Source organism: Pseudomonas sp. 10B238, from assembly GCF_000970615.1.
Lineage (GTDB): Bacteria > Pseudomonadota > Gammaproteobacteria > Pseudomonadales > Pseudomonadaceae > Stutzerimonas.
This window is the reverse complement of sequence record NZ_KQ033928.1, coordinates 457,678-514,231: the sequence shown is the minus strand read 5'-3', so window position 1 is coordinate 514,231 and position 56,554 is coordinate 457,678. Positions and strand designations below refer to the sequence as shown.

General features: G+C 61.8%; 55 protein-coding genes and 3 pseudogenes (2 of these 58 running past the window's edge). 32 read left to right on the top strand and 26 right to left on the bottom strand.

Features of this window, described 5'->3' with window-relative positions; genetic code table 11:
- The 6 genes and pseudogenes from RT21_RS04585 to RT21_RS04565 all read left to right on the top strand — a co-directional run.
- On the top strand, window positions 1–199 hold the final stretch of the coding sequence (locus RT21_RS04585; protein ID WP_046161799.1) for a GNAT family N-acetyltransferase. It extends 374 nt beyond the left edge of the window; the window shows 199 of its 573 coding nt (coding positions 375–573); the start codon falls outside the window, past its left edge; it ends in the stop codon at window positions 197–199.
- Window positions 196–501 (top strand): urease subunit beta, encoded by a 306-nt coding sequence (locus tag RT21_RS04580; protein WP_046161798.1) that lies wholly within the window; start codon window positions 196–198, stop codon window positions 499–501. Before RT21_RS04585 ends, RT21_RS04580 begins: the two co-directional genes overlap by 4 nt.
- Window positions 502–622: 121 nt before the next feature.
- Window positions 623–2,323, top strand: coding sequence for an urease subunit alpha (gene ureC / locus RT21_RS04575; RefSeq protein ID WP_046161797.1), 1,701 nt, complete (start codon window positions 623–625; stop codon window positions 2,321–2,323).
- 794 nt (window positions 2,324–3,117) lie between these two features.
- Window positions 3,118–4,144, top strand: a pseudogene (locus RT21_RS04570) (cytosine permease); the annotation flags it as partial.
- 1 nt (window position 4,145) lies between these two features.
- Window positions 4,146–4,553: pseudogene (locus tag RT21_RS24040) on the top strand (cytosine permease); the annotation flags it as partial.
- 103 nt (window positions 4,554–4,656) lie between these two features.
- Window positions 4,657–5,844, top strand: coding sequence for a GAF domain-containing sensor histidine kinase (locus RT21_RS04565; RefSeq protein ID WP_046161796.1), 1,188 nt, complete (start codon window positions 4,657–4,659; stop codon window positions 5,842–5,844).
- Here the strand turns inward: RT21_RS04565 and RT21_RS04560 are convergent.
- Window positions 5,841–6,287 carry a hemerythrin domain-containing protein gene (locus tag RT21_RS04560; RefSeq protein ID WP_045424137.1) on the bottom strand — a complete coding sequence of 149 codons (447 nt, stop codon included), beginning with the start codon at window positions 6,285–6,287 and terminating at the stop codon, window positions 5,841–5,843. The genes RT21_RS04565 and RT21_RS04560 overlap by 4 nt on opposite strands.
- Before the next feature lie 97 nt (window positions 6,288–6,384).
- Window positions 6,385–6,651, bottom strand: coding sequence for a DksA/TraR family C4-type zinc finger protein (locus RT21_RS04555; RefSeq protein ID WP_045424134.1), 267 nt, complete (start codon window positions 6,649–6,651; stop codon window positions 6,385–6,387).
- A 286-nt stretch (window positions 6,652–6,937) separates the two neighbouring features.
- Here RT21_RS04555 and RT21_RS04550 point away from each other — a divergent pair, with 286 nt between their 5' ends.
- Window positions 6,938–7,657 carry a TorF family putative porin gene (locus RT21_RS04550; protein ID WP_046161795.1) on the top strand — a complete coding sequence of 240 codons (720 nt, stop codon included), beginning with the start codon at window positions 6,938–6,940 and terminating at the stop codon, window positions 7,655–7,657.
- Between the two features lie 11 nt (window positions 7,658–7,668).
- Here RT21_RS04550 and RT21_RS04545 read toward each other — a convergent pair whose 3' ends face one another.
- The 3 genes from RT21_RS04545 to RT21_RS04535 form a co-directional block, all read right to left on the bottom strand.
- Entirely contained in the window at window positions 7,669–8,826 is a 1,158-nt protein-coding gene (locus tag RT21_RS04545) for an MFS transporter (RefSeq protein WP_046161794.1), read from the bottom strand.
- Between the two features lie 60 nt (window positions 8,827–8,886).
- Window positions 8,887–9,750: an isocitrate lyase/PEP mutase family protein gene (locus RT21_RS04540; RefSeq protein ID WP_046161793.1), complete on the bottom strand. Its 864-nt coding sequence runs from the start codon at window positions 9,748–9,750 to the stop codon at window positions 8,887–8,889.
- A 94-nt stretch (window positions 9,751–9,844) separates the two neighbouring features.
- Window positions 9,845–10,717, bottom strand: a complete 873-nt coding sequence (locus RT21_RS04535) for a DMT family transporter (RefSeq protein ID WP_046161792.1) — start codon at window positions 10,715–10,717, stop codon at window positions 9,845–9,847.
- A gap of 322 nt (window positions 10,718–11,039) precedes the next feature.
- Between RT21_RS04535 and RT21_RS04530 the strand changes: the two genes are divergently transcribed.
- From RT21_RS04530 to RT21_RS04510, 5 genes are all read left to right on the top strand, one after another.
- Window positions 11,040–11,522 (top strand): GNAT family N-acetyltransferase, encoded by a 483-nt coding sequence (locus RT21_RS04530; protein ID WP_046161791.1) that lies wholly within the window; start codon window positions 11,040–11,042, stop codon window positions 11,520–11,522.
- Window positions 11,523–11,687: 165 nt separating this feature from the next.
- On the top strand, window positions 11,688–12,188 hold the full coding sequence (gene ureE / locus RT21_RS04525) for an urease accessory protein UreE (protein ID WP_046161846.1): 501 nt from the start codon (window positions 11,688–11,690) through the stop codon (window positions 12,186–12,188).
- On the top strand, window positions 12,185–12,862 hold the full coding sequence (locus RT21_RS04520; RefSeq protein WP_046161790.1) for an urease accessory protein UreF: 678 nt from the start codon (window positions 12,185–12,187) through the stop codon (window positions 12,860–12,862). The genes ureE and RT21_RS04520 overlap by 4 nt, the downstream gene beginning before the upstream one ends.
- Window positions 12,863–12,890: 28 nt before the next feature.
- Complete coding sequence (ureG, locus tag RT21_RS04515) at window positions 12,891–13,505, top strand: urease accessory protein UreG (protein WP_045424108.1); 615 nt, start codon at window positions 12,891–12,893, stop codon at window positions 13,503–13,505.
- Window positions 13,506–13,533: 28 nt separating this feature from the next.
- Window positions 13,534–14,106, top strand: a complete 573-nt coding sequence (locus RT21_RS04510; RefSeq protein ID WP_046161789.1) for a HupE/UreJ family protein — start codon at window positions 13,534–13,536, stop codon at window positions 14,104–14,106.
- An 18-nt stretch (window positions 14,107–14,124) separates the two neighbouring features.
- Here RT21_RS04510 and RT21_RS04505 read toward each other — a convergent pair whose 3' ends face one another.
- The 3 genes and pseudogenes from RT21_RS04505 to RT21_RS04495 form a co-directional block, all read right to left on the bottom strand.
- Window positions 14,125–14,367: a DUF2789 domain-containing protein gene (locus RT21_RS04505; protein WP_045424103.1), complete on the bottom strand. Its 243-nt coding sequence runs from the start codon at window positions 14,365–14,367 to the stop codon at window positions 14,125–14,127.
- Window positions 14,368–14,448: 81 nt separating this feature from the next.
- The gene (gene amn / locus RT21_RS04500) at window positions 14,449–15,921 is read right to left on the bottom strand and encodes an AMP nucleosidase (protein WP_046161788.1); all 1,473 of its coding nucleotides are present in this window, start codon (window positions 15,919–15,921) and stop codon (window positions 14,449–14,451) included.
- A gap of 76 nt (window positions 15,922–15,997) precedes the next feature.
- Window positions 15,998–17,325: pseudogene (locus tag RT21_RS04495) on the bottom strand (PLP-dependent aminotransferase family protein).
- Window positions 17,326–17,405: 80 nt separating this feature from the next.
- Here RT21_RS04495 and RT21_RS04490 point away from each other — a divergent pair.
- Entirely contained in the window at window positions 17,406–18,386 is a 981-nt protein-coding gene (locus tag RT21_RS04490; RefSeq protein ID WP_046161787.1) for a threonine dehydratase, read from the top strand.
- A 3-nt stretch (window positions 18,387–18,389) separates the two neighbouring features.
- Here RT21_RS04490 and RT21_RS04485 read toward each other — a convergent pair whose 3' ends face one another.
- Both RT21_RS04485 and RT21_RS04480 read right to left on the bottom strand, forming a co-directional pair.
- Window positions 18,390–20,039 (bottom strand): acyl-CoA dehydrogenase family protein, encoded by a 1,650-nt coding sequence (locus RT21_RS04485; RefSeq protein WP_046161786.1) that lies wholly within the window; start codon window positions 20,037–20,039, stop codon window positions 18,390–18,392.
- Between the two features lie 241 nt (window positions 20,040–20,280).
- On the bottom strand, window positions 20,281–22,221 hold the full coding sequence (locus tag RT21_RS04480; protein WP_046161785.1) for a sensor histidine kinase: 1,941 nt from the start codon (window positions 22,219–22,221) through the stop codon (window positions 20,281–20,283).
- A 267-nt stretch (window positions 22,222–22,488) separates the two neighbouring features.
- Here RT21_RS04480 and RT21_RS04475 point away from each other — a divergent pair, with 267 nt between their 5' ends.
- The 10 genes from RT21_RS04475 (at window position 22,489) to lnt (ending at window position 32,163) form a co-directional block, all read left to right on the top strand.
- Window positions 22,489–23,283 carry a hydroxymethylpyrimidine/phosphomethylpyrimidine kinase gene (locus tag RT21_RS04475; RefSeq protein ID WP_045424087.1) on the top strand — a complete coding sequence of 265 codons (795 nt, stop codon included), beginning with the start codon at window positions 22,489–22,491 and terminating at the stop codon, window positions 23,281–23,283.
- A 13-nt stretch (window positions 23,284–23,296) separates the two neighbouring features.
- Window positions 23,297–23,935 (top strand): thiamine phosphate synthase, encoded by a 639-nt coding sequence (gene thiE / locus RT21_RS04470; RefSeq protein WP_046161784.1) that lies wholly within the window; start codon window positions 23,297–23,299, stop codon window positions 23,933–23,935.
- A 60-nt stretch (window positions 23,936–23,995) separates the two neighbouring features.
- Window positions 23,996–25,279: a glutamate-1-semialdehyde 2,1-aminomutase gene (gene hemL / locus RT21_RS04465; RefSeq protein WP_046161783.1), complete on the top strand. Its 1,284-nt coding sequence runs from the start codon at window positions 23,996–23,998 to the stop codon at window positions 25,277–25,279.
- On the top strand, window positions 25,276–25,914 hold the full coding sequence (locus RT21_RS04460) for a hypothetical protein (RefSeq protein WP_046161782.1): 639 nt from the start codon (window positions 25,276–25,278) through the stop codon (window positions 25,912–25,914). Before hemL ends, RT21_RS04460 begins: the two co-directional genes overlap by 4 nt.
- Before the next feature lie 123 nt (window positions 25,915–26,037).
- On the top strand, window positions 26,038–26,562 hold the full coding sequence (locus RT21_RS04455) for a tetratricopeptide repeat protein (RefSeq protein ID WP_046161781.1): 525 nt from the start codon (window positions 26,038–26,040) through the stop codon (window positions 26,560–26,562).
- A 165-nt stretch (window positions 26,563–26,727) separates the two neighbouring features.
- On the top strand, window positions 26,728–28,068 hold the full coding sequence (gene miaB / locus RT21_RS04450; protein WP_046161780.1) for a tRNA (N6-isopentenyl adenosine(37)-C2)-methylthiotransferase MiaB: 1,341 nt from the start codon (window positions 26,728–26,730) through the stop codon (window positions 28,066–28,068).
- A gap of 144 nt (window positions 28,069–28,212) precedes the next feature.
- The gene (locus RT21_RS04445; RefSeq protein ID WP_045424072.1) at window positions 28,213–29,220 is read left to right on the top strand and encodes a PhoH family protein; all 1,008 of its coding nucleotides are present in this window, start codon (window positions 28,213–28,215) and stop codon (window positions 29,218–29,220) included.
- Window positions 29,207–29,665 carry an rRNA maturation RNase YbeY gene (gene ybeY / locus RT21_RS04440; RefSeq protein WP_177327048.1) on the top strand — a complete coding sequence of 153 codons (459 nt, stop codon included), beginning with the start codon at window positions 29,207–29,209 and terminating at the stop codon, window positions 29,663–29,665. Before RT21_RS04445 ends, ybeY begins: the two co-directional genes overlap by 14 nt.
- A 39-nt stretch (window positions 29,666–29,704) precedes the next feature.
- Window positions 29,705–30,553, top strand: coding sequence for an HlyC/CorC family transporter (locus tag RT21_RS04435; protein WP_045424070.1), 849 nt, complete (start codon window positions 29,705–29,707; stop codon window positions 30,551–30,553).
- 98 nt (window positions 30,554–30,651) lie between these two features.
- Complete coding sequence (gene lnt, locus RT21_RS04430; protein WP_046161779.1) at window positions 30,652–32,163, top strand: apolipoprotein N-acyltransferase; 1,512 nt, start codon at window positions 30,652–30,654, stop codon at window positions 32,161–32,163.
- Between the two features lie 33 nt (window positions 32,164–32,196).
- Here the strand turns inward: lnt and RT21_RS04425 are convergent, their stop codons facing one another.
- Window positions 32,197–32,970: a YdcF family protein gene (locus RT21_RS04425; protein WP_046161778.1), complete on the bottom strand. Its 774-nt coding sequence runs from the start codon at window positions 32,968–32,970 to the stop codon at window positions 32,197–32,199.
- Between the two features lie 72 nt (window positions 32,971–33,042).
- Window positions 33,043–33,495 carry a hypothetical protein gene (locus tag RT21_RS04420; protein ID WP_177327047.1) on the bottom strand — a complete coding sequence of 151 codons (453 nt, stop codon included), beginning with the start codon at window positions 33,493–33,495 and terminating at the stop codon, window positions 33,043–33,045.
- 255 nt (window positions 33,496–33,750) lie between these two features.
- Between RT21_RS04420 and leuS the strand changes: the two genes are divergently transcribed.
- The 6 genes from leuS to lipA all read left to right on the top strand — a co-directional run bounded on the left by leuS (window position 33,751) and on the right by lipA (window position 41,078).
- Window positions 33,751–36,357, top strand: a complete 2,607-nt coding sequence (gene leuS, locus RT21_RS04415) for a leucine--tRNA ligase (RefSeq protein WP_046161777.1) — start codon at window positions 33,751–33,753, stop codon at window positions 36,355–36,357.
- Between the two features lie 42 nt (window positions 36,358–36,399).
- Complete coding sequence (gene lptE / locus RT21_RS04410) at window positions 36,400–37,005, top strand: LPS-assembly lipoprotein LptE (RefSeq protein WP_046161776.1); 606 nt, start codon at window positions 36,400–36,402, stop codon at window positions 37,003–37,005.
- A 40-nt stretch (window positions 37,006–37,045) separates the two neighbouring features.
- Window positions 37,046–38,074 carry a DNA polymerase III subunit delta gene (holA, locus tag RT21_RS04405; RefSeq protein ID WP_046161775.1) on the top strand — a complete coding sequence of 343 codons (1,029 nt, stop codon included), beginning with the start codon at window positions 37,046–37,048 and terminating at the stop codon, window positions 38,072–38,074.
- A 153-nt stretch (window positions 38,075–38,227) separates the two neighbouring features.
- Window positions 38,228–38,386 (top strand): alternative ribosome rescue factor ArfA, encoded by a 159-nt coding sequence (arfA, locus tag RT21_RS04400; protein ID WP_021209677.1) that lies wholly within the window; start codon window positions 38,228–38,230, stop codon window positions 38,384–38,386.
- 60 nt (window positions 38,387–38,446) lie between these two features.
- On the top strand, window positions 38,447–39,748 hold the full coding sequence (locus tag RT21_RS04395; protein WP_046161774.1) for a lytic murein transglycosylase: 1,302 nt from the start codon (window positions 38,447–38,449) through the stop codon (window positions 39,746–39,748).
- Between the two features lie 277 nt (window positions 39,749–40,025).
- Window positions 40,026–41,078, top strand: coding sequence for a lipoyl synthase (lipA, locus tag RT21_RS04390; RefSeq protein ID WP_046161773.1), 1,053 nt, complete (start codon window positions 40,026–40,028; stop codon window positions 41,076–41,078).
- 92 nt (window positions 41,079–41,170) lie between these two features.
- Here lipA and lipB read toward each other — a convergent pair whose 3' ends face one another.
- The 11 genes from lipB to RT21_RS04335 all read right to left on the bottom strand — a co-directional run bounded on the left by lipB (window position 41,171) and on the right by RT21_RS04335 (window position 51,299).
- On the bottom strand, window positions 41,171–41,827 hold the full coding sequence (gene lipB, locus RT21_RS04385) for a lipoyl(octanoyl) transferase LipB (RefSeq protein ID WP_046161772.1): 657 nt from the start codon (window positions 41,825–41,827) through the stop codon (window positions 41,171–41,173).
- Window positions 41,828–41,888: 61 nt separating this feature from the next.
- The gene (locus RT21_RS04380; RefSeq protein ID WP_045424051.1) at window positions 41,889–42,173 is read right to left on the bottom strand and encodes a DUF493 domain-containing protein; all 285 of its coding nucleotides are present in this window, start codon (window positions 42,171–42,173) and stop codon (window positions 41,889–41,891) included.
- A 60-nt stretch (window positions 42,174–42,233) separates the two neighbouring features.
- The gene (locus tag RT21_RS04375) at window positions 42,234–43,391 is read right to left on the bottom strand and encodes a D-alanyl-D-alanine carboxypeptidase family protein (protein WP_045424049.1); all 1,158 of its coding nucleotides are present in this window, start codon (window positions 43,389–43,391) and stop codon (window positions 42,234–42,236) included.
- Between the two features lie 75 nt (window positions 43,392–43,466).
- Window positions 43,467–44,450 carry a septal ring lytic transglycosylase RlpA family protein gene (locus tag RT21_RS04370; protein ID WP_046161771.1) on the bottom strand — a complete coding sequence of 328 codons (984 nt, stop codon included), beginning with the start codon at window positions 44,448–44,450 and terminating at the stop codon, window positions 43,467–43,469.
- On the bottom strand, window positions 44,447–45,331 hold the full coding sequence (mltB, locus tag RT21_RS04365) for a lytic murein transglycosylase B (protein WP_234463473.1): 885 nt from the start codon (window positions 45,329–45,331) through the stop codon (window positions 44,447–44,449). The genes RT21_RS04370 and mltB overlap by 4 nt, the downstream gene beginning before the upstream one ends.
- Window positions 45,332–45,477: 146 nt before the next feature.
- Window positions 45,478–46,581, bottom strand: coding sequence for a rod shape-determining protein RodA (rodA, locus tag RT21_RS04360; protein ID WP_177327056.1), 1,104 nt, complete (start codon window positions 46,579–46,581; stop codon window positions 45,478–45,480).
- A gap of 38 nt (window positions 46,582–46,619) precedes the next feature.
- Complete coding sequence (gene mrdA, locus RT21_RS04355; protein ID WP_046161769.1) at window positions 46,620–48,509, bottom strand: penicillin-binding protein 2; 1,890 nt, start codon at window positions 48,507–48,509, stop codon at window positions 46,620–46,622.
- A 16-nt stretch (window positions 48,510–48,525) separates the two neighbouring features.
- Window positions 48,526–48,993 (bottom strand): 23S rRNA (pseudouridine(1915)-N(3))-methyltransferase RlmH, encoded by a 468-nt coding sequence (gene rlmH / locus RT21_RS04350; RefSeq protein WP_045424041.1) that lies wholly within the window; start codon window positions 48,991–48,993, stop codon window positions 48,526–48,528.
- 7 nt (window positions 48,994–49,000) lie between these two features.
- Window positions 49,001–49,360, bottom strand: coding sequence for a ribosome silencing factor (gene rsfS, locus RT21_RS04345; RefSeq protein ID WP_045424039.1), 360 nt, complete (start codon window positions 49,358–49,360; stop codon window positions 49,001–49,003).
- Between the two features lie 14 nt (window positions 49,361–49,374).
- On the bottom strand, window positions 49,375–50,034 hold the full coding sequence (gene nadD / locus RT21_RS04340) for a nicotinate-nucleotide adenylyltransferase (protein ID WP_046161768.1): 660 nt from the start codon (window positions 50,032–50,034) through the stop codon (window positions 49,375–49,377).
- Window positions 50,034–51,299, bottom strand: a complete 1,266-nt coding sequence (locus RT21_RS04335; protein ID WP_046161842.1) for a glutamate-5-semialdehyde dehydrogenase — start codon at window positions 51,297–51,299, stop codon at window positions 50,034–50,036. Before RT21_RS04335 ends, nadD begins: the two co-directional genes overlap by 1 nt.
- Window positions 51,300–51,559: 260 nt before the next feature.
- On the opposite strand from RT21_RS04335, the gene RT21_RS04330 reads away from it, so the two are divergent.
- Window positions 51,560–52,879 (top strand): bifunctional DedA family/phosphatase PAP2 family protein, encoded by a 1,320-nt coding sequence (locus tag RT21_RS04330; RefSeq protein WP_046161767.1) that lies wholly within the window; start codon window positions 51,560–51,562, stop codon window positions 52,877–52,879.
- A gap of 23 nt (window positions 52,880–52,902) precedes the next feature.
- Here RT21_RS04330 and RT21_RS04325 read toward each other — a convergent pair whose 3' ends face one another.
- Genes RT21_RS04325 through RT21_RS04315 form a run of 3 tightly spaced genes read right to left on the bottom strand, consistent with a single transcriptional unit; the run spans window position 52,903 to window position 54,584 of the window.
- On the bottom strand, window positions 52,903–53,496 hold the full coding sequence (locus RT21_RS04325; protein WP_046161766.1) for an LON peptidase substrate-binding domain-containing protein: 594 nt from the start codon (window positions 53,494–53,496) through the stop codon (window positions 52,903–52,905).
- A 9-nt stretch (window positions 53,497–53,505) separates the two neighbouring features.
- Window positions 53,506–54,216: an LrgB family protein gene (locus RT21_RS04320; protein ID WP_177327055.1), complete on the bottom strand. Its 711-nt coding sequence runs from the start codon at window positions 54,214–54,216 to the stop codon at window positions 53,506–53,508.
- Between the two features lie 5 nt (window positions 54,217–54,221).
- Window positions 54,222–54,584, bottom strand: a complete 363-nt coding sequence (locus tag RT21_RS04315; protein ID WP_046161765.1) for a CidA/LrgA family protein — start codon at window positions 54,582–54,584, stop codon at window positions 54,222–54,224.
- A 181-nt stretch (window positions 54,585–54,765) separates the two neighbouring features.
- Between RT21_RS04315 and RT21_RS04310 the strand changes: the two genes are divergently transcribed.
- Both RT21_RS04310 and RT21_RS04305 read left to right on the top strand, forming a co-directional pair.
- Entirely contained in the window at window positions 54,766–55,221 is a 456-nt protein-coding gene (locus RT21_RS04310; protein WP_045424027.1) for a MaoC family dehydratase, read from the top strand.
- Between the two features lie 71 nt (window positions 55,222–55,292).
- Window positions 55,293–56,554, top strand: the 5' portion of a protein-coding gene (locus RT21_RS04305; RefSeq protein ID WP_046161764.1) for a C13 family peptidase. Its footprint extends 418 nt past the window's final position; 1,262 of the gene's 1,680 nt are visible here — the first part of the coding sequence; its start codon is at window positions 55,293–55,295; its stop codon lies beyond the right edge, outside the window.

Here is a 56,554-nt window from a genome sequence, read left to right as displayed (position 1 = left end):
CGCGCTTGAGCATCAAGCGGTACGCACGCAACGCGGTTTGCTGTACCTCGATACAGAAGCGGGCAGTCCCGCTGAAGCCTTTTACCAACGGCTCGGGTATCAACGTGCCGGAGAAATCCCCGACTACGCCGCACGGCCTGACGGCACCTATCACCCCACCGTTCTCTATTACAAACGTCTCTCCATGAGGTCTTCATGATTCCCGGCGAATACCAGATCCAGGACGGCGACATCGAGCTCAACGTCGGCCGCCGCACCCTGACCCTCTGTGTGGCCAACAGCGGCGACCGTCCGATCCAGGTCGGCTCGCACTACCACTTCTTCGAAACCAACGATGCGCTCGCCTTCGACCGAGCCGCAGCGCGTGGCATGCGGCTGAACATTCCGGCCGGCACCGCCGTGCGCTTCGAGCCAGGCCAGAGCCGCGACGTGGAACTGGTCGATTTGGCCGGGGACCGCCGGGTGTTCGGCTTTGCCGGACGGGTGATGGGCGCACTCTGACGCAGCGTTATTTCGTTGGGTGGATGGCCACCCCCGTGGAAAACGCCGAAGGCTTTTCCACCACCCAGATTGCTGGTGGACAAGCTTCGCGTTGCCCACCCTACGGACAGGATGAGATTCAATGAAGATTTCCCGCCAAGCCTACGCTGACATGTTCGGCCCCACCGTCGGCGACAAGGTGCGCCTGGCCGACACCGAGTTGTGGATCGAGGTCGAGAAAGACTTCACCACCTATGGCGAGGAAGTGAAATTCGGCGGCGGCAAGGTGATCCGTGACGGTATGGGCCAGGGTCAGCTGCGCGCCGCCGACGTGGTCGACACCCTGATTACCAACGCGCTGATCCTCGATCACTGGGGCATCGTCAAGGCGGACGTGGGCCTGAAGGACGGGCGCATCGCCGCCATCGGCAAGGCCGGCAATCCGGACATCCAGCCGGACGTGACCATTGCCATTGGCGCCGCGACCGAAGTCATCGCCGGTGAAGGGATGATCCTCACCGCCGGCGGCATCGACTCGCACATCCACTTCATCTGCCCGCAGCAGATCGAAGAAGCCTTGATGAGCGGCGTCACCACCATGATTGGTGGGGGCACCGGGCCGGCCACCGGTACCAACGCCACCACCGTGACACCCGGCCCCTGGCACATGGCGATGATGCTCAAGGCCGCCGATGCCTTTCCGATGAACATCGGCTTCACCGGCAAGGGCAACGCCTCGCTGCCCGAACCCTTGATCGAGCAGGTCAAGGCCGGCGCCATCGGCCTCAAGCTCCACGAAGACTGGGGCACCACCCCGGCGGCCATCGACAACTGCCTGAACGTCGCCGACCAGTACGACGTGCAGGTGGCGATCCACACCGACACCCTCAACGAGTCCGGTTTCGTCGAGACGACCCTCGGCGCCTTCAAGGGCCGCACCATCCACACCTACCACACCGAGGGTGCCGGTGGCGGCCATGCGCCGGACATCATCAAGGCCTGCAGCCTGCCCAACGTGTTACCCAGCTCCACCAACCCCACGCGACCGTTCACCCGCAACACCATCGACGAGCATCTAGACATGCTCATGGTCTGCCACCACCTCAACCCAAGCATTGCCGAGGACGTGGCGTTTGCCGAGAGCCGTATCCGCCGCGAGACCATCGCCGCCGAAGACATCCTCCACGACCTCGGTGCCTTCTCGATGATCAGCTCCGACAGCCAGGCCATGGGCCGCGTCGGCGAAGTGATCACCCGCACCTGGCAGACCGCCGACAAGATGAAAAAGCAGCGCGGTGCCCTGCCGGGTGACGGCGCGGGCAACGACAACTTCCGCGCCAAGCGCTACATCGCCAAGTACACCATCAACCCGGCGATCACCCATGGCGTCAGCCACGAGGTGGGCTCGATCGAAGTGGGCAAGTGGGCCGATCTGGTGCTCTGGCGCCCGGCGTTCTTTGGCGTGAAGCCGACGCTGATCCTCAAAGGCGGCGCCATCGCCGCGAGCCTGATGGGTGATGCCAACGCCTCGATCCCGACACCGCAACCGGTGCACTACCGGCCGATGTTCGCCAGTTACGGTGGCTCGCTGCATGCGTCGAGCTTTACCTTCATCAGCCAGGCGGCGTTCGACGCTGGCGTGCCCGAGCAGCTGGGATTGAAGAAGAAGATCGGCGTGGTAAAGGGCTGCCGCTCGGTGCAGAAGAAGGACCTGATCCACAACGACTACACGCCGGACATCCAGGTCGACCCGCAGAACTACCAGGTGCGCGCGGACGGGCAATTGCTCTGGTGCGAGCCGGCGGACGTGCTGCCCATGGCGCAGCGCTACTTCCTGTTCTGATCAGGTAGCTAGGCGGAAATCTTGAGTAGTGAGGGGCGGCAGCGAAGAGCAGCAGTCCGGGCTGCCCCCGCCACACCACTCCGTAGGAGCCAGGGGGACGCCCAGTCCTTGCTGGCGTTCCATGTTCTGTTGTTGCGAAGCCGCGCCAGCACCTGATCGCGAGCAAGCTCGCTCCTACGAAAAGCGCTGTGCTCGGTTCGCGATGATCGCCGCGGCATCTGTAGGAGCCAGGGGGACGCCCAGTCCTTGCTGGCGACTAAGTTCAGTTGATACGAAGCCGCGCCAGCACCTGATCGCGAGCAAGCTCGCTCCTACGAAAAGCGCCGTGCTTGGTTCGCAATGATCGCCGCGGCATCTGTAGGAGCCAGGGGGACGCCCAGTCCTTGCTGGCGATCCATGTTCTGTTGTTGCGAAGCCGCGCTAGCATTGATCGCGAGCAAGCTCGCTCCTACAGGGGCGACAACGGTGTCCGTTGACGCTCAGAGCTACTGGTTGATGGTGCCGTAGACATTCGCACCCGCTCATGCAGCTAAGAATTGCCCCCGACTGCACGCTTAGCGTGCGTCATCGAACGCCGTGCTTCAGGAATGAGCAAAGGATTAACCGAATCGCTCAGCATCACACCATTCTTTGTATACAAAAAAATCTAACGATAACTCCCGCCGTGTCTAACCTTTGTTGAGGCGTAGACCAGATTGACCATCGGTCGACCCTTAAATTCTCGCGATCCTGCCATACGCGGAACAAGAACTGCATACAAAAAGCGAACAATAATCTGCACAGAGCGCCCACCTATGAATCACGACGATTTCCGGATCAAGCAAATAGACCCCACTCTGTACAACGAGGACCTCGCCCCGCTCGCCCCCGCCAAACGCAAGTGGGGGTGGTTCGAGATCTTCAACGTCTGGTCGAACGATATCCAGAGCCTGTTCGGCTACACCCTCGCCGCGACGCTGTTCATCAGTTACGGCCTGAACGGTTGGGCCGTGCTTGCCGGGATCGTGCTGGCGGGTTTCATCGTCATGGGGCTGGTGCAGCTGACCGGCAAACCCAGCGTCAAATACGGCATCCCCTTCCCGGTCATGGCGCGCGCCAGCATGGGCGTACGCGGCGCTAACTTTCCGGCTGTGGTGCGCGGGATCGTGGCGATCTTCTGGTACGGGGTGCAGACCTATTTCGCCTCGACCGCGGTGGCGCTGCTGATCCGCACTCTGGCGGGGCCAGGCTCGGAAGCCACGCTGCTGGGGCTGACCGCCATCGACTGGATCGCTTATGTGATCGTCTGCGTCTTCCAGGTTGCGCTGTTCATTAGAGGCGTGGACTGGGTGACGCGCTTTCTGAACTGGGCTGGGCCGCTGGTCTATCTGGTGATGATCGCGATGATGATCGCCATCTGCTACAAGGCGGGCCCCAGCCTTGCTGGCGCGCTGGGTACGATCTTCAGGGGCACTGGCAGCTACGCTGGTGGTCCCATCGCCGCCTTCGCCGCCGTGGTCGGCACCATGGTGGCCTACTTCGCGGCCGTGGTGATCAATTACGGCGACTTTGCCCGCTTCGTGAAGAGCGAGCGACAGATGCGCATCGGCAATTTTCTCGGTTTGCCGGTGAGTCTGGCGATCTTTTCGCTGATTGCGCTGGTGATCACCGCCGGTACCGTTGTGGTGTTCGGCGAGACGCTGACCAACCCGACCGACATCGTTGCGCGCATCGACAACGTCGGCCTCACGCTGATTGCTGCGATCACCTTCTTCGCCGCCACGGTGGGCATCAACCTGGTCGCCAACTTCATCCCGCCAGCCTACGACATCGCCAATCTGGNACCGCCGCTATCGCGTTTTTCATCGGTGCGTTGTGGGTATCGTTCATCAGTGCGGTGGGCATTGCCGCCTTCGTCGACACGCTGGGCGCCGTGCTGGCACCGCTATACGGCATCATCGTCGCCGACTATTACTTGGTTCGTCGGCAGCGGCTGGACGTACAACAACTGTTCAGCGCGAAACCCGGCTCGACCTACTACTTCAACGCCGGCTGGAACCGTAAAGCGGTCATCGCGTTTGGCGTGAGCTCGATCTTTTCCGTTGCGTCGGTCTGGACGCCGGGGCTGGAAAGCCTGTCGGGCTTCGCCTGGTTGTTGGGCGCCTTGTTTGGCGCCGTGGTGCATTACCTGCTGATGCGCAAACAAATCGTTCCGGCCGTTGCAACCCCTCCCCTGACGACCCAAGCGTAATGCCCTGGGCGGGTCGGGTCGGCAGATAGTCGGCTCGATTCCGCTCTTCGAAACGGTGCGTGATAAAGTGCGCGGCCATCATCACGCGCCGCCATGACATTGCATGAACCGATCGATAACCGACGACATTTCGGCGATCAGCCGTATCAACGCCGTGCCGGCGATCCTCCGGGTGATCTCCGAGACCACCGGGTTACGGTTCGCCGCCGTGGCGCGAGTTACCGAAGATTCCTGGACAGCGTGCGCCGTGCTCGACCGGACCAACTTCGGTCTGCAGGTCGGCGGCGAGCTGGACGTGACCACCACGTTGTGCCACGAAATCCGCGCATCTCACGAAACCATCATCATCAGCAAGGTGAGTGAGGACGGGCGTTACTGCAACCATCACACGCCCAAGATGTATGGCTTCGAGAGCTACATCTCGACCCCTGTGTTTCGCACCGATGGCAGTTTTTTCGGCACCGTCTGCGCACTCGATCCGCTGCCTGCGAATCTGTCAGAAATGCCGATCCTGCCGATGATGGAATCTTTCGCCAAGCTGCTGGCCATTCAGCTGGAGGCGGAAGAGCAGTTCGAAGCCACCGAGGCAGCCCTGCTCGATGCGCAGCAGACGGCAGAACTGCGGGAGCAATTCATCGCCCTGCTCGGGCATGACCTTCGCAATCCGCTCTCCTCGATTCTGTCCGGCGCGCAGCTGCTGATGAGGCGCACGAAGGACGCCTCGATCACCGGCATTGCCGAGCACATGCTCACTGCGACCCGTCGCGCATCACGCCTGGTTGACGATGTACTGGACTTCGCCCGCGGCCGGCTGGGCAATGGAATTCCGCTGCAGAACCGCGAGTGCAAGGACCTTCACGTCACCCTGACGCATATCGTTTCGGAGATGCAGAGCGCCAATCCGCAACGCGCAATCGAAGCCGACATCGCTCCGCTCGACGGGGTCCGCTGCGATGCGGATCGCGTCGCGCAGTTGCTGTCCAATCTGCTCGCCAATGCGCTGGTGCATGGGTCAACGGATGGCCGGGTACAGGTCCGCGCGGTGATCGAAAAAGGATGGCTGTTGCTGTCGGTGAACAACCAGGGCGAGCCGATTCCACCGGAACGGCTGGATCATCTGTTTCAGCCTTACTGGCGCGAGCCCTCAAGCAGCCAGTCCGGCCTCGGTCTGGGGCTCTACATCGCCAATGAAATTGCGCGCTCGCATGGCGGCAGCATGCGCGCAGAGTCAACAGCCGAAGCGGGCACGACCTTCGTTTTCAGCATGCCCACCGAAGCGCGTGCGCTCTAGGCGTGCTCAGCCTTCATGACGTCGTAAGCGCCCAGGTACGCACCGGCTAGCTGACTCTTTTGCTGATCGCTGAGGATCTTGCCGGCCATCTGGAAGAACTTGTGCTCTTCTTCCTGAAGATGGTGATGAACCTTGTCCGACAGTTTGCGTGCCTGCACAAGCCAGCTCGGACTGCTGGGATCGGTTTCTTCCAGCGCCTCGACCATCTCATCCATTTCATGGTGTTCGGCGATCGCATGACGGGACAGGTCGACCCCGCTGTCATCACGCATCAGAGGGATATAGAAATGGCGCTCTTCGGCCACCGAATGCACCCAGAGTTCGTGCTTGAGTTCAGCAAAAATCGCTTGCCGCTCGGCGCTGTCACCGCGGGTCTGTACCAACTTTTCAGACAGATCACGCTGGATATCGTGGCTTTGGCGCAACGCTTCGAAAATCATCATGGGTATATTCCTCTTCCGTGAACCTGTGGGGACGCGATGTGTGACAGGCACAGGAGCGCCGAGTGCGCCCTTACCGGCGCGTTTTTTTGTCACGCACTCAGCGCAGTTGGCTGTCCTTGCTGCCGCGGCGGTTGTAACCGCTGAATTTGGCTTCCTGTTTGTCCCGTTCGGTTTGGCATTTGACGCACAACCTGACACCGGGCACGGCCTGCCGCCGCGCCTCGGGAATCTTCGCGTCGCATTCCTCACAGTGCGTTAGGCTCTCGCCCTGCCCCAGCCGACTGCGCGCTCGCTGCACAGCATCTTCGATGGTGCTGTCGATCTGTTCCTGAACCGCACCCTCATTCGCCCAACCCGTAGCCATCGCGACCTCCCAGCAAGCCAGGTCTAACAGTGTTCTAGCTTGGAACACCTGCCCCGGGCACCGTTCAGTAATGCGACTGGCTTGACCCGCATTTCCGAGCCTCCAAACGAAAAACCACCCGTCGATCCGTTGGCGTCAAATCGACGAACGGACCTCAGCGCCACATTGCATTGTCTATCCTTCCAGCCGATTGAACGGCAAGCCCACCACAGATGCTCTATCTCGGGACTTGCCTCGTCGAGGTCGTCCGCCGACCTTCTGTAAACACACCCCCAGGGAAGCGGTGATGCACACGAAGATCCTGCCGGCGCTGTTAATTGGCCTGAGCGGATGCGCCAGCCAGCCGGAAGTGCTTGAACGCGAAGTCGGCCAATTCGACCTGCGTCTCGGCACGACCCCCACCCGTAGCATGGCCCAAGGGCTGGTGAACCCGACGGCCGCCAGCACCTTCCGCGGCGGACTGGACCTGACTCACGACAGTGGCCTGTATGTCGGCCAGTGGGCGCCCAGCATGGGCATCATCGAGGGCAACCAGTTGGAGCTGGACAGCTACATCGGCTATGTCCAGCCCCGCTTCGACCAGGCGCCAGGCTACGAGCTGGGTGTGATCCGCTACAGCTTCCCCGAGCTGGACGGAGCGGATCATCACGAAGTCTATGCAGGCTTCAATCTGGCTGGCAGTCGGCTGGGTGGCGCGTTGAGCAGCCGACCGGGGCGCACCGACAGCACCCTGCTGCTGGAGCTGGGTGCCCTCAGCCCACTCGATCTGGACCTGCGCCTGAAATATGCCAGCCACTCGATGGACAGTCCGATGTACCACCCCGGTGGCAGTGTTGAAGTTTTTAATGACTGGTCGTTGAACCTGTCTCGCCCCTGGCTGGGCGTGCGCCTGGATCTTTCCTACACCGACTCGAGCCTTCGCGGCCGCGAGTGCGGCGTCTATTCGGGGCAGAACACCTATTGCGAGAGCTACTTCATGTTCAAGGCCGAGCGGTCGCTGTTCTAACGATGCTCCGATCAGCTTTGCTTGAAGCGCATCCTCGCGTGCCATACGGCGACAAGAAAGGCCGTGGCCGCAAAGCCATACAGCAGGCCAAGATTGCCGTCCTGATAGAGCCATGAGCCAAGTACCGGCCCGGTGGCCATGCCCATGAAGCGGAAGAAGTTGTAGCTGCCCACGGCGGTGGCGCGATTGTGCGGGTACAGGTCCATCAGCAGGCTGGTCTGCACCGGCAGCGAAAGGCCAAGGAACAGCCCGAACGCACTTACCGCGACCACCAGCGCCGCCAGCGACCACTGCGCAACCGCGAGAAACAGCAGCAGACTGAGCGCATTGAGTGCCGCGGTCGTCACCAGCACCGGACGGGGACGCCAGCGCCCCAACAGTCGCCCACCGGCGAAGCTGCCGATCACAACAGCAATCGACAGTGGCAGAAACACCAAGCCCTTTTCGCTGGCACTCAGCCCATAGCTGGCATCGAGCACGCGTGGCATGAACACCAGGTAGTTGTAGAACGCGTAGTACTGAACAAAGCTCAGCACCATGATCGCCAGGCCCTGGCGATTGCGCGCCACATCCAGGTACTCGCTGGGATGAAAGGCGCGAGGCGTGCCACCGGCCGGGCGGGTTTCCTGCAGCCAGATGGCGTTGCTCAGCAGCGCAACGCCACCGACCACCGCGAGCAGCAGAAATACGTAATGGAAGTCGACGTGCTCGCCAATGAAGCCGCCCACCACCGGGCCAACCACCGGCCCCAGCGCCACCATCATCTGGAACGAGCCCATCGCCCGAACACGCTCGGCGCCTTCGAATCGATCCCCGATCACCGTCACTGCCACCACCGCACCGGCAGCGATACCCACCGCCTGCAGCGCACGAAACACCAGCAGCGTCTCGATATTGGTCGAGAGAAAACAGCCGATGGACGCGCCGATGTAGCACGCCAGCCCCAGCAACAGGGTGCGCCTGCGGCCGCTTCGATCCACCAGCGGGCCGTAGACGATCTGCATGAACGCCAAAACGAAGGTGAAGATCGAAATGCTGAGGTTGATCAGCAGCGGCGTCGTCTGCAGCGCCTCGCCCAGCTCCGGCAGAATCGGTGCGTAGACCGTCTGCGTGAACGGGCCGAGAAAGGCGGCGAACGCCACCATGAAGGTCAGCAGGCGTGGGCTCATCGGATCTCCGCTAACTTGTAAAAACGAGGCCTGGCGGCGCACCCCGCCAGGCGGGATGGGTCACTCCTTGACCTGCATGTATTCCTCGGCCCAGACCATGTATTCCTCGGCGGTCGAGTATTTGACCGACAGCTGCGAGGCGTTGAGATCGGACGCATCGATCTGACGCTGCTCGCGCAGACAGTCGTAGGTCGCCTTGATCGCGGCAAAGTAGGCCGCATGACCGTTGACCACGATGCGCACGCCAAGCGCAGCCAGACGGGTGTTGTCGCGCAACTTGGGGTTGCCATAGGTCACCAGCATCAGCGGTACGCTGAGTTTTTCCGCGACCTGCTCCAGCTGCTCGAAATCCTCGATACCGACCAGGCAGATCCCATCGGCGCCAGCTGCCTCGTAGGCCTGCACGCGCGCGATCACCTCTTCCAGGCCGATCACACCCGCGTTGGTCCGCGCAATGATCGCGAGCTCCGGATCGATACGCGCCTCTAGCGCCGCACGGATCTTGCCGACCGCCTCGAACATGCCGATCAGGTCGGTGGACTTGCGCCCGAATTTGGCCGGCAGCAGCGTGTCTTCGATCGTCAGCGCCGCGATGCCGGCGCGCTCCAGCTCGACCACCGTGCGCATCACGTTCAGCGCGTTGCCATAGCCATGGTCGGCGTCGGCGATGATCGGCAGCCGTGATACGCGGCCGATGCGTGTCGCCTGCTCGACAAATTCACTCAGGGTGATCAGCGCAAAGTCCGGCGCGGCCAGGACCTGTAACGAGGCGACCGAGCCACCGAGAATGCCGACTTCGAATTCCAGATCGGCGGCGATACGCGCCGACATCGGGTCGAATACCGATGCAGTGTGGTAGCAGCGATCGGAGGCCAGCAGCCGACGAAACTCGCTGCGCAGGGTGTGATGAGAGATACGTTGCATGGGGGTTCCTGATGAATCGCACGCAAGGGTCGAGTCGCCCTTGTCTGTTCAGTGTTGGTAGTGGTACGGACGGCCTATTGCACGCCTCGGTGTTTCACAGTGCCGGACGCGGTTGTCGCCCTTGCACATACGCCATGACCAGCCCGCTGGCGATGATGATGGCCATGCCGACAATGGCGCCGAAATCCGGCGTATGTCCAAAGGCAACCAGGCCTACCACCCCAGCAAAGATGATCTGCGAATAGGTGAACGGTGCCAGCGCAGCGGCGCTGGCAAAGCGAAACGCATTGGTCAGCAACAGATGACCGCTCATGGCCATGGCACCAAGCCCGGCCATCATTAGCGCGTCATGCAGCGTTGGCGTCTGCCAGTTGAAGAAGACCAACACGCTCATCACCAGACCGCCAACCACGCTGGTGATGAAGTTGCTGGTGACCGGATGATCCGTGGCGCTGAGTCGACGGGTGATCAACTGATAAACCGTGAAGCTCAGCGCCGCGCCAAACGGCAACAAGATCGCCGGCGTGAACAAGGCTCCGCCCGGCCGCACGATGATCATCACGCCGATCAGCCCACAGCCGACCGCCAGCCATTGGGCACGACTGACCTGTTCGCCGAGCAAGGCGGACGCGATGGTAACCAGCAATGGGGTCAGGAAGATGACTGCAGTCGCTTCGGCCAGTGGGATGTAACTCAGACCGCTGATGAACAGCATGCTGACGCTGACCAGGCTCAGGCCACGGCAGATCTGCAGCTTCGGCCGCAGGGTATGAAACACACGACGCCCCATGTGTGGCGTGAACAGGGTGAGCATCAGCACCGTCTGCGCCATATAACGCGCCCAGATAACCAGAAACACGGGGTAGAGCTGCGTCAGATACTTGGACAGCCCGTCGTGACTGGCGAGCGTCAGGCAAGAAACCAGAATCAGCGACACGCCAAGCAGGGGCCGGTGAGAGTTATTCAATGAGGGAAACCGCGACAATAGGTAGCAAGCTATGAATTATGCCCATAAATCGCCATTTCGTCAGTGGTGACGTGAGCCGATCCGACCAGAAGAGGTGCGCCCCAGCCTGCCACGCAGGTTCATCTTCTGACTCGTCGATGCGTCTGCTGAACGTCGATTCGTGACCTGATCACGCAACTGTCATCCCGTCAGGCTGTAATGCGCTACGTCTGTCGGCGCCCGCTCCGCTCGCCCGACAATCGCGTATGATCGCCGCCCCCGTGCGAGCCTCGTTACCGGCCGCTTCAGTCCGAGTGTTGTTTTGATGTTCAAGATACGAGCGATGCAGGTGCGCGATATACCTGCGGTGATGTCGATTCAGGAAGAATCCTATGCTGCCGAAGTCCACGAGGACGAAGCGGTGATCCTCAACCGCCTAGCCGCCTGCCCGCAGCTGGCCTGGGTAGCCGAGGACGATCAGGGCGTTTGCGCCTATCTCTTCGCCTACCACTCACGGGTCGGCAAGGTGACGCCGCTGGATGGCGACTTCGAATCCCACGCCAAAGCCGACTGCCTGTATCTGCACGACCTTGCCGTATCCCGGCGGGCCAGTGGCCGGGGCATCGGGCCGGCGCTGGTGCAGAAGAACCTCGAGCAGGCGCGCACTCAGAAGCTGCGCTACTCGGCGCTGGTTTCGGTGCAGGAGTCCGAAGCCTTCTGGTCTCGCCTCGGCTATGCAGCGCACACGGAGCTGGAGCCGCCCCAAGCCAGCAACCTTGCCAGCTACCAGATACCCGCCGTCTATATGGTGCGGGCGCTGCACTGAGTGCACGTAGATGGTGCGACCTAGATACAGGCGCACCATAACAGGACAGTCTAAAGCCCCATTTTCATGCACGGACAACCTGCAGGCTGCGGGACGCTTCTGTTGTGGCGGGTTGGCAAGGGCCTTGCTCTGCTTGTGCCAATCGCACAACCGGAACTGCTCGCCATGCTGGTCATCCATCACCGCACCTCCCCGCAGGCCAATGCCGACGCCGAGCTGGAGTTGACCTTCGAAGCCCGTAGCAAATCGCGTCTGCGTTGCTTCTCCACCACAGGAGAAGATGTCGGCCTGTTCCTCGAGCGCGGCCAGCAACCGCTGCATGACGGCGAATGCCTGCGCGCCGAGGATGGCCGTGTCGTCCGTGTGCGGGCGCGCGCCGAACAGCTCCTTCATGTGACCTGCAGCAGCGCGTTCGAACTGACGCGCGCCGCCTATCACTTGGGCAATCGCCATGTGGCACTGCAGGTAGGCGACGGCTGGCTGAGGCTGCTCGACGACTACGTACTGAAAGACATGCTGGTGCAGCTGGGCGCCAGTGTCGAAGCCATCGAGTCGCCCTTCCAGCCCGAGCACGGCGCCTACGGGGGCGGCCATCATCACTCCCACTCAGGCGAAGCCGAGTTCAGCTACGCGCCACGTCTGCATCAGTTTGGTGTGCGCACGTGAATCCGGCTGCGTTCGCGTTGCTGCGGCTTGCCAGCCCGCAGTTGCCGATCGGTGGATACAGCTATTCGCAAGGCCTGGAAATGGCGGTCGAATGCGAGCGAGTACGCGACGAAGCCAGCGCCCGCCGTTGGCTGGGCGACCAGCTGTTATTGAATCTGGCGCGCTTTGAAGCGCCGCTGCTGCTAGCGCACTGCCAGGCGGCAGCTGCTGAAGACTGGACAGAACTCGAGCGACTTGCCGATTGCCATCGCGCCAGTCGCGAAACCCGTGAGCTACGGCTGGAAAGCCGGCAGATGGGCTATTCACTAAAGCAACTGCTGGACAATCTGCCCGAACTCGACGCCCCGGCCCGCGCTCTGTTTCAGCGCATCGACGAGCCCGGCCTCGCCCTTGGCTGGGCTCTGGCCGCACGTGCCTGGGGCATTGGCCCTGAGGATGCACTGACCGCCTGGCTTTGGGGCTGGCTGGAAAACCAGCTGGCGGTGCTGATGAAAACCCTGCCGCTCGGCCAGCAAGCGGCACAAAGCTTGACCTCCCAACTGCTGGTTACCCTGCAGCAGGCCCAGCGCGACGCAACCCTTATCGAGCCGGAGCACTGGGGCAGCGCCGCCTTTGGCCTGTCCCTGACGAGCATGGCGCATGAGCGCCAATACAGCCGGCTGTTCCGCTCATGAGCACCGCTTTCACAAGAGGAAACAGACGATGAACACCCAACCCCTGCGCATCGGCATCGGCGGGCCGGTCGGCTCCGGCAAGACTGCCCTGACCCTCGCCCTCTGCCTGGCCCTGCGCGAGCGCTACAACCTGGCCGTGGTCACCAACGACATCTACACCCAGGAAGACGCGCAATTTCTCGTACGCAACGAGGCCCTGGCGCCCGAGCGCATCATCGGCGTCGAGACTGGCGGTTGCCCGCACACCGCGATCCGCGAGGATGCTTCGATCAATCTGGAAGCCGTCGAACAGCTAAACCGGCGCTTCCCAGGGCTGGACCTGATCATCGTCGAGTCCGGTGGCGACAATCTGTCGGCCACCTTCAGTCCGGAGCTGTCGGACCTGACCATCTACGTGATCGACGTGTCGGCCGGCGACAAGCTGCCACGCAAGGGCGGGCCGGGCATCTGCAAATCCGATCTGCTGGTGATCAACAAGGTCGACCTGGCACCCATGGTCGGCGCCTCGCTGGAGGTCATGGACCGCGACACCCGCAAGATGCGCGGCGACAAGCCCTTCGTGTTCAGCAACCAGAAGGTTGGCCAGGGCCTCGACGAGATCATCGCCTTCATCGAAAAACAGGGAATGCTCAGTGCCGCCTGAACAACCGTATCAAACCAAAGGAGCTCTCATGAATCTGCGCAAACCGCTGCTCGCCGTTGGCCTGTTACTCAGCCCGGCAATGGCCTTCGCCCACCCAGGTCACGACCATGCCGGCGTACTGGCAGGCCTGGCCCATCCCGTGTTCGGACTCGACCACCTACTGGCCATGCTTGCCGTCGGCCTTTGGGCCGCACAGCAGCAAGGCACTGCTCGCTGGGCGTTGCCGCTGACCTTCGTTGTGACGATGCTGTTCGGCGGGCTGGCCGGTTTCGCCGGCTTCGAGATGCCGCTGATGGAAACCGGCATCGCCGGCTCCGTGCTGGCCCTCGGCTTGCTGGTTGCCCTGGCGGTGCGTCCGCCGCTGGCCATCGCCGCCGCGCTGACCGTCCTGTTCGCCGCCAGCCACGGCGTCGCACACGGCCTGGAACTGCCGGAGCTGTCCAGCCCGTGGGGTTATGCCGTCGGTTTCGTCGCCGCCACCGCCGCCCTGCATGCCGCCGGTTACGCGCTAGCGCGCTTTCTGCCGCAGGCCGCGGCGCCACTGGTACGCATCGCCGGTGCAGCCTCGGCATTCACCGGCGCCTGGCTACTGGCCAGCTGAGCGAGCCAACCGTGCGCCTCAGTGGTAGCGGCGTCGCAGCGCGACATTGAGGCGATCCACCACTTCGGCCCAATCGGCATCCTCCAGAATCTCCTCGCGCAGGAAAGCCGCCTGGGCCGGCGTCCAGAAAGATGCATCCGCCAGGTAGACGTCTTCGGCCAGGGGCGAGTGGGTTTCGATGAAGCGCCTGATCGAGCCATCGTCGTTGGGCAGGCCCAATTGCTCGAACAAGTTATGGAAGGCGTGGATCGACTGTTCCATGTTGAACCTCCGGAGCTAACGCGGGAATGAACGCCTTGAGTATCGCTCATTCCCGAAAAAGCGCCGGCAGTGCGTGTCGAATCAGCGGAACGGCGGCTCGTCGAAGCTGCGCAGCTTGCGCGAGTGCAGCGAGTTGAGCTGGGTGCGCAAGAGGTCGAGCGCGGCGATGCCGATCTTCAGGTGCTGGGTCACGGCGCGCTCATAGAAAGCGTTGGCCGAGCCTGGCAGCTTGATTTCGCTGTGCAGCGGCTTGTCCGACACGCAGAGCAGCGTCCCGTAAGGCACCCGCAGGCGATAGCCCTGAGCGGCGATGGTGCCGCTTTCCATGTCCACTGCGACCGCGCGGGAGAGGTTAATCAGCGGCCGCTCCTGAGCCCAGCGCAATTCCCAATTGCGATCATCGTAGGTCAGCACCGTACCGGTGCGCAGGCGCCGCTTGAGCGCTTCGCCCTGCTCACCAGTTACCTGCGCTGCCGCTTCCTGTAGCGCCTGCTGCACTTCCGCCAGCGCCGGCAGCGGGATATGCGGCGGCAGAACCCGGTCGAGAATCCCGTCACGGCGCATGTAGGCGTGGGCCAGCACGTAGTCGCCGATGGACTGCGATTGCCGCAGCCCGCCGCAGTGGCCGATCATCAACCAGCAATGGGGGCGCAGGACGGCCAGGTGATCGGTGATGTTCTTGGCATTCGATGGACCGACGCCGATGTTAACCAGGGTGACGCCATCGCCATCTTTGGCCTGCAGGTGATAGGCCGGCATCTGGTAGCGATGCCAGAGCACACCGCCAATGATCGCCTGGGCTTCGCCCTCCTCCATGCCGCGCTCGATGATGATGTTGCCCGGCAGCACCATGCGCACGAAACGGGTGTCGTCGCGCAGCATGTCGAGACCGTGACGAATGAACTGATCGACGTAGCGGTGGTAGTTGGTCAGCAGAATCCAGGGCTGCACGTGGCGCCAGTCGCTACCGGTGTAATGCACCAGCCGGCGCAGCGAGAAATCCACCCGCGCACCATCGAAGAGCGCCAGCGGGTAGGGATCGGCATGCTCCCAGTCATACAGGCCGTCGGCGATGTCATCGGTGGCGGCGGATAGATCGGTGCTGGGGAACACCCGCGCCAGTTCGGCGGCAGTCACACCGGTCCCGGCCAGTTCATCGCCCTGCTCGATCACATAGGGATAGGGAATGTTGCGTTCACTGATGCCCACCTCGACTTTGACGCCGAAGTCCTTGATCAGCGGTCGCAGCTGGTCAAGCAGGTAGCTGCGGAACGACGCCGGATGGGTCACGGTCACGCTGTAAACGCCCGGTGCCTGCACCTTGGCGTAGGCACGGGTGGAAGCCGGCACCTCGCCGTGGCATTCGTACGTAAGGCGCAATTCCGGATAGCGATACTCCGCGCGCTCGGCCGCGTCGGGCTCCTGACGCGTCTTGACGTAGCGCTTGAGCGCCTGATTCAGCGAGCGCGTGGCATGCTGGTGGAGCTCGGCAAGGTGGTCCACGGCCGCTTCTGCGCTGGTGGCAATGCGAAAAGTCTCGCCTGCTGGATTCATGGTGGGTTTCCTTGTTGATTCGTTGAAAACATCTTGCCTGCTGTTCGATGACAGCGGTAGCACCGCAGTGCTGCGATCATCGATCAGACGCGGCTATTCGCAGCGCCAGCGACTCCAGCCGCGCCTTCAATATCGCCAGGCTGGGCGCCGCAGTCAGGCTCAGACGCAGCGCATTCGGCGCGCCATGGCCGACCGCGAACACGGCCGCTGCAGCCGCTTCGATCCCCGCATCCCGGCACAGCTCCGGCAGACTTTGACCGTCTGCCAATTCCAGCCAGAGATGCGGCGAGGCATTTGACGAGGGAGACCCAAGCAGTTTCTGCGCCAGCCGCCAACGCCGGGTCATCTGCTCACGTTGCCAGGCCAGCCGACGCGCCGCGGTGCCGTCTTCAAGCCATTCGCAGCCAATCTGCAGGCATAGCGTCGATAAGGCCCAACTGGTCGCCTGCCGTTCCGGATCGATACGCGACAACCACTCGTCCGGCCCGGCAATAAAGCCCAGGCGCAACCCGGGCGCGACCGTCTTCGACAGACTGCTGATCAGCAGGGTGCGGCAGCCAGTGGTGGCTCGTCGCCAAGTGCGCCGTAGATATCATCTTCGATGATCAGCAGGCCTCGCCGTCGCGCCACGGCGGCGATAGCCTCGCGGCGCTGCGTATCCATGCTCACGGCGGTCGGGTTCTGCATGCACGGCGTCAGGACGGCCACGCGTGCCGAGGTCGCGCGGGCCAGGCGGTCGAGATCGTCCGGCAGAATGCCGAACTCGTCCATTGCGACCCCGTGCAGCGGCAGTCGTAACTGACGCCCGGCGGCCTTGATACCGGGGGAGGTCAGGGCTTCGACCAGTACCGGCTCGCCTGGCTCGCACAATCCGATCAGCGCAGCGAAAACGCCCTGCTGCGCCCCGGCACAAAGCATCACCTGCTGCGGCGGGATTTCGAGCGTCCGACCACGCAACCAGCCGCTCACTGCCAGCTGGCCACGCTGCAGACTGCGCGCCGAGGGATAACCTTGCAGGCTCGCCAGCTCACCCATCGCGCATAGTGACGCGATGCTGCGCTGCATGTCGTCATCGTCGGGGTCGAGGACCGGCAGGTTGGTCGACAGGTCGACCAGTTCCGGATGAGCCTCCGGCGTCTTCAGCCGGAACAGGCTGGCCTCGCGGCTGCCGGCGAGCACATAAGTACCACGCCCTACCTCGCCACCGACGAGATGCCGACGCGCCGCTTCGCGGTAGGCCTGCATTGCCGTGCTGGGGTTGAGGCCGAGCGCCCAGGCCAGCCGCCGCTGCGGCGGCAGTCGATCCCCAGGCCGCAGCTCGCCACGTGCAATGGCCGATGCAATGGCATCGACCAGCGCCAGGTAGCGCGGTAGGTCATCAGATTCGAGTTTGGGTAACCACATTGTTTGCCATGCAATATAAATATTTACCCATACAATGCCCGCCACCTAGGATCGACGTCAAACCCGCCAAGGAGCCGTCGATGTTCGATCTACAGCAACTGCGTCAGGCAGCCGAACTGATTCACCAGAGCGTCCCGCCAACCCCGCAATACGCGTGGCCGCTGCTGGCCGAACGGCTTGGCTGCCAAGTCTGGGTCAAGCACGAGAACCACACGCCAGCCGGTGCTTTCAAGGTGCGCGGCGGTGTGCTCTATATCCATGAGCTGATCAAGCGTGAACCGCGCTTGCCGGGCCTCGTCACCGCAACCCGTGGCAATCACGGCATCAGCCTGGCGATGGCCGCACGCAACGCAGGTTTACGCCTGCAGGTTCTGGTGCCTGAAGGCAACTCGGCGGAAAAGAACGCCGCCATGCGTGCATGTGGTGCTCGGGTCGTCGAGTACGGTCGCGACTTCGATACCGCCCGCCAGCGCGCCGCGGAGCTGGCTGAGGCCAACGGCTGGCATTTTGTCCCATCCCTGCATCCGGACCTGATCAAAGGTGTCGCCACCTATGCGCTGGTATTCCTCGAAGCGGTGCCGTACCTGCGACGGGTTTATGTGCCCATCGGGCTTGGCTCAGGCATCTGCGGGATGATCCGAACCCGCGACCTGCTGGGTCTGAACACGGAGATCATCGGCGTGGTGTCCAGCGCTGCCGATGCCTATGCACAGAGCTTCGAGCAAGGCCGCATCGTCTGTACGGAAACAGCGAACACCTTTGCCGATGGGATGGCATGCCGCATCCCGTCGCCGGACGCTCTGGAGATCATTCGCAAAGGCGCGGCGCGCATCGTGCGCGTCGATGACGCCGAAATCCGTCAGGCCATCGTCGCCTTCCACGAAGACACCCATAACCTTGCCGAAGGCGCCGGCGCTGCCGCGCTGGCCGCCGCGATGCAGGAGCGCGAACACAACCGTGGCGAGCGCATTGGAGTGGTGCTCAGTGGTACCAACATCGACCGCGACGTGTTGGCAGGGATTCTGGCTGAGCCGCGCCAAGCGGCTGGCCAGAACGTCTGAACCTCACTCGGTAAACGGCGCACTGCGCGCCAGCAGCGCGCTGATGTCGAGGCCGCGCGGCAGCGTGCCGAAGGCCCGGCCGTTGCCCGCCAGGCGGCTGGCGATGAACGCATCCGAGACTTTATCGTTACCCGCTTCAAGCAGCAGCTTGGCCTGCAGCGCGACGGCTACGTCTTCGGTGAGCTGACGCGCGCGGTACTGGATGTCGCCTTTATCGGTAAAAGCCGTTTGCAGCCCTTTGATGTGATGCTGCAGACGCACATCGCCATGACCGTCGCCCAGCTCGGCGAACAGTACTTCCAGCACACCAGCCTCCTTGGAAAGCGCACGCAGGACATCCAGGCACTGCACATTGCCTGAGCCTTCCCAGATGGAGTTCACCGGCGCTTCGCGGTAGAGCCGCGGCATGATCGTCTCCTCAACGTAGCCGGCGCCGCCGAGGCATTCGCTGGCTTCGGCGACCATTTCCGGGGCGCGTTTGCAGATCCAGTACTTGCCGATCGCCGTGACCAGCCGGGCGAACTTCTCCTCCTGTTCGTCGAACGGATTGTCCAGCGCGCGACCCATGCGCATGGTCAGCGCCAGCGCAGCCTCGCTCTCCAACGCCAGGTCGGCCAACACGTTCTGCATCAGCGGTTGTTCAATCAAGGCACGACCACCCACCTGCCTATGCGTGCAATGGTGCATGGCCTGGGTCAGCGCTTGGCGCATCAATGAGCTGGAGCCGATCATGCAATCAAAACGGGTCGAGGAGACCATCTCGATGATGGTCGGCACACCGCGCCCCTCCTCACCGATCATCCAGGCCAGTGCGCTGCGGTATTCGACTTCGCTGGATGCATTCGACCAGTTGCCCAGTTTGTTTTTCAGCCGCTGGATATAGAACTGGTTACGGCTGCCATCGGGTCTATGCCGCGGCAGAAGGAAGCACGACAAGCCTTGTTCGGTCTGCGCCAGGGTCAGGAAGGCATCACACATCGGCGCCGAACAGAACCACTTGTGCCCGACCAGCTCGTACTCCTGGCCTGGCCCGCGCGCCCCGACGGCATGTGCACGAGTGGTGTTGGCGCGCACGTCGGTGCCGCCCTGTTTTTCGGTCATGGCCATGCCGATGGTGACGCCGCTTTTCTGCTCCATCGGCAGGTTGCGTGGGTCGTATTCCCGGCTAAGGATCTTTGGCAGCCAGACGTCGGCAATCCCAGGCTGCTGTCGCAGGGCGGGAACGCTGGCGTAGGTCATGGTCAACGGGCAGCTGCTGCCGGCCTCGGCCTGATTGTGCAAATACATCAAACCGGCACGCACCACCTGGGCGCCGGATTGCGGATCGGTCCAGGGCAGTGACGGGATGCCATGGGCAATTGCGGCACTCATCAGCTGGTGATAAGCCGGATGAAACTCCACCAGATCAATGCGGTGTCCGTAGCGGTCATGGCTCTTGAACACCGGCTTGTTCTCGTTGGCCAGAAACCCGGCAGCCATCAGCGGCCCACCGGCCAACGCGCCGTAAGCATCCAGCCGCGATTCGGCCCAGCCGCCCCGGTATCGCCTCACCCAATCCTGAAGCGGCAGGTCGAGACGGTACAGGTTGGCACCGTCCAATGGCGGGACCTGATTCAGCACCTCGTGGGTTTCGGCGTATTGCAGCAGGCTCATATCGGGTCTCCTCGGCAGATGCGGCAAGGGGCCCGACGGCATGCAACTAGGGATTAGCGATACTCACCGCTGTCACCGCGAATGAATCGCCGGGCCGATGCGGGGCACCGGCTGGTGGCACCCACCAAAGAAGTGAAGCACGCAGGTATGCCGGGCAAAAGTGAGGTTTCGGCCAAAAGTCTGCGCGTAGCAAGGGCGAAACAGGCCGCAGCCTTAGGCGCAGGCGCTCAGCGTTGCACCTTCAGGTCAGCTCTACCGGTAGTAATACCTGGAAGCGGCTGCCGCGACCCGGTTCGGATTGGCAGGAGACCGTTCCGCCCTGCAACTCAACCAGCTGTTTGCATAGAGACAGGCCAATTCCCAGCCCACCGTACTGGCGAGTCATGCTGCCATCGAGTTGACGGAAATACTCGAATAGCGAGTCATCGACCGGAGCGTCGAACCCCACTCCGGTATCGATCACCGTTACATCCAGCATGTAACCGGGCGCGGCCTCGTATCCGTTGACCGAAAGCGTGACGCCCCCGCGCAAGGTGAACTTGATGGCGTTGTCGAGCAGGTAGCCCAGGCTCTGTTTCAGCTTGCCGCCGTCACCAGCCAGTATTTCCGGTAGCTGACCATCGAGTTCGAGATCGAAGCTCAACCCGCGCGTTGCAGCCCGCGCGCCGTACTCCGCATAAAGCTCATCGGCCAACAGCCGCAAGCTGAACGGCGCGTTGCGCACCCGCAGCTTGCCCGCCTGCAGTTCAGTCAAGGCGAGAATGTCGTTGACCAGTTGCATCATGTCGCGCGCCGACCCGCTTGCGATGCGCTGGTACTGCTCTAGCTCACCACTCAGTTCCAGGGTACGCATCAGGTCGAGACTGCCGATCACGCCGTGCATCGGAGTTCGTAATTCGTGGGTGACGTTGGCGAGGAACTGATCCTTGAGACGGTTGCTCTCGGCCAGTTCGCGGTTCATGGCTTCGAGTTTACGCCCGGTATCCATGAGCACCTGGGCACGCTCTTCCTTCATCATGTTGATCCGGTCGGCCAGGGCCAACGACAACAGCGCCACCTCGAGCGCCGAGCCGATCTGGCCGGCATACATGGTGATGAAGTTATGCGGCAGGTAACCCAGGACCATCAGCGTGTTGATCTGCCCGCCGATGAGAAAGGCCGACCAGGCGATCAAGAAATAGCGCGCAACGCGCATCCCTCGATGCCAGGCCACAATGGCGGCGACGAAAATAACCAGAATGAACCAGAGTGCAAGGAAGGTCGCCATCCGCAGCGCCAGCGCGTAACTGGAGGTCAGCGATACGATCATCGTCACCGCCCCCAGCCCCATCAGCAGCATCAGGGCACGGTCGATCCAGGGGCTGTGCTCGCTCGTATGCAGAAAGCTGCGCGCGAACTGACAGCCGAACAGACCCGCCGCACCGATGAGAAATGGCGTCGATGCATTGGCCCACCACGCCCAGTTCGGCCAGAGATACTGAACGCCGAGACCGTTCACCGATACCTGATATAGGCCGAACGAAGCGATGTAGAGGATGTAATAGAGGTAGCTGCGATCGCGGACGCTGAGGTAGATGAACAGGTTGTAGAACAGCATCACCAGCAACACGCCGTAGATGATCGCCAGCACATAGATGTGCCCGGATTGTTCTTCCAGGTAGGCCACCGGCGACCAAAGGGTGAGCGGGATCTGAATCGAGCCCTGACTTTCCAACCGCAGGTAGATTCGCTGTGGCTGGTTAGGCGCTAGCTGCAGGTCGAACAGATGATTGCGTTGCCTGATCTGGCGCTCATGGAACGGCAATGCGTCGCCGCTCTGCTGCGCAAGGCGATAACCACCGCGCCCATCCGGCAGATAGAGGTCGAGATGGTCGAGCGGCGGATACGCCAGTTCCAGCCACCAGCGGCTGTGTTCGGCTGGCGGCTCGGCACGGTAGTTCAGATCGATACGCAGCCAGAACGCCGAGCGTGAGTAACCAGCATTGAGCACATCCTCATCGCTCTCGACGAAGCGCCCCGCGGCATCGAGCGCGACCACGTCTGCGATGGTGGCTTCGCGGCTGGGGTCCTCCAGCACCGCCATGACCTGGCCGAGTGGAAGACGCTGGGTATTGCTGTTGAGCTCGACGGCACCCGACATCGCTGGCAGCAGGGCGAGCAGTAAAAGAAGAATATGGTGCATGGGGAGGCAATCCGTCGAGCTGCGCCAGAAGAACCCCCCGTTCTCCCGAATACACACAGCCGAAGCTAAGTGCTGGCACTTTAACATGGTTCTGGCGCCACAGAACCGACGCCATGCGTGCCACCGGACGGACGTACGCGGCGGCAACCGCGAGCCGTGCCGGCGCGAGCTGCCCGGGAGGATTGGTGATAAGCTCGCACGCCATGAAAATCCGGCTGCGCCTAGCCTCGGCCGGACCCACCACACCATGACTCGGGGAACCCATCGATGTCCGGCCATTGCTCCCGCCCTGTCGTTCTTTGCCTTTCCGGCCACGACCCGAGTGGCGGGGCTGGGCTACAAGCCGACATCGAAGCGCTGATCGCCCAGGGCTGTCACGCCGCCCCGGCGGTCACTGCACTGACCGTTCAGGACACCGTCAACGTCACCGACTTTCGCGTGCTCGATCGCGAGTGGGTGCTGGCTCAGGCTGACGCCGTCATAGCCGACTTGCCAGTAGCCGCAGTCAAACTGGGCATGCTCGGCTCGGTTGAGATGGTCGAGACCGTATTGGAAATCATGCAGAAGCTGCCTGGCATCCCTCTGGTCTGTGATCCGGTGCTGCGCGCCGGCGGCGGCGGCGCGCTGGGCAAGGACGAAGTCGGCTACGCAATGCGCGAACGGCTATTTCCAGTATCTACCATAGCCACGCCGAACCTGCCTGAAGCACGGATTCTTGCCGAGCTTCCGGAAGGCAGCGCCGATGAATGCGCGGAAAAGCTGTTGCCCTTCATCCGCCACCTGCTGATCACCGGAGGCCATGGCGACGAGACCGAAGTCCACAACCGACTCTACTCGCGCGATGGCAGCCGCTACGATTTCAGCTGCCAGCGCCTGCCCGGCAGCTATCACGGGTCCGGCTGCACCCTGGCCAGTGCGTTATCCGGAAGGCTGGCGCTGGGCGAGGACCTGGCCAGCGCGGTGAAATCCGCCCTCGATTACACCTGGCGCACCCTGCGTGACGCCGAAGCACCAGGCCGTGGCCAATATATTCCACGACGCCTACCGCTGGATCTGGCCTGACCGGAGCGCTGCCATGAAAGACACCAAACTGCGCGGGCTCTACGCGATCACCGACAGCAAGCTCTTGGCCGACGGGCGGCTGCTGCCCTATGCCGAGGCGGCGCTCAAAGGCGGTGCTCGGCTGCTGCAATACCGCGACAAGTCCGAGGATGACAGACGGCGTCTGCGCGAGGCCGAGGCCTTGCGCGAACTTTGCGATCGTCACGGCGCCCAGTTGATCATCAACGATGATGCCGAGCTTGCCGCCCGCCTGGGCGTCGGCCTGCATCTCGGCCAGGAAGACGGATCGCTCTCAGCGGCCCGCGCCCTGCTCGGCCGCAAGGCCATCATTGGAGCGACCTGTCATGCGCGCCTGGATCTGGCTGAGCAGGCCATCCGTGAGGGCGCCAGCTATATCGCGTTTGGCCGGTTCTTCGACTCCAACACCAAGCCCGGCGCGCCCTCGGCAACGCCTGAACTGCTGGCAGAGGCCCGACAGCGGTTCAGCGTGCCGATCACCGCGATTGGCGGCGTGACGCTGGACAATGCGCCAGGCCTGATCGCCAAGGGCGCCAGTCTGATCGCCGTCGTCCACGCCTTGTTCGCTGCCGATTCGGCGAACGAGGTCGAACGCCGCGCGCGGGCCTTCAGCGAACTCTTCACTATTAATTGAACACGGCACGGCTCCAGCCGCCGTGCTCCTCAAACCTATTCCTGTATCGAGAGAGGCACTATGTCCCGTTCCGAAACCCTCTTCGCAAGTGCTCAGAACCGAATTCCAGGCGGCGTGAACTCACCGGTACGCGCCTTCCGCAGCGTTGGCGGCACGCCGTTATTCTTCAAGCACGCCGAAGGCGCCTATGTCACCGACGAAGATGACAATCGCTACGTAGATTACGTCGGTTCCTGGGGCCCGATGATTCTGGGGCACAGCCATCCTGACGTACTCGACGCGGTCCGCAATCAGCTGCAACACGGATTGTCCTACGGTGCACCGACCGCCATGGAAACCGAAATGGCCGAGCTGGTCTGCAGCCTGGTGCCGTCCATGGAAATGATGCGCATGGTCAGCTCCGGCACCGAGGCGACCATGAGCGCGATCCGCCTGGCACGTGGCTATACCGGACGTGACAGCATCATCAAGTTCGAAGGCTGCTACCACGGCCACTCCGACAGCCTGCTGGTCAAGGCAGGCTCAGGTGCCCTGACCCAAGGCGTTCCCAGTTCTGCGGGGGTACCGGCAGCATTCGCCAAGCACACCCTGACGCTGCCCTTCAACGACCTGGCCGCTGTCGAGCAGATGCTCGCCGAAGTGGGCAGCGAAGTGGCCTGCATCATCGTCGAGCCGGTCGCAGGCAACATGAACTGCGTACCGCCTGCGCCCGGTTATTTACAGGGGCTGCGCGAGCAGTGCGACAAACACGGCGTGGTGCTTATCTTCGATGAAGTGATGACCGGCTTCCGCGTCGCCCTCGGCGGCGCTCAGGCCCATTACGGCGTTACCCCGGACCTGACCACCTTTGGCAAGATCATTGGCGGCGGCATGCCGGTCGGCTGTTTCGGCGGCAAGCGCGCCATCATGGAGCGCATCGCCCCGCTGGGCCCGGTTTATCAGGCCGGCACCTTGTCAGGTAACCCGTTGGCGATGGCGGCCGGCTTGACGACGCTGAAGCTGATCAAACGCCCCGGTTTTCATGAGGAGCTCACCGCTTACACCACGCGTATGCTGCAGGGCCTGAAAGAGCGGGCTGAAGCCGCCGGCATCCCGTTCGTCACCACCCAGGTGGGCGGCATGTTCGGTCTGTATTTCAGCGAAGCGGATAACATCGTCACGTTCGACGACGTAATGACCAGCGACGCCGAGCGCTTCAAACGTTTCTTCCATCTGATGCTTGAGGGCGGCGTGTACCTGGCGCCCAGCGCGTTCGAAGCCGGCTTCACCTCCATCGTTCATGGCGACAAGGAGTTGCAGATCACCCTGGATGCCGCCGAGCACGCCTTCGCTCAGCTGAAATGAACCTGATCCCCGACCTACTACAAGCCGTGCTGCTGACCCTGACGGGGTTGGCGAGCGCCATCTGGATCGGCAGCGCCCGGCGCGGCTACGGCGAGCCGGATCAACCGGCTCTGTTCTCGGCACTGCTTGCGTTCACTCTGGCGGCCGGGACAGGTGCATGCGCGGCGGCACGCCTAGCGTTAGGTGCTGATACGCTCGAAGCGGAACGCTGGCTGCTGCAGGCAACCTTGCTGCTTGGCTTGCCGCTCGTCGGCGTAGTCGCGCTGACTCTGTCGCGCAGATGGATCTGGAGCCGCCCCACCTGGGGCCGTGTAGTGATTGGGTTGTGTGCGTTTTTTGAACTGGCCAGGCAGCTGGGCTGGAGCGCGCCGTATGCGCTTTCGCTGGGTTTGCTGAGCGCTCTGCTGGTGGCTTATGCAGGCTTGCTGCAATGGCCTGCACGCCTGCAGGCCGCGGCGGGGTTGGCTGGCGGCGTTTTACTCATGGCTCTGCTCCCCTGGGCTGGGCTGCTGCTCAGCTCCAACCCGCTGCAGGCCTATCAGCAGCTGTGGCTGGCACTGGCCATTCCGATCATCGCCTGGCTATTGCTCCATCTACCCGGGAATATGCGAGAACAAAGCCCTGCGCCCACATAAAAAGCTGCAAGCCTGCCGTTAAAGCCTTTGTAAGCAGGCCACCGCTTATCCATAATGTGACAGTCGGCTCGTTTCACGCCGAACCTTTCAGTCACCGCCCTGATCTTCGAGGCGCCTTGATTCATGACTTGCACCGGTCGCAGCCTCACTCTTGGCTGCCTGCTGCTACTCACTCCCCTGCTGGGCATGGCGGGCGGCAACTCGCTGCTGATCCCTGCCACTTCCCGCTGCGCGCTCAACACCGTCCCGGAAGCGATGAACGAAGCGCTGCGCGCCTGCGAACACGCCGCCAATGGGGGTGACCTGCAGGCGGCCTATGAGCTCGGTGACTATTACTACAACGGCCGGCGCGTTCCACGTGACCTGGCCAAAGCGCTTCACTGGTTCGAGCAGGCCTCGCTGAAGGGACACGCATTGGCCCAGCATCGACTCGGCGTGATGTTCTTTCGCGGTGAAGGGGTGCCCGCCAACAACGTCCAGGCTTACGTTGTGTTGAAGATGTCAGCGGTCAATGGCGAAGAAGAAGCGCTGGATACTGCCGATCGTGTCTCGGCGCAGATGGGCCGTGAGGAGCACGAAATCGCGACTCAGGTTCTCGGGCAGATCTTTCGCGACTATCTGATGGACCTGCAGACGGCGGGCGAATAGCGCGCTGCCAGCTAATGCGTACTCCGACTGGCCTCAATGTCACCAAACCCGCCTGTTTTCCCTTGCGACTCATGGCTTGAGGCGGGCCTTTGCGCTTGCGCTTTTATCGCCCACGCCCTGGCCGTATAATCGCCGGTCATTTTTTGCACAACGCCGGCCCGTAACATGACCCGCAAGCTCTATATCGAAACCCACGGTTGCCAGATGAACGAGTACGACAGCTCGCGCATGGTTGACCTGCTGGGTGAGCAGCAACCTCTGGAGATCACTTCAAATCCGGCGGAAGCCGATGTGATCCTGCTCAACACCTGCTCGATTCGTGAAAAGGCCCAGGAGAAGGTGTTCTCGCAACTGGGCCGCTGGCGGGAGCTCAAGCTTGAAAACCCGCAGCTGGTGATCGGTGTCGGCGGCTGCGTTGCCAGCCAGGAAGGCGCGGCGATCCGTGACCGGGCGCCCTATGTCGATGTGGTCTTCGGTCCGCAGACGCTGCACCGCCTACCCGAAATGATCGATGCAGCGCGCACGACGAAGAAACCGCAGGTCGACATTTCGTTTCCCGAGATCGAGAAATTTGACCGCTTGCCCGAGCCGCGTGTCGACGGCCCGACCGCGTTCGTCTCGGTCATGGAAGGCTGCAGCAAATACTGCACGTTCTGCGTGGTGCCTTACACCCGTGGCGAAGAAGTCAGCCGTCCGTTCGACGATGTGCTTGCCGAAGTCATTCACCTGGCCGAAAACGGCGTTCGGGAAGTCACATTGCTCGGACAGAACGTCAACGGCTACCGCGGCGCTACCCATGACGGCCGCACCGCCGATCTGGCCGAACTGATCCGCGTGGTCGCGGCAGTCGATGGCATCGACCGCATCCGCTACACCACCAGCCACCCATTGGAATTCTCCGATGCCCTGATCCAGGCTCATGCCGAAGTGCCGGAGCTGGTGAAGTATCTGCATCTGCCGGTTCAGTCGGGTTCGGATCGGGTGCTGGCCGGGATGAAGCGAAACCACACCGCGCTCGAATACAAGTCACGCATCCGCAAGCTCAAGGCCGCCGTACCGGACATCCTGATCAGCTCTGACTTCATCGTTGGCTTCCCAGGCGAAACCGAGAAGGACTTCGAGCAGACCATGAAGCTGATCGAGGACGTTGGTTTCGACTTCTCCTACTCCTTTGTCTACAGCTCGCGGCCGGGCACGCCAGCAGCGGATCTGGTCGACGAAACCCCAGACGACGTGAAGAAGCAGCGCCTGTCGATCCTGCAACAGCGGATCAACCAACAGGGCTTCGAGAACAGCCGACGGATGGCGGGCACGCAGCAGCGCATTCTCGTCACGGACTACTCTAAGAAAGACCCAGGCATGCTACAGGGTCGTACCGAGCACAACCGGATCGTCAATTTCCGTTGCGACAATCCTCGGTTAATCGGACAGTTTGTCGACGTGCACATCGACGAAGCGCTGCCGCACTCGTTGCGCGGCACGCTGCTGGAGCCGGTCGTTAGCTGAGCACCGCGTTACTGCGGCCGATAGCCGAATGAGCTGCAGCCGCAGTAACGCAACGGCTCGCCACGACCGGCATGCCGCTGCTTTTTTCTTCACGCGGCGCTATTCTCCTCCCATCTTTTTGCAAAGCAGGTCAACTAAAAGCCCTTGAACGCCCCCACAGAACCTCATCGTTTTACCCTCGAACCCTTTGAAGCCAATCGCTTTGCCAATCTCTGCGGTCAGTTCGACGAGCATCTGCGCCTCATCGAACAACGCCTGGATCTGGAAATCCGCAATCGTGGTAACCAATTCGAGTTGGTCGGCCCGAGCGATGTGGCCCAAGCTGCAGAGCATCTCCTGCGACGCCTGTATCGCGAGACCAAGAGCATTGAGCTCTCGCCAGACACGGTTCATTTGTTCCTGCAGGAGTCGGCAATGGAAGAGTTGAACAACTCGTCCACGACCCCGAACATTTCGTTGCGCACCCGCAAAGGCAACATCCGTCCACGCGGCGTCAATCAGCAGCGCTACGTGCAGTCGATCCTCGACAACGACATCAACTTCGGTATCGGCCCGGCCGGCACGGGCAAGACTTACCTGGCAGTCGCCTGCGCCGTCGATGCACTGGAGCGCGAGCAGATTCGCCGCATTCTGCTGGTACGTCCGGCAGTCGAGGCCGGTGAAAAGCTCGGCTTCCTGCCCGGCGATCTGGCCCAGAAGATCGACCCTTACTTGCGCCCCTTGTATGACGCGCTCTACGAAATGCTCGGTTTCGAGCAGGTCGCTAAACTGATCGAGAAGCAGGTCATCGAGATCGCACCGCTGGCGTACATGCGTGGGCGCACGCTGAACAACAGCTTCATCATCCTCGATGAGAGCCAGAACACCACCCTCGAGCAGATGAAGATGTTTCTGACCCGCATCGGCTTCGGCTCGACAGCGGTGATCACCGGCGATATCACGCAGGTCGACCTGCCTCGTGGCACCAAGAGCGGTCTGGCCCACGTGATCGAAGTCCTGAAGGACGTCAACGGCATCAGCTTCACACATTTCAAACCCAAGGACGTGGTACGCCATCCGCTGGTACAGCGAATTGTCGAAGCCTATGAGGCATTCGAGGGCGACCAGGCACAGAACGGCAATCGCACGCTTCAGGAACATGGACGTGATTGAGCTCGACCTGCAATGCGAAAGCCAGGGAGCCATCCCGTCCGAAGCGGACCTGCGTCGCTGGTGCGAGCTGGGGCTGCGCCAGCGCACGGCCGACTCCGAGCTGACCATCCGCCTGGTGGACGAACCCGAAGGCCGCGAGCTGAACCGGACATGGCGCCAGAAGGATTACGCCACCAACGTGCTGTCCTTTCCGGCCGAAGTGCCAGACGGATTGCTGGACATTCCGCTGCTGGGCGATCTGGTGATCTGCGTGCCGGTGCTTGAGCGGGAGGCGGCAGAACAAGGCAAGACACTGCAGGCGCACTGGGCGCATCTGGTCATCCATGGCTGTCTGCACCTGCTCGGCTACGATCATATCGATGACGACGAAGCCGAGGAAATGGAGAGCATCGAGCGTCAACTGTTGGCGGAGCTGGGTCACACCGATCCTTACGCCGACGAATAGCCCGCTACGGGCAACTGCAAGGACCATTGAGTCAAAGACATGAGCGAAGACCGATCGAGCAACGGGCAGAAGTCCTGGTTTGGGAAAATCAGCCAGGCTTTTGCCCATGAGCCGAAAAATCGTGAGGAGCTGCTGGAAGTATTGCGCGGCGCCCACCAGAACAAACTACTCGACAACGAAGCCCTGGCGATTGTCGAAGGCGCCATCCAGGTCGCCGATCTGCAGGTGCGCGACATCATGGTGCCGCGCTCGCAGGTAATGAGCATCAGGGCCGACCAGTCGCCGAAGGAGTTTCTCCCCGCGATCATTTCCGCAGCGCACTCGCGCTATCCGGTAGTGGGCGACAGCCTCGACGAAGTTATCGGCGTGCTGCTGGCCAAGGACTTGCTACCGCTGATCCTGCAAAACGATCAGCAGAATTTCGACATCAAGGACCTGCTGCGCCCCGCCACCTTCGTGCCCGAATCCAAACGCCTCAACGTGCTGCTGCGCGAGTTCCGCGCCAATCACAGTCATATGGCGATCGTCATCGACGAGTACGGCGGTGTCGCCGGACTGGTGACCATCGAAGACGTACTCGAACAGATTGTTGGTGATATCGAGGACGAGCACGACATCGAAGAAGACAGCTACATCCGGCCACTGCCCAGCGGCGACTTCCTGGTCAAGGCGCTGACACCGATCGACAGCTTCAACGAGTTCTTCCAGAGCGAATTTCCGGATGAAGAATTCGATACTGTTGCTGGGCTGGTGATGAGCACCTTCGGCCATCTGCCCAAGCGTAACGAGGTGACTGAGATAAATGGCTTCCGCTTCCGCGTACTGAACGCCGACAGTCGCCGCGTGCATATGCTGCGCCTGACCCGTACCGAAGCTGAAAGCCGCTAGCGTTCTGCGGGGCGCTGTTGCACTGGCTTAGATAGATCCTTTTAGCATCCACCCGCCGCGCACCCTCGATGCTCGCGGCGGTTACCCAAGGAACATCCATGCGCTGGATTACCCGCCCCGGCTGGCTGGGCAACCTGTTGGCGCTCGCCGCCGGCGCCCTGACAACGCTGTCGCTTGCCCCTTTCGATATCTGGCCGCTGGCCTTGGTGTCGATGGGTCTGATTTATCTGGGCCTGCGAGAGCTGACGCCGAAACAGGCGGCCGGTCGCGGCTGGTGCTACGGCTTCGGCCTGTTCGCCTCCGGCGTCAGCTGGGTTTACGTGAGCATTCACGACTTTGGCTCGGCTCCGCCTGTCTTGGCCGGTGCGCTGACCTTGGGCTTCGTCGCCGGGCTGGCACTGTTCTTCCTGTTGCTTGGCTGGGCCTGGGCCCGCTGGCTGCGACAACCGACGGCGCCCCTGCTCAACGCTCTGCTGTTCGCTGCGCTCTGGCTCGCCCTGGACGCACTGCGCGGCTGGGTACTGACGGGTTTCCCATGGCTTTATGCCGGTTATAGCCAACTGCAAGGGCCGTTAGCGGGGCTTGCGCCGCTCGGTGGCGTCTGGTTGCTGACCTTTGCGCTCGCATTGACCGCATCACTGCTGGTCGAGCTACCCCAGCTTCTGCGTCACAAGGCATCGCTGGCCGGAGCATCGCTGCTCGTAGTGGCCCTCTGGGGCGGCGCACTGGGCTTAGGCAACCACACCTGGACAACCGCAAAAGCCGAACCAATCACCGTCGCCGCGATGCAGGGCAACGTCGCGCAAAGCATCAAATGGGACCCGAAAAAGCTCGAGATGCAGCTCCTGCTCTACCGCGACATGACCTTCCGCAGCCAACCTGCCGATCTCATCGTCTGGCCGGAGACCGCAGTGCCGATACTCAAGGAGCACGCTGAAGGCTACCTGACGATGATGAGCCGCTTTGCCCAGGACCGGCAGTCAGCCTTGATCACCGGCGTTCCGGTACGCCAGCCCAATGCCGACGGCGAGCTGCGCTACTACAACGGCCTAACCACGGCGGGCGACGCGCAAGGTACCTACCTGAAGCAGAAGCTGGTGCCGTTCGGTGAATACGTGCCGTTGCAAGACGTCTTGCGCGGGCTGATTGCCTTTTTCGACCTGCCGATGTCGGACTTCGCGCGTGGCACGCCTGAGCAGCTGCTGTTGCAGGCGAAGGGGTTTCAGATTGCGCCGTTCATTTGCTACGAAGTGGTCTACCCGGAGTTTGCCGCCAGCCTCGCAGCGCAAAGCGACATCTTACTCACCGTCAGCAACGATGCCTGGTTCGGCCACTCGATAGGCCCGCTGCAACATCTGCAGATGGCGCAGATGCGAGCCCTTGAAGCCGGTCGCTGGATGATTCGCGCCACCAACAATGGCGTCACGGTGCTGATCGACCCGCACGGTCGCATCGTCGAGCAAATCCCGGCGTTCAAGGAAGCGGTGCTATACGGTGAAGTCACGCCCATGCAGGGATTGACGCCCTATCTGCAATGGCGCTCCTGGCCGCTGATCGTCGTCTGTGTGTTGTTGCTCGGCTGGGGCCTGGTGCGCCGTCGGCGGGGCTGATGTAAGGCGCGGGCACTGACAGCCAACGCAGCGCTATTCAGAATCGCCGTCATAAAGCAGCGGATAGACCAGCATGCCGACCGCTTCGTTGAGCAGCATGCCGGTCTGCCAGACGGCCTTCGCCTCGGGCAGCCAGCCACCAAAGGGTCGCCCGTTGGGGACACCCACGAATCCTACCGGAGCGGCGATCACCTCCAGCCCCGCCTCCTCGAAACACCAGCGGGACCGTGGCATGTGCGATGCCGAAGTTACCAGCACGATACGTTCGATGCCCGCCGCCTTGAGCATTTCCGCACTGTAGCGCGCGTTCTCCCAGGTGGTCCGACTGCGCTCTTCGAGCCATTGCGTCTGTGTGTCGAAATCACGCTCCAGCGCCTCTGCAGCCAGTAGCGCTTCACTCGGCGGCTCGCCATAGTGCAGCCCACCACTCGCCAGGATCGGCAGACCCGATGCCTTTGCCAATCGCGAGGCGTAACGCAGCCGCTCGAGCGCAATATGGCTGGGCTGATCGGAACCCCAGCCAGGATCGGCCTGTTCACGACCTGCGCCCAACACGACAATCGCCTGGGCACGCCGGCCGAGGCCGCTCCACTCCGAGCGATCTAGCGCCACTTCGCTTTCAATTGCCCGCGCCGCCCACTCGACCGTCACCGGTAAGCTCATCAGCCACAGCCCGCCGAATCCCAGCACGAAACAGAACGCTGCCAGCCGTGGCGAGCGCCGCCGCAGCCACCAGGCTGCGAGCAACAGCAACAACAGCCCGCCGGGCGGTAGCAGCAATTGTTTGAAGAAATAGCGTATCGGCATGTGCAGCTCCGGTTGATCGGTCGCCGCAACTTTACCTCCCGGGGCGCCCGTTTGTCGGCAGCACGGACGCCTTCAATGCTTTGGGTAGGTATGCAACCGTTGCCTGGCACGCAGCAACTGCGAGCCACACGCCGAACAGGCCACCGGACCGGCCCCCTCTGGCCAATGCACGCTGGCGCCGCAGAGCGCGCACGTCATCGCCTGCTGAAGCGCGGGTGGACTCTGCTTGCAGCGCTTGCCGGAGTGATGCCGCAGCACATTACGCAACGCGGGCCGGGACGCCTGGCGGTCCAGCTGCGCCTGTTCCTCGGCAGCCGCGTGCCAACCGGACAGCCATTGCGCATCCTGTTGCAGATAGGCTCGGATCAGGTCGAACTCGGCAGGCGTCAACCCACCAACCTCCAATTCGGTAGTAGTCCCAGTGTCATCACCCGTCGTTCGTTCGGCTTCTTCCAGAGCCAGTGTCAGCCGTTGCAGCACGCGTCCGTACAGGTTTCCCTCATTCGCCTGGCGCTCTCTACCCATGATTCACCTCATGCTCATCCCGCCCCCTGTACAAGCGTAGTTCAGACTCGAACATCCATCTCGCACTCGACAAACGGGGCCGAACAATGCTGGCAAATCGGGTTTCCCTCGGTTGCAAAGGGTCATGTATGCTACGGCGCTTCCATGCGTTCGTATCAACCCGTTGCGCCGCCGTTTGCGTCAGGCTTAGAGCCGGCGGTGCGGCAGCCCGAGTTGCGATGCGAGCAGCCAGCCTCTTTTCCAACGCCAGTAGCCATGCACGAACAGTATCAGCCCCGCGAGATCGAAGCCGCCGCGCAGTCCCACTGGGACGCGCAGAAATCCTTTGAAGTGAGCGAACAGCCAGGCAAGGACACCTTCTATTGCCTGTCGATGTTCCCCTACCCCAGCGGCAAGCTGCACATGGGGCACGTGCGCAACTACACCATCGGCGACGTGATTGCACGCTACCAGCGTATGCAGGGCAAGAACGTGCTGCAGCCCATGGGCTGGGACGCGTTCGGTATGCCAGCAGAAAACGCGGCCATGAAAAACAAGGTCGCGCCGGCCAAGTGGACCTACGAAAACATCGACTACATGCGCACCCAGCTGAAGAGCCTGGGCCTGGCAGTCGACTGGACGCGGGAAGTCACCACCTGCAAACCCGATTACTACCGTTGGGAGCAATGGCTGTTTACCCGCCTGTATGAAAAAGGCGTGATCTACCGCAAGAACGGCACCGTCAACTGGGACCCGGTCGACCAGACCGTGCTGGCCAACGAGCAGGTCATCGATGGCCGCGGCTGGCGTTCCGGCGCGCTGATCGAGAAGCGCGAAATCCCCATGTACTACTTCAAGATCACCGCCTACGCGGATGAGCTTCTGGAAAGCCTGGACGAGCTGGACGGCTGGCCGGAACAGGTCAAGACCATGCAGCGCAACTGGATCGGCAAGTCGCGCGGCATGGAGATCAGCTTCCCTTACGACGTTGCCAGCATTGGCAGCGAAGGCGTGATGAAGGTCTTCACCACCCGCCCCGATACGCTGATGGGCGCGACCTATGTCGCCGTGGCGGCCGAACATCCGCTGGCCACACTCGCCGCCCAGAACAACGCCCAACTGCAGGCATTCATTGACGAGTGCAAGCGTGGCGGCGTGGCCGAAGCCGATATCGCCACTCAGGAAAAGAAAGGCCTCGCCACTTCCCTGCGTGTGCAGCACCCACTGACAGGCGAACTGCTGCCGGTCTGGGTCGCCAACTATGTATTGATGAATTACGGCGAAGGTGCCGTGATGGCCGTGCCGGCCCACGACGAGCGCGACTTCGCCTTCGCCACCAAGTACGACCTGCCGATCAAGCCGGTGGTGCGCACCAGTGCCGGCGACGAAACACCCGCGCCCTGGAACGATGCCTATGGCGAACACGGGGAACTGATCAACTCCGGCGATTTCGACGGGCTGGACTTCGACGGCGCCTTTGATGCCATGGAAGCATCGCTGCAGCGCAAAGGCCTGGGCCAAGCCCGCACCCAGTTCCGTCTGCGCGATTGGGGCATCAGCCGCCAGCGTTACTGGGGTTGCCCGATCCCGATCATCCATTGCGAAACCTGCGGTGATGTCCCGGTGCCGGAAGACCAGTTGCCGGTCGTACTGCCCGAAGACGTCGTCCCTGACGGCGCCGGTTCGCCGCTGGCCCGTATGCCGGAATTCTATGACTGCAGCTGCCCCAAATGCGGCGCCGCAGCCAAGCGTGAAACCGACACCATGGACACCTTTGTCGAGTCGTCCTGGTACTTCGCCCGCTACGCCTCACCTCACTATGATCAGGGCATGGTCGACCCAGCCGCAGCTAACCACTGGCTGCCGGTGGATCAGTACATCGGCGGCATCGAGCACGCGATTCTGCACCTGCTCTACGCGCGCTTCTTCCACAAGCTGATGCGCGACGAAGGTCTGGTCAGCTCCAACGAGCCGTTCAAGAATCTGCTGACCCAGGGCATGGTGATTGCCGACACCTACTACCGCACCCTGGAAAACGGTGGCAAGGACTGGTTCAACCCGGCCGACGTCATTGTCGAGCGTGATGCCAAGGCGAAGGTCATTGGTGCGAAGCTCGCCAGCGATGGCCTGCCGGTGGAGATCGGCGGCACCGAGAAGATGTCCAAATCGAAGAACAACGGTGTCGACCCGCAAGCCATGATCGACAGCTATGGCGCCGATACCTGCCGCCTGTTCATGATGTTTGCCTCACCACCAGACATGAGCCTGGAATGGTCCGATTCCGGCGTCGAGGGTGCGAGCCGCTTCCTTCGCCGCGTCTGGCGACTGGCACATGCCCATGTCAGCGCGGGTGCCGTTGCGAAACTGGATATTTCCGCCCTCAGCGATGAGCAGAAGGCTGTACGCCGCGCGATCCACCTTGCGATCAAGCAGGCCAGCCAGGATGTTGGGCAGCATCACAAATTCAACACCGCGATCGCCCAGGTGATGACGTTGATGAACGTGCTGGAGAAAGCGACTGCTGCAACCGAGCAGGACCGCGCGCTGCTGCAGGAAGGCCTGGAAACCGTCGCACTGCTGCTGGCCCCTATCACACCCCACATCTGCCACGAGCTCTGGCAACAGCTGGGCAACAGCGGCTCGATCATTGATGCACAGTGGCCGGCCGTCGACGAGTCTGCTCTGGTTCAGGACAGCCTGACGCTGGTGGTGCAAGTCAACGGCAAGCTACGCGGACAAATCGAAGTGCCCGCCAGCGCCACACGTGAAGAAGTCGAAGCCACTGCCCGCGCGAACGAGAACGTAGTGCGTTTCACCGAGGGCCTGACGATTCGCAAGGTCATCGTGGTACCGGGCAAGCTGGTCAACATCGTCGCTAACTGATTCGCCTTGGCGCGTGCGCCAAGGCTGGCAAGGGGATACAACATGATCAAACGCAATTTGGTGGTGGTCGGCCTGGCCCTGCTGTTGAGCGCCTGCGGCTTTCAGCTTCGCGGGACGGGCGATGCCAGTTTCGCGCTCGATGAAATTAATCTGCAAGCGCGCAACAGCTATGGCGAAACCGTGCAGCAACTTGAAGAACTGCTCAAGGACAGCGGCGTCAGGGTTTATCCCGGCGCTCGCTATACCCTGGACCTGGTACGCGAGCAGACCCGACAGCGCACCGCCAGTTACACCACTGCTGCGCGCACTGCCGAATACGAACTGACCCAGGCCCTCGACTATGAGATCCGCGGCCCGCAGAACTCGGTGCTGCTGGAAGACCAAGTCGAAGTATCTAAGGTCTATGTTCATGACAGCAGCAACCTGATCAGTTCGGATCAGGAAGCCAGCCAGCTGCGCCGGGAAATGCGCCGCGAGCTTCTGCAGCAACTGAGCATGCGCCTACGCAACATCACGCCTGCGCAGCTCGACCAACTTCAGCAGACAGCGGAAGCGAAGAAGCGTGCTGAAGCCGAGGCGATCGAGGCCCAGATGCGCGAACAGTCTGCGCGACCATTGCAGTCGCCCATCGAACTGCCCCTCCAATGACGACCGGGGAGCCCGCCAGCGCAGGCTCCCGGCCCTTCCGATGAAGCTACCTCCCGCCCAGCTCACCAAGCACTTACAAGGCTCTCTTGCGCCGATTTATGTGGTCAGTGGCGACGAGCACTTGCTCTGCCAGGAAGCCTGCGACGCGATACGTGCGGCTTGCCGTCAACAGGACTTCAGCGAGCGCCAGGTTCTAAACGTCGAGACCGGTTTCGACTGGGGCCTACTCATCGAAGCCGGTGCCAGCCTTTCCCTGTTTGCGGAAAAACGCCTCCTGGAGCTGCGCATTCCCAACGGCAAGCCCGGCGACAAAGGCGCCGCGGCGCTAATCGACTACCTTGCGCGTCCCGCAGAAGACACCGTACTGCTGATCAGCCTGCCCAAGCTAGACGGCAATACTCAGAAGACCAAATGGGCCAAGGCGCTGATCGACGGCAAACACGTGCAGTTCGTGCAGATCTGGCCGGTGGACGCGCAACAGCTGCCGCAGTGGATTCGCCAGCGCCTCGCGCAAGCCGGTCTTGCTGCAGACCAGGAAGCCGTGGAGTTGATCGCGGCTCGTGTCGAAGGCAACCTACTCGCCGCCGCGCAGGAAATCGAAAAACTCAGACTGCTCGCTGAAGCGGGCCAGGTAAGCACCGAAACCGTCCAGGCTGCGGTTGCCGATAGCGCCCGCTACGACGTCTTCGGGCTAATTGATGCCGCGCTGCTGGGGCAGCCCGAACACATCCTGCAGATGCTTGCGGGCCTGCGTGGCGAGGGGGTCGAAGCGCCGGTCATTCTCTGGGCCGTCGCGCGAGAAGTCCGCCAGCTGGCCAACATCGCCCAGCAGTACAGTCAAGGCGTACCGCTTGACCGGGCATTCAGCCAGGCCCGCCCGCCGGTATGGGACAAGCGCAAGCCGCTGGTCAGCAAAGCCTTGCAGCGCCACGATGCAGCGGGTTGGCAGCGGCTCCTGATGGATGCGCAGCGCATCGATGAGCAAATCAAAGGGCAGGCCGAAGGTGACCCATGGGTCGGCTTGACCGATCTCTGCCTTCAGCTGAGCGGACGGCAGATCAGGCTGTAGCACGAAGCGAAACAGTGTGGGTGTCCTCCCTCAGGTGCGGTCAGGCTCTCTGATTTGCGCTAAGCGCCAGATGCCTACCGTTCAGGTCTGGACATTTTTTATACAGCCCCTATGATTCCCCCGGCTGATCCATAGCAACCGAGAGGGTAATCGATGAGCAAGCAACGAAAGCGGCCAAACAAGGCCAAGAGCCTGGTGGCCCAACCCCTGTTCCGCAGCCGCCAGGAACAGCCTAAAAAAGGCAAAGGCAGCTACCGCCGTGAAGCCTCCCAGTCCACCAACTGGGAGGCTTCGGTCCTTCTGGCGGCTTGAAAAGCCAAGTCACTCAAAGCGTGATAATGTCACGTGCCGATGACCTGCCGAGAGTGGTGCATGCTTTACACCTTCGTTCCCGTCCTGCTGCTGCGTACCCTGATTGCCGGATCAGCCCTGAGCATCATGGTCGCCTGCGCCGCCGAACCGGTCGCACCGAGCGCGCTGACCTCCGCTAGCCCAACACCCCCTAGCACCGTCGAACTCACTGCCTTGTCATCCGAAGCCGAGCCTGAACAGCTGAGCTTCGCAGAATGGCGCAACAGGTTTCGTAGCCAAGCCCTTAACGCGGGTATTTCGGCGCAGGTATTCGACCGTGCCTTTGCAGGCGTCACGCCTGATCCAAGCATCATCATCGCTGATCGAAGCCAGCCGGAATTCACCCGCCCGGTCTGGCAGTACCTGGACGGTGCCCTGTCGAAACAGCGTGTCGATCGCGGCAGACGTCTGCTCGAGCAGCACCAAGCGACGCTGAACGATATAGAAGCGCGTTACGCTGTCGATCGAAATACGCTGGTCGCGATCTGGGGTCTTGAAAGCAGCTACGGACAGATCATGGGCGACAAGGGCGTGATCCGTTCGCTCGCCACACTGGCACATGAGGGTCGACGCCCTGGATTTGCCAAAAGCCAGCTGTTGGCGGCCTTGGAAATCCTCCAGCATGGCGATGTAAGCGCCGACCAGCTGCGGGGATCCTGGGCCGGCGCCATGGGACAGACCCAGTTCATCCCGACCACCTATAACACCCACGCGGTGGATTTCGACGGCGATGGCCGCCGGGATATCTGGAGCAGTACCGCCGACGCCCTGGCATCAGCCGCACATTATCTGCAAGCCTCTGGCTGGAAAGCCGGGCAACCGTGGGGTTTCGAAGTCACCTTGCCGGATGGATTCGACTACGCCCAGGCCGACAATGCAATCCGCAAGCCAGTGTCCGAATGGCGTCAACTGGGACTGACCGGACTGCCGACGGATACCGCCATGGATGCTGCAAGCGCGACGCTGTTGCTTCCCGCCGGGTACCGCGGCCCAGCATTTCTGGTCCTGGATAATTTCCGCGCGATACTGCGATACAACAATTCATCGTCCTATGCGCTGGCGATCGGCCTGCTGTCGGAGCGCTTCGATGGCGCCGGCAGGGTCCGTGCAGACTGGCCACAAGGGGAGCAGCCATTGAGCCGCTCAGAGCGTCTTGAACTGCAGGAACGCCTTTCAAACCGAGGCTTCGATCCAGGCACTGCAGACGGCATCATCGGCGCCAACACCCGCAGCGCTATCCGTGGCTTCCAGCAACAGCTCGGCTGGCCCGCCGACGGGCATCCGACGCAGGAACTGCTGGGACGTCTGCGCGCAGAACCTTAGCAAGCATGGCCGAACTCATCGGCCATGCACTGCCCCAAGTCGCCCGGCTCCGCAACCGGGTGACTCGCACTTGTTGGCAAACAAAGGGGCGGTAGCGCAGGTAAAAGCGAATAGAACACTCGTGCACGACCAGATCGCCTGTGCGGCTCCCCGCTGCGGCGATGTCGATCCATGCATGTCTCGTCACGCAGACTGACCGGTCAGCGCCTGTGATAAACTGCGCGGCGGCCACAAGCCGTCTCGTCCCACGGAGCCTCTAGCGGAGCCCAGATTGCCGATGTCCGATATCTCCCAGCCCAAAACCGTTGCCAGCGGCGATAAATTCCGCACCACTCAGGGCATCACCGCGATCAAGGACGGGCAGAAACGCCGCGCCTTAAGCGAACCCCAGGTATTCGAACCCAAGCCCAAGTGGCTGCGGGTCAAGGCGCCCAGCGGCAGCCGCTTCGAAGCGGTCAAGCGCAACGTGGGCGAGCACCGCTTGAGCACCGTATGCCAGGAATCGCACTGCCCGAACATGGGCGAATGCTGGTCCAACGGCACCGCCACCATCATGCTCATGGGCTCGGTATGCACCCGCGCGTGCCGCTTCTGCGCGGTGGATACCGGCAACCCCAACGGCTGGCTGGATCAGGAGGAGCCACAGAACACCGCCAAGTCGGTGGAGCTCATGGCGCTGCGCTATATCGTGCTGACCTCGGTGGACCGTGACGATCTTAACGACGGCGGTGCCGCGCACTACGCCGCCTGTGTGCGCGCCATCAAGGAGCGCACCCCGCAGGTGGTCGTGGAGGCCCTGACTCCGGACTTCGACGGCGACCTGCAAGCCATCGAACGCGTGGCGGACTCTGGCCTGGAAGTCTTCGCGCAGAACGTCGAGACGGTCAAGCGCCTGACCCATGAAGTGCGCGACCCTCGCGCCGGCTACGAGAAAACCCTGCGCGTGCTGGAGCATGCCAAGCGCCATCGCCCGGAGATGCTGACCAAAACCAGCCTGATGCTGGGCTTGGGCGAAAGCGACGAGGAAGTGCTGCAGACTATGGATGACCTGCGCGCCATCGGCGTCGACATCCTCACTCTCGGCCAGTATCTGCAGCCGACCCGCAACCACCTGCCGGTCAAGCGCTGGGTCAGCCCCGAAGAATTCAATCGTTTCCGCGATATCGGTCTGGAAAAGGGCTTTATGGAAGTCGCCGCCGGCCCGCTGGTGCGCTCCAGCTACCGAGCCGACCGGGTGTTCGAGAAAAACAACCTGGGCTTGGCCGCTCCGGTGCCAGTACCGGGCCAGCCGTTCGACAGCAGCCTCATACCGACCCTCAATCTGAACTGATCGTGCCGAACATCGCCTACCCCTCTATCTTGACTGGGTAGGCGTTTTATATCCGTCATGCCCCGCTGACCTATTGGATAAGCCTGTCTTAGCTAGCTTATTACTGCGTTTGTGAGGGTCTGCTGCTGCGCGTAGCCGAGGTGCTTGACCAGCTCGTCACGCAGGCGGGCACCAACCTCGGCAAAGGCTATCGGCCCTTCTACCAGATCGGCTAACTGGGTCATGGCCATGCCGGCGTAGCCGCAAGGATTGATCCGCCCGAAGGGTTCCAGGTCCATGTCCACATTGAGCGCCAGGCCATGGAAAGAGCGTCCGTTACGAATGCGCAGGCCGAGGGACGCGATCTTCGCACCCTGGACGTACACGCCAGGCGCGTCCGGTTTGGCCAAGGCCTGCACATCGTAGCTGGCAAGCAAATCGATCAGGCTCTGTTCGATGCGGCTGACGAGTTCGCGCACACCAAAACCTAACCGACGGACGTCCAGCATCAGGTAGCACACCAGTTGCCCGGGGCCGTGATAGGTCACCTGTCCACCCCGATCAGCCTGTATCACAGGGATATCGCCGGGCAACAGCAGGTGCTCGGCCTTGCCGGCCTGCCCCTGGGTGAACACCCGCGGATGCTGCAGCAGCCAGATCTCGTCAACAGTGTCCGGCTGCCGTTCGTTGGTAAAGCGCTGCATGGCTTGCCAGGCGACGGGATAGTCCACCAGACCGAGCTCACGCACCCCCAGCAGCGAGATACTCATGACTAAGCACCTGCGCCTGGAGGACTTACAACCATACGTGCATTGGTGGGATGCCGGCCCATTACAACACCATGTGCACGCGCCCGGTGGCGCGCAGATCGACATGGATCGCTTGCAACTGCTCGACGCTCGTCGCCGTGATCAGTACCTGCACGGATAGAAAACGTCCGTTACGACTGTCGCGGCTTACCAACGTAGTTTCATCAAAATTCGGCGCATGCCGACGGATCACTTCTACCACCGTCTCGCTGAAGCCTTCGCCCGCATCGCCGATCACCTTGATCGGATAGCGCTCGCAGGGGAACTCGATTTTGGGTGCTTGTGTTTCGCTTTTGCTTTCGGTCATGGCAACAGACTCATGATCCGCAAGCGCGCCCGGCGAATAGCGAGGGCACGCTCCAGAGGTTCAGTTAAAGAGGTTGAAGAAGAATAGCTGAATGCTATCCCACAGACGGCTGAATAACCCACCTTCCTCTACCGCCTGCAAAGCAATCAGGTCTGTGCTTTGCAGCACCTCGCCATCGAGACTTACCTCGACTTTGCCGATCACATCACCCTGCTGGATTGGCGCGGTGAGTTCGGGATTAAAGGTAAGGCCGGCCTGGAGTTTGTCCATCTGCCCACGCGGCAGCGTCATGGTCAGGTCGTTCGCCAGCCCAGCACTGACCTGGTCCTGCTGGCCCTTCCAGACACGGGACGTCGCCAGCTCAACACCCTTCTGATAGAAGGTCCGAGTCTCGAAGAAGCGGAAGCCATAGGTCAGCAGTTTCTGCGTCTCGGCGGCACGTGCCTGCTCACTGTTGGTGCCGAAGACAGCGGTGATCAGACGCATGTCATCCCGAACTGCGGAGGCGACCAGGCAGTAGCCAGCCTCTTCGGTATGGCCGGTCTTCAAACCGTCGACGGTCTTGTCGCGCCACAGTAGAAGGTTGCGGTTGGGCTGTTTGATGTTGTTCCAGAAGAATTCCTTCTGGGCATAAATGCCGTAGTGTGCGGGATCCTCATGAATGATCGCGCGGGCCAGCTTGGCCATATCGGCGGCGGAAGAATAGTGTTCTGGATGAGGCAGCCCTGTGGCATTCATGAAGTGCGTATTGGTCATGCCCAGTCGCTGAGCCGTGCTGTTCATGAGGTCGGCAAAGGCCTCTTCGCTGCCGGCAATATGTTCTGCCATGGCCACGCTGGCGTCATTGCCAGACTGAATAATGATGCCGTGCAGCAGATCGTCTACCGAAACCTGCGTATTGACCTGGATGAACATCCGCGAGCCACCGGTGCGCCAGGCTTTTTCGCTAATAGTCACCATGTCGCTTTCGGAAATCTGCCCCTTCTTGATTTCCAGTGTGGCGATATAAGCCGTCATCAGTTTTGTCAGACTGGCCGGCGGCAGGCGTTCATCACCAGCATTCTCGACCAGCACCTTGCCGCTGGCGGCATCCATCAAAACGTAGGACTTGGCCGCCAGCTGTGGCGGTGAAGGAATGATCGGCTCGGCCCAGGCGGTGGGCGCTACGGCCAGCACGGTGAGAAGGAACAGCCGGTGCACGAAGGTGGTGATAGTCATTGCGCTCTCAAAAAGGTGGGTGTGGCAAAAACGGTTACAGGTCAGCGTCGCTTATCCATCAGCGATGAAGAGCCTTCAATCGCCGCGTACTCGGCGCGGGTTTCCCAAATTGGCGAGACGGACGCTCTGTTCGAGCTGTGTGGCTTCATCGGGGGAATCGATTGGCCCTAGGCGCACCCGGTGCAGAATCTGCTCTTGGTGCACAACCGAACTTACGAATACCGGCGCTTCGGTCAGACTGCTGAGCTTGTCGCGCAGCAACTGAGCGGCATCAGGGTTGGCAAACGCACCGACCTGGAGATAGACACCGGTCCCGCTTGCTGCACGCTTGTCGCCGGTCACGACCTCCATCGGCACGGTGGCGCCAGCATGCTGTGTGGGTGGCGGCGTGTATTGTTCGACAGGTTGCGCCAGCGCAGCAGCCGAGGGTTTGGCGACCTTTTGCGGCTGGGCCAGGACCATCGGCGCCGGCCTGCCTCGCTCGGCCCACCATCGCTCGGGGTCGATACCTTCGACCTTGACCCGTGCGGTCCCGTTTTCTGCATAACCCAGTTTCTTCGCCGCCGCGAACGACAGGTCGATGATCCGATCCGAGTAGAACGGACCGCGGTCATTGACCCGCAGCACCACTGTCTTGCCGTTGTCGAGGTTGGTTACCCGAACATAGCTGGGCAGCGGCAGCGTTTTGTGCGCCGCGCTCATGCCGTACAGATCGTATTTTTCGCCGTTGGCGGTCGGCTGACCATGAAACTTGGTGCCGTACCAGGATGCCGTTCCGGTCGCCCGATAGTTGCGCCCGTCACCGATGGGGTAATAGGTTTTGCCCAGCACGGTATAGGGATTGGCCTTGAACGGGCCGTTGTGCGGCGTGGGTGTTGCGTCAGGGATACGGGACACGTCGACATCCCACCAAGGCGCGCCGTCCTTGTGCGGCCGCGAGTAGTCACCTGGACCACTGATACCTGCACTTTTGGAGGGGGCCGGCGACGGTGTCGGCGCCGACGAGCATCCGACAACCAGCACAGCGACAGTCGCTACCGCCAGCAAACGAGAGGTCATTGCGCACCTCGCGCCTGGACCAACTGCTCGGAAAGCTGATGGACTGCCATCGCGTACATCACGCTGCGGTTATAACGGGTAATGACATAGAAGTTGGGCAAGCCGACCCAGTACTCGTCGCCGTCAGCCCCGTCCAGACGAAAGGCGGTTACCGCAATGTCGTTGGCCATCTCCGTTTCGGTCGGCCATTGCCAACCCAACTCGCGCAATTCAGCGGCCTTCAGGACCGGCTCAAGCCCTTCGGTCAGACCTTCGCCATGCTGCTCGCCACTTACTGTGGCCCGAGCCACCACCGGTGCACCAGCGGTCCAACCGTGTTGTTTGAAATAATTGGCGGCGCTGCCGATGGCGTCGACAGGATTCTTCCAGATATCGATACGTCCGTCCGCATCGAAATCGACGGCATAGGCGCGGAAGCTACTCGGCATGAATTGCGGCAGCCCCATGGCACCGGCGTAAGAACCGGTCAGTGTCAGTGGGTCGACTTGCTCTTCACGGGCCAGCAACAGGAATTCCTTAAGCTGCTGACGGAAGAATGGCTGGCGCGGTGGATAGTCGAAGCCCAGGGTCGACAAGGCATCTATGACGCGATAGTTACCGGTGTTGCGGCCATAAAAGGTTTCGACGCCGATGATGGCAACGATGACCTGTGCCGGCACACCAAATTCCTGTTCGGCTCGCGCCAGCGCTGCCTCGTTCTCGCGCCAGAAATCCACGCCCTGCGCGACCCGTGAATCGGTCATGAAGATCGGCCGATATTCTTTCCACGCCTTGACGCGTTCTGCCGGCCGGGAGATAGCATCGAGAATCACCTGTTTGCGCTCTGCCTGCGCCAGCACTTCGATCACCTGCTCACTGGCGAACCCATAGTCCTGGGTCATTTCGCGCACAAAATCTTCGACTTTTTCGCCTTGATAATCTGCCGCAAAAACCGCCGGAGCATGTCCGAACGCTGCGAAAAGACCCGCTCCGCAGAGCGCTCGCGTCAACCAGCCACGTCGTAATCGATCCAAGAAATTCACTCTAGTCAAACCTGTGCGATCCATTTGCGATGGGTGTGGATCGACATCAAAACCCCGAACCCTGATAGCAGGGTTACCAATGAAGTGCCACCAAAACTGATGAAGGGCAACGGCACCCCTACCACCGGCAACAGACCGCTGACCATGCCGATGTTGATGAATACGTAAACGAAAAAGGTCATCGTCAGCGCACCGGCCAGCAACTTGCCAAACAGGGTCTGCGCCTGAACGGTAATGACCAGGCCGCGCATGATCAGCAGCAAATAAAGCAGCAGCAGCAAGCAGACGCCCACCAGGCCGAACTCCTCAGCGAGAACCGCAATAATAAAGTCCGTATGGCTTTCCGGCAAAAAATCCAGATGGGACTGGGTGCCCAGCAACCAACCCTTGCCAAACACACCGCCTGAACCAATCGCCGCCTTCGACTGGATGATGTTCCAGCCGGTTCCCAGCGGGTCGCTTTCTGGGTCGAGGAATGTATGCACGCGCTGTTTCTGGTAGTTGTGCAGAACGAAATACCACATAGCCACGGCGATCGGCACCAGCGCCGCAACTGCGCTCAGAATCCAACGCCAGCGCAGCCCGGCGATGAACAGCACGAAAGCACCGGAGACCAGCACCAGCAAGGAAGTGCCCAGATCCGGCTGCTTGAGGATCAGCACGAAGGGCGTGAGGATCAGGCCAAGGCTGACCATGGTGTGCTTGATGCCTGGCGGCAATGCGCGCGCAGATAAATACCAGGCGATCGTCATCGGCATGATGATTTTCATGAACTCGGACGGCTGGAAGCGAATCACGCCAGGGATATTGATCCAGCGGGTCGCGCCCATCGCGGTGTATCCGACGAATTCCACCGCGACCAGCAGCGCTACAACCGCCAAGTAGCCAGCCGGGACCCAGCGCGCCATGAATCTTGGTTCCAGCTGAGCGATGACCAGCATGGCGCCCAGGCCGAAGCCATAGGAAGTCGCCTGCTTGATCAGCAGATCGACGTTTTTGCCGCCGGCCGAATAAAGAACGAACAAGCTGCCGGCCGCTAGCGTCAGCAGAAGCAACAGCAGCACCCCATCGATATGCATGCGCTGTAACAGCGTCGCCCGACGGCGCATCACATCGGTGGTCGAAAGCGTGCGGTCAAATGTTCCGCTCATGGCTTGGGCCCCTGTGCCGCCAGCGCCGGCGCATACTCGGCCTTCAGCTCGCCCGCCTCGTTCAACAGCCAGGCGTCCATGATCTGCTTGGCCACCGGAGCCGCGACGCCGGACCCAGACTCACCGTTCTCGACCATCACAGCCACTGCTATCTGCGGGTCATGCACGGGGGCGAAGGCGACGAACAAGGCGTGGTCACGATGGCGTTCGGCGAGTTTTCCACTGTCATACTTCTCGCCCTGCTTGATGGCCACCACCTGCGCCGTACCGCTTTTGCCGGCGATGAGATACGCGGCGGTATCGCCTACTTTCTTTGCCGTGCCGCGGGCGCCGTGCAGCACCTTCACCATGCCGTTGATGGAGGCATCCCAGTAACTTGGATCGCGGAGCTGAATATCAGGCATCGGTTCCGGATCGACAGGCATTTCACCTTCAATGCTTTTCGCCAGGTGCGGTCTGATCCATTTGCCGTGGGTCGCCATCAGCGCGGTCGCCTGGGCCAGCTGCAACGGAGTGGTCTGCATGTAGCCCTGACCGATGCCGAGGATAACGGTCTCGCCCGGGTACCAGGCCTGCCTGTAACGGCCACGCTTCCAGTCTCGCGACGGCATCAGGCCAGCGGTTTCCTCGAACATATCCAACGCAACGCGCTGGCCGAGGCCAAAGCGACTCATGTAGTCATGCATACGGTCGATGCCCATCTTGTGGGCAAGGTCGTAAAAATAGGTGTCGTTCGACCGCATGATGGCCGTTTCCAGATCCACCCAGCCGTCGCCGCCGCGATTCCAGTTCCGATACTTATGCTTCACATTGGGCAGTTGAAAGAAGCCGGGGTCGAACACGCGGCTGTTCTCGGTTACCACACCGGTATCCAGCCCAGCCACCGCCATCATCGGCTTGATGGTTGAACCTGGTGGGTACAGCCCGCGCAAGACCCGGTTGAACAGCGGCTGATCGATCGAGTCACGCAACTCGCCGTAAGCCTTGAAGCTGATGCCGGTCACGAACAGGTTGGGATCGAAGCTGGGCTGGCTGACCATTGCCAGCACCTCGCCGGTCGAGGGCTGCAAGGCGACGATGGCGCCGCGACGTCCCGCCAACGCGGCTTCGGCCGCCTCCTGCAGCTCAAGATCGAGCGTCAGGGTGATGTCCTTGCCCGGAATAGGATCGGTGCGCTTGAGTACCCGCAGCACCCGGCCCCGAGCGTTGGTTTCGACTTCCTCGTAACCCACCTGACCGTGCAGGACATCTTCATAGAAGCGCTCGATGCCGGTCTTGCCGATATGGTGGGTGCCGCTGTAATTGACCGGATCAAGCTGCTTGACCTCCGCCTCGTTGATCCGACCGACGTAGCCGACCGAGTGCGCGAAATGCTTGCCCTGTGGGTAGTGTCGAACCAGTTGCGCCGCCACCTCCACGCCGGGCAGACGGAACTGATCCACCGCGATGCGGGCGATCTGCTCTTCCGACAACTCGTACATGATCGGCACCGGCTCGAATGGCCTCCGCCCCTGAAGCACGCGCTTTTCGAAGAGCGCACGCTCTTCGCTGGAGAGCTCCAGCACCTCGACCACCGTGTCGAGTGTCTTGCGCCAATCTTCAGCTCGCTCGCGAGTCACCGTAAGACTGAAGCTCGGCCGGTTGTCGGCGATGAGTTTGCCAGTCCGGTCGAAAATCAGCCCGCGATTCGGTGGAATCGGCTGGACGTGAACACGGTTGCTTTCGGATAGCGTCGAGTGATGCTCGTACTGCACGACCTGCAGGTAGTAAAGCCGCGCAATCAAGGCGCCGATCAGGAGCAGCACCAAAACCCCGCCCACAATCACCCGCTGACGCACCAGGCGGGCGTCCTTTTCGTGGTCCTGGAGAGGGATCGACTTGGACATCTTGGGTTTGGCTGTACTACTTGTGGTAAGGGTGACCCGACAGCAACGTCCAGGCGCGATAGATCTGCTCGCCGATAAGAATGCGCACCAGCGGATGTGGCAAGGTCAACGGCGACAGCGACCAGCGTTGCTCACTCCGCGCGCAAACTTCGGGCGCCAGGCCCTCCGGTCCGCCAACCATCAGGTTGACGTTGCGTGCATCGAGCCGCCAGCGCTCCAACTCGGACGCCAGCTGCTCGGTGCTCCACGGCCGCCCCGTCACTTCAAGCGTGACGATGCGCTCGCCGGGTTGCACCTTCGCCAGCATGGCCTCGCCTTCCTGACGAATCAACCGCGCCACGTCGGCATTCTTGCCACGGGTGTTAAGCGATATTTCATGAAGCTCCAAAGGCAGCTCAGATGGCAGGCGCTTGGCATATTCTTGCCAACCGTCCTCCACCCAGCGCGGCATCTTCGAACCCACCGCAATCAGCTTGATCCGCACGGATCGACTATTCCTGTTCGCCCGCGTGCTGCGCACGGCTCTGCTCGGCGCCTTGCCAGAGGCGCTCGAGATCGTAGAACTGGCGAGTTGGCACCTGCATCACATGCACCACCACATCACCCAGGTCGAGCAGAGCCCATTCGCCGCCGTCCAGGCCTTCGCTACCAAGAGGGCGTACGCCCTGCTCCTTGACTTTCTCGAGCACGTTCTCGGCGAGCGATTTCACGTGACGGCTGGACGTGCCGCTAGCGATAACCATGAAGTCGGTGACGCTGGTCTTGCCACGGACATCGATAGTCGTGATATCGGTGCCTTTCAGATCTTCCAGGGCGCTAACGGCCAGTTGGGCCAACGAATCATTTTGCATAATGTGAAACAACCTCAGTTCGACGCCCGGTACAGTCCGTGCGCGTTGATATAAGCCAGCACGGCGTCCGGTACGAGAAAGCGTACAGACCGGCCGCTGGCCAGAAATTGACGGATACGTGTTGCCGACACCCCTAGCGGGGCCTGCCAGACGAAAGCAATTTGCCCACCGCTGCCGGTAAGCGTCATCGGATCGTTCACGCTGCGTGCCGCCAGCAGGTCCCGCAGTGCTTCCGGCGACTCGCTGTCGGCATCCGGCCGCTGCATGACCAGAATATGGCAATGATCGAGCAGCTCATCCCAGCGATGCCAACTGGGAAGCCCGCAGAAGGCATCCCAACCCATGATCAGAAAGACCTGATCGTCATCATCCAGCTCGGCACGCAAAGACTCCAGCGTGTCGACGGTGTAAGACGGCTTGTCACGCTCCAACTCGCGTGCATCGACCGAAAGCGGAGCCAAGTCCTGCACCGCCAGCCGAACCATGCTCAAGCGATCCTGCGCAGTGCTGTATGGCGTTTCACGGTGCGGTGGTCGGTAGTTAGGGACCAGGCGAACCTCGTCGAGCCCGACCATCTCTGCTACTTCCAAAGCGCCGCGTAAGTGCCCGATATGCACCGGGTCAAAGGTGCCACCGAGAAGGCCGATGCGCCGAGGGGTGCCAGTTGCCCTCATCAAGTACGCACGTGGCCGTCGCCGAATACCACGTACTTCTCGCTGGTCAGTCCTTCCAGGCCGACCGGACCACGGGCGTGCAGTTTATCGGTGGAAATGCCGATCTCAGCGCCCAACCCGTACTCGAAGCCATCGGCAAAACGAGTGGAGGCGTTGATCATTACCGACGCCGAATCGACCTCAGTAATGAAGCGCCGCGCATCGGTGAAGTTTTCAGTGACGATCGCGTCAGTGTGCTGCGAACCGTAGCGGTTGATGTGCTGGATCGCTTCATCCAGGGAATCGACAATGCGGATCGACAGGATCGGCGCATTGTATTCGGTGGACCAATCCTCTTCGCTCGCAACCAACACATCGCTACCAAGCAATTCACAGGTCCGAGGGCAGCCACGCAGTTCGACGCCCTTCTCCCGGTAGATGGCTGCCAGCGGCGGCAACACACGAGCGGCGATGGATGCATGAACCAACAGCGTTTCCATGGTATTGCACGGCGCATAGCGCTGGGTCTTGGCGTTGTCGGCGATGCGGACAGCCTTGTCGAGGTCGGCCGCCTGATCGATGAACACGTGGCAGATTCCGTCCAGATGCTTGATCACCGGCACCTTGGCGTCGCGACTGATGCGCTCGATCAGCCCCTTACCACCGCGCGGCACGATCACATCCACGTATTCCGGCATGGTAATCAATGCCCCAACGGCGGCGCGGTCGGTGGTCTCGACAACTTGCACCGCAGCAGCTGGCAGTTGGGCCTCGGCTAGGCCCAGTTGAATGCAGCGAGCAATGGCCTGGTTCGAGTGGATCGCTTCCGAGCCGCCACGCAAAATAGTGGCGTTGCCCGACTTGAGACACAGGCTGGCGGCATCGATGGTCACGTTGGGCCGTGACTCGTAGATGATCCCAACCACGCCCAGCGGCACGCGCATCTTGCCAACCTGAATGCCAGAAGGCAGATAGCGCATGTCGCGGATCTCACCGATGGGGTCAGGCAGGTTCGCGACCTGGCGCAGCCCCTCGATCATGTCGTCGATGCGCGCAGGCGTAAGCGCCAGACGATCGAGCATGGCCTCGTCCAGACCATTGGCACGCCCGGCCTCGAGGTCCTCACGATTGGCACGGACCAGCTCCTCACGCGCGGCGTCAAGCGCGGCGGCGGCGGCTTGCAAGGCCCGGTTCTTCTGCGCTGTGGTGGCGCGCGCTAGCACGCGCGACGCCTCGCGCGCGGCGCGACCGAGGCGGGTCATGTAGTCGAGTACGGACTCGGTCATGGTCTGGCTGGCCTGACTGAAGGGAAAGCGGCTGATTATAGCCACCCACGCGCCTCACGCACAGCGGCGCCGGGCGAATGGCAGAAAAGCATCCAACTGCAGGTCACCCCACCGAATGTGCAGCTGCCCACTCAAGCGCGTCGAAATCCGCCGTTTGATCAGTGACCGCTCCAGGCAATTCCCAGCGCTATCATGACCAGACGCTTGAAACCCGGGCGCCAGGTGCCGGGTCGAAGCGTTTCGGACCAAGGAAAACAACCATGCCGGAATGGCTTACCGCACTCTCCAATTGGCTCACTGAGCACCCACAATGGCTTGGCCTTAGCCTGTTTGTAGTCGCCTGTCTCGAATGCCTCGCCATTGTTGGCTTGCTGATGCCCGGCACCGTGCTGGTGTTTGCCATCGCGGTCGTCGCTGGCAGTGGCGTGCTGAGCCTCGGCGAGACACTGCTCCTCGGCTATGCCGGCGGTCTACTTGGCGACCTGCTCTCATACGGGCTGGGGCGCCGCTATCATCAAAATATTCGCAGTCTTCGCGGCCTGCGCGACCACCCAGAATGGCTGACACGCGCTGAGTTGTACTTCGAGCGCTACGGCATCGCCAGTCTGCTTGTAGGACGCTTCATCGGTCCGCTGCGACCCATGTTGCCGGTGACCGCGGGCATGCTCGACATGCCGTTCGGGCGCTTTCTCCTGGTTAGCCTGGTCGCCGCGGCTGGCTGGTCGATGGCCTATCTGCTGCCGGGCTGGGCGGCGGGTGCAGCCGTGCGACTGCCCTTGCCAGAGGGTTTCTGGAGCGAGGCGGCCGTTTTAACCGCCGCGCTGCTTCTGCTCGTCGGCGGTGTGGTGCATGGCAGCCTGCATCAGATGCGCTGGGTGACCCCGCTTGCCGCCGGCCTCAGCGCAGCCGTTCTAACTGGTCTGTTCGTTGGCTGGCCCTATCTGGTGGAACTCGACGAAGGGCTGATGACGGTCATTCAAGGCGAGCGCAGCCCGATCTTCGACCGTTTCATGGTCGTGGTCACACGAGCTGGCGACTTCCAAACCCAACTGTGGGCCGCCGTGTTGCTGAGTCTGTTGTTAATCGCCACAAAACAGTGGCGCGCTGCAGCGTTCACCATTCTCACGCTGCTGGGCACCGCGCTGGCCAACGGCGCACTTAAAGCGACCTTCGGCCGCATCCGCCCGGAAATTCTGTTGGAGCCCCTACACAGCTTCAGCTTCCCCAGCGGTCACAGCTCGGCGGCATTCGCCTTTTTTCTCACCCTTGGGGTTCTCGCCGGCAGGGGCCAGCCGCCGCGCCTGCGCCTGGCCTGGGTGCTATTGGGCGTCTTGCCGGCCACCGCAATTGCTCTGTCGCGTGTCTATCTCGGCGTTCACTGGCCAACCGATGTGATCGCTGGCGCGGTGTTGGCATCCAGCATTTGCGCGGCGAGCCTGACTCTTGTGCAATGGCGCGCACCGATGACGGCACTGTCGCCGAAAATATGGTGGCTCATCCTGCCGGCCACCCTGGGACTGATTGGCGCCTTTGCGATCTGGGCATTGCCAGGCGCCATGCTCCTCTATCGCTACCAGTAGTGCCGCCACGCTATTCAGGCGCCTTACTGTTCGACCGCATCGCCCTGCAGTTGCTCCAGCCAGCATTGAATCCGCTGCAATTGCAGCGCTGGATCGTCAAGCTGCAACAGTTCGATTTTCTGCTCCGGCTGAAAGGGCAGCAGGTAGGCCAGCTGATGCGCCAGCGAGCGCTGGCCCTGCGCGGCACTGCCCATCCCCAGGGCTTCAACCAGCGGATGCTGACCGAGCGCCTCCAGCAGAATAGCCAGATCACGCTGCTCATCGTTCAACGGCAGGTCATCCCCCTCCTCGCGCCAGTTGATCTCGGCAACGGTCAGCTGATCACGCTGCACCTCGGCCGACAACACATCGAAGCGACGGCCGCCCTCGACTCGTATGCCCAACAAGCCATTGGGTCGCTGTTGCCAATCGCGAATCAACGCCTCACAGCCGGTCAGGGAATATTCGCTCGGCGCCAACCCCACCTCGCTGCCCTCGATGAGACGCACCACACCGAAGCCATGTCCGGCCTTCATGCAGCTGCTGACCATATCCAGATAGCGCGCCTCGAAGAGCTGCAGATCAAGGGTGCACCCGGGAAACAAAACGGTATCGAGCGGAAACAACGGTAGCTTCATTCAAACTCCTTACGACAGCATCAGCACGGCCAAAGGCAGCAGCACTGCAGTCATCACGCCCATCAGGCTCATGGCCAGTGCCGCAAAGGCGCCGCACTCGTCGCCTTCCTGCAATGCCTGGGCAGTCCCCACCGCATGCGCAGTCAGACCCAGCGCCATGCCTCGGGCGGCAGGATGCTGAACGCCAAACCTGCGCAACAGTTCCGGGCCGATGATCGCGCCGATGATACCCGTGATCATCACGAAGACAGCTGCAAGCGCCACCACGCCGCCGATCTGCTCGGCCACCAGCATGGCGATAGGCGAGGTAACCGACTTGGGCGCCAGGGTCATCAGGATCATCTGGTCGGCACCAAAGGCCCAGGCCAGCGTCATGCCCAGCGCCGTAGCGCCGGTGCCGGCCAGTAGCAGAGTGAGCATGATAGGCCCGAACAGTTCGCGGATCCTCCGCAGATTGAGGTACAGCGGCACGGCGAGTGCCACGGTAGTTGGCCCGAGGAGCACGGTCAGCATCTGAGCGCTGTCGCGGTACTCCTCATAGCTCAGACCGCAAAGCACAAGCGTACCGACCACCACCACCATCGACACCAGCACTGGCTGCAGGAATACCCAGCGGGTTTTTTCGTAGGCCGCGTAGGCCAGCTGGAAAGCCGCCAAGGTGATCGCCACGCCAAACAGGGGGTGATGAATGACAGCATCCCAAGCCGCCTGCCACTGCATCGCGATCATGCGCGACCTGCCTTGCGCTGCTGACGGCGAATCAGCGTTTGCATCAGCCAGCCGGTAAACACCAACGACACCACCAGCGAGAGCACCAGTACGCCGACGATGGCCCAGAAATCCTCGAGAATCGCCCCGGTGTAGGCCATCACACCCACAGCGGGCGGCACCAGCAACAGGGGCAGATAACGCAACAGGCTACTCGCGGCGACCTGCAGCGATTCACTCGCTTGCCCGCGAGCCAGCAGCGCTACGAACAGCAACAGCAAGCCGATGATTGGCCCCGGCAGCATTGGCAGAACCATTACGTTGAGCGCAGTGCCAAGCAGTTGGAACAGCAGCAGCCAGGTTAGTCCGCGTAGCAGCATGGAAGCCTCCAGAGCAAAGGAGCGCAATTATAAGCATCTCGCCACAACGACACCCGCAACAGCTCCCTATCAGCCTATGGCGCGCCATTCGCACGAACCATGCTTGGTTGATTCGCCCTCGGCTGCGTGCTGATCTAGCGTTGCGTCACATCCGCACAAAACAACAAACACCGGAGGATATATGCCGCAAGTACCCGTAGCAGAACTCAAGGACTACATTGGCAAAGAGCTAGGCCACTCCGAATGGTTCACCGTCGATCAGCAGCGAGTCGACCAGTTCGCCGATTGCACCGGTGATCACCAGTTCATCCACATCGACCCGGAAAAAGCTGCGCAAACCCCGTTCGGTGGCACCATCGCCCACGGCTTCCTGTCGCTTTCGCTATTGCCGATGTTGATGGACGAATTGATGATTCGCCCTGAAGGAACCAAGATGGGCGTCAACTACGGGCTCGACAGCCTGCGCTTCATCCAGCCAGTCAGGGTCGGCTCGCGGGTTCGCGTTGCAGCGACGCTACTCGACGCCTACGAGAAGAACCCGGGACAGTGGCTGCTCAAGTCGCGCGCCGTGATGGAAATCGAGGGCGTAGAAAAGCCCGCCTACATTGCTGAGACCCTGGCGCTCTGCTTTGTCTGACCAGACGGGCGCAGTTGCCGCACCCCGCTGAGTTTGCGGCATACTGCAGCGTCACCCCTCTGGAAAGCCGCATGCGCAAACTCGCTCCGCTTCTGTTCGCCTGTTTTTTGACCGCCTGCGGTGATGGCGAACCGTTGTTGCCTGCCGACGCCGTGCTGCCTGATGGTGGTCGTTACCGGGGCGAGATCATAAATGGCCTGCTGCAGGGCGAAGGGCGTATCGACTACCCCAACGGCAGCCATTACCTCGGATCATTCAAGGATGGACAGTGGCACGGTCAGGGCGTCTGGCAAGGCGCCAATGGCGACCGCTACGAAGGCTCCTTCAAACAAGGTCTGTTCAATGGCCAGGGCCGCTTCAGCTACGCCACGGGAGGTGTCTATGAAGGGCATTTCGAGCAGGGAAGCCTCAACGGCACGGGCCGCTACAGCGAACCCGGCCTGAGCTACGAAGGTGGGTTCAAGGACGGCCTCTATCACGGCACCGGCAAATTTCAGGAAGCAGAGGGCATCAGCTACGAGGGCGAATTCGGCGACGGCCAGCCCGACGGCGAGGGCACCCGCAGCGACACCAGTGGAGTATTCAGCGGCACCTTCACCGACGGCCGACTCAGCGGTGACGGCCTCTACCGTAGCAAAGACGGCGAGCATTACCTGGGCCAGTTTCGAGACGACCTTTTCCATGGCCAGGGGCGCTACGAAGATGCTGCCGGAAATGTCTGGAGAGGCACCTTCAAACACGGCGAACTAAGCGGCAACGGCGAATATGTCGGCATCGATGGTACGCACTACAGCGGACAGTTCGCACGCTGGCAGTACAACGGCGAAGGGGATCTGCGCCAGCCGGACGGCGCTCAGTACGTCGGTCGTTTCCAGGCAGGCCAGTTCGATGGGCCGGGAACCCTCATCCTCGCCGACGGCACCAAGCGGAGCGGTACGTGGCGGGCCGGCCGCCTAAGCCAGGATGCTCAAGGCAAGCGCCTCGCCGACCCACTGGAGATAGGCCTGCTGCACCAGGGCCAGCTGTTGGCGGACGCTCTTGACGCAGTGCCGCCATCGACCCCGGCAGCAGAGCTCTACAGCCTGACCCTGGCAGGCGATGGACAGCAAAGTGTGTTTCTGCGCGAGGTCGACTTCGTGGACGACCTGCTGGCTGAACGTTTTGCCGCCCACGGTCAGATCAGTTTGGTCAACCACCGCGACCACTTCGCCGACCGGCCACTGGCCACTCGCGAAAACCTTTCCCGCGCGATTGCCCGGCTGGCTGAGCGCAGCGGCCCGGAAGACCTGATCTTCATCTACTTGACCAGTCACGGCTCGGCAGACCATCAGTT

Coding starts and splice junctions, on each gene's coding strand:
- ybeY (WP_177327048.1), top strand. CDS start 29,207: ATGGACGTGATTGAGCTCGACCTGCAATGCGAAAGCCAGGGAGCCATC.
- RT21_RS04455 (WP_046161781.1), top strand. CDS start 26,038: ATGACTTGCACCGGTCGCAGCCTCACTCTTGGCTGCCTGCTGCTACTC.
- RT21_RS04530 (WP_046161791.1), top strand. CDS start 11,040: ATGCAGGTGCGCGATATACCTGCGGTGATGTCGATTCAGGAAGAATCC.
- lptE (WP_046161776.1), top strand. CDS start 36,400: ATGATCAAACGCAATTTGGTGGTGGTCGGCCTGGCCCTGCTGTTGAGC.
- RT21_RS04510 (WP_046161789.1), top strand. CDS start 13,534: ATGAATCTGCGCAAACCGCTGCTCGCCGTTGGCCTGTTACTCAGCCCG.
- RT21_RS04375 (WP_045424049.1), bottom strand. CDS start 43,391: ATGACTATCACCACCTTCGTGCACCGGCTGTTCCTTCTCACCGTGCTG.
- RT21_RS04490 (WP_046161787.1), top strand. CDS start 17,406: ATGTTCGATCTACAGCAACTGCGTCAGGCAGCCGAACTGATTCACCAG.
- mltB (WP_234463473.1), bottom strand. CDS start 45,331: ATGACCCAGGACTATGGGTTCGCCAGTGAGCAGGTGATCGAAGTGCTG.
- RT21_RS04475 (WP_045424087.1), top strand. CDS start 22,489: ATGTCCGGCCATTGCTCCCGCCCTGTCGTTCTTTGCCTTTCCGGCCAC.
- RT21_RS04480 (WP_046161785.1), bottom strand. CDS start 22,221: ATGCACCATATTCTTCTTTTACTGCTCGCCCTGCTGCCAGCGATGTCG.
- holA (WP_046161775.1), top strand. CDS start 37,046: ATGAAGCTACCTCCCGCCCAGCTCACCAAGCACTTACAAGGCTCTCTT.
- RT21_RS04460 (WP_046161782.1), top strand. CDS start 25,276: ATGAACCTGATCCCCGACCTACTACAAGCCGTGCTGCTGACCCTGACG.
- hemL (WP_046161783.1), top strand. CDS start 23,996: ATGTCCCGTTCCGAAACCCTCTTCGCAAGTGCTCAGAACCGAATTCCA.
- ureC (WP_046161797.1), top strand. CDS start 623: ATGAAGATTTCCCGCCAAGCCTACGCTGACATGTTCGGCCCCACCGTC.
- ureG (WP_045424108.1), top strand. CDS start 12,891: ATGAACACCCAACCCCTGCGCATCGGCATCGGCGGGCCGGTCGGCTCC.
- RT21_RS04380 (WP_045424051.1), bottom strand. CDS start 42,173: ATGACCGAAAGCAAAAGCGAAACACAAGCACCCAAAATCGAGTTCCCC.
- RT21_RS04550 (WP_046161795.1), top strand. CDS start 6,938: ATGCACACGAAGATCCTGCCGGCGCTGTTAATTGGCCTGAGCGGATGC.
- RT21_RS04325 (WP_046161766.1), bottom strand. CDS start 53,496: ATGAAGCTACCGTTGTTTCCGCTCGATACCGTTTTGTTTCCCGGGTGC.
- RT21_RS04485 (WP_046161786.1), bottom strand. CDS start 20,039: ATGAGCCTGCTGCAATACGCCGAAACCCACGAGGTGCTGAATCAGGTC.
- RT21_RS04420 (WP_177327047.1), bottom strand. CDS start 33,495: ATGGGTAGAGAGCGCCAGGCGAATGAGGGAAACCTGTACGGACGCGTG.
- ureE (WP_046161846.1), top strand. CDS start 11,688: ATGCTGGTCATCCATCACCGCACCTCCCCGCAGGCCAATGCCGACGCC.
- leuS (WP_046161777.1), top strand. CDS start 33,751: ATGCACGAACAGTATCAGCCCCGCGAGATCGAAGCCGCCGCGCAGTCC.
- RT21_RS04370 (WP_046161771.1), bottom strand. CDS start 44,450: ATGACCTCTCGTTTGCTGGCGGTAGCGACTGTCGCTGTGCTGGTTGTC.
- lnt (WP_046161779.1), top strand. CDS start 30,652: ATGCGCTGGATTACCCGCCCCGGCTGGCTGGGCAACCTGTTGGCGCTC.
- miaB (WP_046161780.1), top strand. CDS start 26,728: ATGACCCGCAAGCTCTATATCGAAACCCACGGTTGCCAGATGAACGAG.
- RT21_RS04545 (WP_046161794.1), bottom strand. CDS start 8,826: ATGAGCCCACGCCTGCTGACCTTCATGGTGGCGTTCGCCGCCTTTCTC.
- RT21_RS04565 (WP_046161796.1), top strand. CDS start 4,657: ATGAACCGATCGATAACCGACGACATTTCGGCGATCAGCCGTATCAAC.
- RT21_RS04425 (WP_046161778.1), bottom strand. CDS start 32,970: ATGCCGATACGCTATTTCTTCAAACAATTGCTGCTACCGCCCGGCGGG.
- RT21_RS04330 (WP_046161767.1), top strand. CDS start 51,560: ATGCCGGAATGGCTTACCGCACTCTCCAATTGGCTCACTGAGCACCCA.
- RT21_RS04540 (WP_046161793.1), bottom strand. CDS start 9,750: ATGCAACGTATCTCTCATCACACCCTGCGCAGCGAGTTTCGTCGGCTG.
- thiE (WP_046161784.1), top strand. CDS start 23,297: ATGAAAGACACCAAACTGCGCGGGCTCTACGCGATCACCGACAGCAAG.
- RT21_RS04315 (WP_046161765.1), bottom strand. CDS start 54,584: ATGCTGCTACGCGGACTAACCTGGCTGCTGCTGTTCCAACTGCTTGGC.
- RT21_RS04320 (WP_177327055.1), bottom strand. CDS start 54,216: ATGCAGTGGCAGGCGGCTTGGGATGCTGTCATTCATCACCCCCTGTTT.
- RT21_RS04555 (WP_045424134.1), bottom strand. CDS start 6,651: ATGGCTACGGGTTGGGCGAATGAGGGTGCGGTTCAGGAACAGATCGAC.
- amn (WP_046161788.1), bottom strand. CDS start 15,921: ATGAATCCAGCAGGCGAGACTTTTCGCATTGCCACCAGCGCAGAAGCG.
- rsfS (WP_045424039.1), bottom strand. CDS start 49,360: ATGCAAAATGATTCGTTGGCCCAACTGGCCGTTAGCGCCCTGGAAGAT.
- arfA (WP_021209677.1), top strand. CDS start 38,228: ATGAGCAAGCAACGAAAGCGGCCAAACAAGGCCAAGAGCCTGGTGGCC.
- RT21_RS04435 (WP_045424070.1), top strand. CDS start 29,705: ATGAGCGAAGACCGATCGAGCAACGGGCAGAAGTCCTGGTTTGGGAAA.
- nadD (WP_046161768.1), bottom strand. CDS start 50,034: ATGAGGGCAACTGGCACCCCTCGGCGCATCGGCCTTCTCGGTGGCACC.
- RT21_RS04560 (WP_045424137.1), bottom strand. CDS start 6,287: ATGATGATTTTCGAAGCGTTGCGCCAAAGCCACGATATCCAGCGTGAT.
- RT21_RS04335 (WP_046161842.1), bottom strand. CDS start 51,299: ATGACCGAGTCCGTACTCGACTACATGACCCGCCTCGGTCGCGCCGCG.
- lipB (WP_046161772.1), bottom strand. CDS start 41,827: ATGAGTATCTCGCTGCTGGGGGTGCGTGAGCTCGGTCTGGTGGACTAT.
- mrdA (WP_046161769.1), bottom strand. CDS start 48,509: ATGTCCAAGTCGATCCCTCTCCAGGACCACGAAAAGGACGCCCGCCTG.
- RT21_RS04310 (WP_045424027.1), top strand. CDS start 54,766: ATGCCGCAAGTACCCGTAGCAGAACTCAAGGACTACATTGGCAAAGAG.
- RT21_RS04395 (WP_046161774.1), top strand. CDS start 38,447: ATGCTTTACACCTTCGTTCCCGTCCTGCTGCTGCGTACCCTGATTGCC.
- rodA (WP_177327056.1), bottom strand. CDS start 46,581: ATGCGCCGTCGGGCGACGCTGTTACAGCGCATGCATATCGATGGGGTG.
- lipA (WP_046161773.1), top strand. CDS start 40,026: ATGTCCGATATCTCCCAGCCCAAAACCGTTGCCAGCGGCGATAAATTC.
- RT21_RS04580 (WP_046161798.1), top strand. CDS start 196: ATGATTCCCGGCGAATACCAGATCCAGGACGGCGACATCGAGCTCAAC.
- RT21_RS04505 (WP_045424103.1), bottom strand. CDS start 14,367: ATGGAACAGTCGATCCACGCCTTCCATAACTTGTTCGAGCAATTGGGC.